Below are 57,671 nucleotides of genomic sequence, written 5' to 3'. Positions count from 1 at the left end.
AAGCCTTTCGGTGATCAAAGTTTAAAATTTAGTACAGGCTGGAATCGTTATTACGATCGTTATTTATACAATTTCGACTTACAAGATGGAATTTTAAATTTTCAAAATCAATATACTCGAACAGACTTAAATAGCGATTGGACACCCAAAGTATCGCCAAACAAAAACAATATTAAAAGAAGTGATTTAGATTTACCTTATGCAGATGAATGGATGCTCGCACTGAGCAGTGAATTCAAAAACATTCGCACGCAAATCAAATATGTTAACCGTGAATATAAAGATCAATATCATTTAATTTATCCAGATCCAAATAATATTTGGACTCGTGAATATAGCAATAATAAAAACTATAGCTCGGAAAATATAACTTTAGATATCGGTAATATTTTACCATTCAACGTTCTAGATACTAAGCATCGCATGAGTTTAGCTGTGAGCTATTCAAATACTAAGCGCGACTATAATAATGCCAATGATTCTGAAACTAAAGAATACAGTCACGTTTTATATAATGGAAAACTCATCACTCCGAATAACCTACCTGCCAGTGATTTTAATGTCCCTTTAACTGCTCGTATAAGTTGGGACTTTACACCAAATTTTTTAGCTGGATTAAATATTAGTAATTTCTTGGTTTACAAACCAACCTTCCAAGGATTAACTAAATCTAGCAGCATAGCTAAACCATACACTCATATAAACAATCTACCCGTAATTTATAGTTATAACGACACAAGTATTCCTAGTGTCGTTCGTTGGGATATGCGAGCAAGCTATACTCACCAAATATCTCAAAATATTCATGCTATCTGGGGACTAACTATTAATAATGTCACGAATCGACACAATAAATACTTAGATACCGACTACTATTTAAAATCTGAAATAGGTCGCCAATTTATTGCCGATATTACTTTTAAATTTTAAGTTCTACAGAAGAGTCCTACCGGACTCTTTTTTATCTAAATAACGTCAAATATCACCAAGGTATAAAAGGCTGCACTCTTTAGTTAGTTTTTAAATTAGTAAAATTAATCAATATAGCTTAACTCACACCCACCTTTACTCATCACAATCTACTTCGCTACAGTCTTAATAAATATATAAATTCATTTATGTTTAATATATTTACCAAAAAATAAACAATCAGTTCATTTATACAAAAATAACTAAGTTTGCAGTTTGACAGCTTTATAAAAACCCAATAACATACGCATCACCTCAAAACGTCCCTATCGTCTAGAGGCCTAGGACATCGCCCTTTCACGGCGGTAACCGGGGTTCGAATCCCCGTAGGGACGCCATTTATCGCACCATGCGATCACTCGTTAAACAAAATCATTATAATTTAATTGCAGATTTGTAGTTTTTCACTACAATGGTCGGCTTCATTTATTATTTATTTTTAACAATCCTATGCACTCATCTCCGAATGATGCTTCGCATCAGGGCAATTCTGCGCCTTTAAAACGCGCTATGAGTACTCGACATCTAGTTATGATTTCGCTTGGTGGCGCAATCGGAACTGGCCTATTTTTAGGATCGGGTGAAGTCATTGCACAAACGGGGCCAGTAGGTGCCATAATCTCTTACTTCTTAGGTGGTGTTATCGCATACATGGTAATGCTATGCCTAGGAGAACTTGCTGTACACATGCCTGAATCTGGCTCATTTGGCGCTTATGCCAAACGCTATATTGGTCCAGGAACTGGTTATACCATTACATGGTTATATTGGCTTACATGGTCAGTTACGCTTGGAACAGAATTTACTGCAGCCGCACTTTTAATGCAGGAATGGTTCCCAGACAGCTCTATGTGGATGTGGACGCTCATCTTTGGTGCTTTCGTGTTTACCTTAAACATGATTTCAACCAAATGGTTTGCTGAATCTGAATTTTGGCTTGCATTAATTAAAGTTATTACCGTTGTTGCTTTTATTCTTTTAGGTTTACTTGCAATATTTGGTGTACTTGGTTATCGCGGCTTCGAATCTGCACCACTTTTCACTAATTTAACTGCTCAAGGTTGGTTCCCAGAGGGTTTATTCCCTATTTTTGCAACCATGTTAATTGTTAACTTTGCCTTCTCAGGCACAGAGTTAATTGGTGTTGCTGCGGGTGAAACTAAAGATCCAGCTAAAAATGTTCCCAAAGCAATTAATACTGCAATTTTCCGCTTATTAATTTTCTTTGTAGGTACCATTATCGTTGTGACTTCACTTTTACCACATCAAGAAGCAGGTCTAAATGCTGAAGGTGTAAGTAGCAGTCCATTCGTAACAGTATTTCAGCACATTGGTATTCCTTATGCTGAAGATATTATTCGTTTTGTAATTATCACGGCATTATTATCTGCAGCAAACTCAGGTTTATTTGCTGCTTCTCGTATGATGTGGTCACTTTCATATACGAAACAATTACCTGCTGTATTCTCTAAATTGAACAAACGCGGTATTCCGTACGTTGCTGTTTCAGTAACAATGATTGGTGGTTTACCTGGTTTACTTTCTGAGCAATTTGCACCAGAAACAATTTTCAGTAACTTACTTGGTATTGCTGCATTTACCATGGTTGTTGTTTGGATGAGTATTTGCTTAAGCCAATTCAATTTCCGACGCCAATGGTATAAAGCAGGACGTACAAAAGAAGAGTTAGGCTTTGCTGCTCCACTTTTCCCTATTGTGCCAATTCTAGGTTTCTTATTCTGTTTTATTACCTGTGTAAGTATGGTTTTCGACCCATCATTACGCATTAGCTTCTTTGGCTGTTTAGCATTTATTGGTATTTGTTATGCAAGCTATTACGGGCTGTATCACAATAAATCTGAATAAAATCCTAAAAGAGTAACTTCGGTTACTCTTTTTTTTGCATCATTATTTTTAAAATTTTATTTTGGTAGTGTTCAACTTATTTAAAGATAATTTTTCATTATTGATGCAATTCACAGCACTTTTTCAATATTTCTATAAATTATGTTGATAAATTATCCATTCAAATCAATATCATTATTTTTTTGCTGAAAAGCGTTTGACACCCCCATCATTTCGACCTAATATACGCCCACCTCTGAAACGTCCCTATCGTCTAGAGGCCTAGGACATCGCCCTTTCACGGCGGTAACCGGGGTTCGAATCCCCGTAGGGACGCCAATTTCAGAAGTAATGTTTGTATTTAGTCCCTATCGTCTAGAGGCCTAGGACATCGCCCTTTCACGGCGGTAACCGGGGTTCGAATCCCCGTAGGGACGCCACAAACTTTCACTTGAAAGAGAATGGTTTTACAAATAATTACTTCACGCTGTCCCTATCGTCTAGAGGCCTAGGACATCGCCCTTTCACGGCGGTAACCGGGGTTCGAATCCCCGTAGGGACGCCATATTCGAGATGCTAAATTTATTCAGTATTTCACAAAAAAGCCCAAGCATTTCGACTTGGGCTTTTTTGTATCTTAAATTTAGTCATTATCTAATACTGACTTGCAGCAATTAATTCTCGTGTATATTCATTCTGAGGATGTCCAAATAATTGCTCTGTTTCTTGTATTTCTACAACTCGACCATGATGTAAAACCAATACTTTTTGACACAATGCTTTCACCACTTGTAAATCATGGCTAATAAACAAATAACTCATGCCATCTTCTTGCTGTAAACGTCGCAATAAATTCACAATAGATCGTTGTGTTGTTCTATCTAAAGCAGACGTAGGTTCATCTAAAATTAATAATTTAGGCTTTAAAACCAAAGCACGTGCCAATGCAATACGTTGACGTTGCCCACCTGAAAGCTCATGCGGATATCGGTTTTTAAAAGTAATTGGCAAATCTACTTTTTCCAAAGCTTCCTCTACTAAGCTTGTAATTTTAGCTTGAGATATTTTTTGAATATACAAACCTTCAGCAATTGTTTGCTCTACAGTTAAGCGCGGATTCAAACTACTAAAAGGATCTTGGAATACAATTTGAAAATCATGACGTAATGGTCGAAGTATTTTTTCTGATAGCTGATTTAAATCTTTCCCAAGTAATTCAATTTTACCGTCACATTGTATTAAACGCGCAATTGCTAAAGCCAAAGAGCTTTTACCCGAGCCACTTTCTCCTACTATACCTATCGAATGTCCTTGCTCAAGCCGTAATTGAAGTGGTTCAACTGCAATTACATAATCTTTAACTCTATTGAACAACCCCTTCTTAATAGGAAAACGTACCACAACATCTTCTAGTTTTAATAATGTGTCGGATTCATTTAACTTAAGTGCTTTACCAAAATTATGATTCAGCAAATTTTTCGTATAATCCGTTTGTGGATTTTTAAAAATATTTGCTACCGTGTTTTGTTCTTCAACTTTCCCTTTATTCATCACAATCACTTGGTCTGAATATTGGCGCACCAAATTCAAATCATGGCTAATTAAAATCATCGCCATATTGCGGGTTTTCTGCAAAGACTTTAACAGTTTTAAAATTTGAGCTTGTAACGTAACATCTAAAGCCGTAGTTGGCTCATCTGCAATTAAAATATCTGGTTCTAAGGCAAGTGCCATTGCAATCATCACACGCTGTCTCTGACCGCCTGAGAGCTCGTGTGGATAGCGTTTTAACTTATCTTCTGGCTTAGGTATACCTACATCATTTAACAGTGCTATAACGCGCTCACGTGTTTGTTGTTTCGAATAGCCTGCCAACCACAAAGTTTCACCAACAATCTTTTCAACACAATGCAATGGATTCAATGCTGTCATTGGTTCTTGAAAAATCATGGCAATTTTATGTCCACGAATTTGTCGTTTTTCTACCTCAGAAAGACTTAGTAATTCTTGTTCGTTTAAAAAAACTTGTCCATCTGTTTTTAAGTTTTGAGGCAACAAACCCAATATCGCCAAACTGCTAATAGATTTGCCTGAACCACTTTCACCTACAATGGCAACAGTTTCACCTTCATGTAATTTAAAGCTTAAATCTTCAACTAAATATTGTTCATCATGTTTAATTTTTAAATGTTCAACACTTAATAAAACTGGAAGATTATTGACGTCTTGGATCAAATGCATCACGCGTCGCCTCCCCAATATAAATAAGTAAAGATAGAACAATGGCTAAAGTAAAAAAGCCTGAAAGTGCAAGCCAAGGCGCATTTAAATTATTCTTTGCTTGTAATAACAATTCACCTAAAGATGCTGTACCGGGTGGCAATCCATAACCTAAAAAGTCTAACGCAGTTAATGCTGTAATATTCGCTGTCAGCATTAGTGGAAGTTGCGACAAACTTGAACTCATTGCATTCGGTAAAATATGACGAAATATAATGGTTCTGTCATTCACACCTAAGCTTCTTGCAGCCCGAACATAGTCAAAATTTCTCGCTCTTAGAAATTCTGCGCGAACTAATCCAACCAATGTAGGCCAACCAAAAATAAGCATAATGAGAAATAGCCAATAGATACTTGGACTAAACATACTGACCAAAATCATCACCATAAAAAGCATAGGCAAACCGCCCCACACTTCTAATATGCGCTGACCAAGTAAATCAATCCAACCACCATAATAGCCCTGAATTGCACCTACTATAATTCCCAAAAAAGCCGAAGCAAAAGTTAAAGCAAAGCCAAATAAAAGTGACAGTCGAAGACCATATAAAATGCGTGCAAGTACATCTCGTCCTTGATCATCTGTTCCTAGCCAATTTTGAGATGTTGGTGCAGATGGTACAGGTACGGCTAAATCTAAATTTGGAGATTGGTATGAAAACTCAATAAAAGGCCAAATTGCCCAACCTTTTTCTTCAATTAGCTGAATTACTGCGGGGTCTTTATATTCTGCTTCTGTTTCAAATACGCCACCAAATGTCGTTTCAGGATATTCTTTTAAGACAGGAACATAATAAGACTGATCGTATTTCACTAACAACGGCTTATCATTAGCAATAAATTCTGCACACAATGAGCAAATAAAAATTGCTAGAAAAATAATTAAACACGAAAACCCCAATTTATTGGCTTTAAATTTATCAATTCGAGCTCGCATAAGTGGTGACATTATTTTGCACCTCTCGAATCGAAATTAATTCTAGGATCAATTATTTGATAAAGCACATCACTGAGTAAGCGAAGTAATAATCCTAACAAGGTAAATAAAAATAATGTACCAAAAATAACAGGATAATCTCGCTGAACAATAGCTTCAAAACCTAACAATCCCAAACCATCTAAATTGAAAATAATTTCAATAAACAGATTTCCTACAAAGAAAATACCAATCAGCGCTTCGGGTAAGCCTGCTATAACAATGAGCATCGCATTACGAAATACATGTCCATACAGCACACGAGTTTCAGTTAAGCCTTTTGCACGAGCTGCGAGTACATATTGCTTGCTAAGTTCTTCCATAAAGGAATATTTCGTTAAATATGTTAGTCCTGCAAATCCACCAATCACCATGGCAAGTAAAGGCAAAGTCATGTGCCAAAAGTAGTCTTTAATTTGTTCCCAAAAGCTTAAACTTTGGAAATTTTCAGACACTAAGCCTTGTAGCGGAAACCATTGCAAATAACTTCCACCTGCAAAAAATACAATGAGCAAAAGTGCAAAAACAAAGGCCGGAATTGCATAACCAATTGCCAATAACATTGAACTTGCTTTATCGAAAGCTAAACCATGCTTTTTTGCTTTTTTTATGCCTAAAGGAATTGAAATTAAATATATTAATAACGTACTCCAAAGCCCTAAAGACAATGAAACAGGCAATTTTTCCCAAAGCAATTGTGTTACGGGTTTATCCTTAAAAAAACTGGTGCCAAAATCGAACTGAGCATAACTTTTTAACATTAACCAAAAGCGTTCATGTGCAGGTTTATCGAAGCCATATTGCGCTTCAATTTTTTTCACCATTTCATCACTTAAACCTTTTGCACCCTGATATTGACTCGATTGATCTACCGTTTCGCCTACAGAAGCAGATTGTCCAACACCTTGAAAAGCCTCTGCCTTTTGAATTGCTTGTTCTACAGGACCACCTGGTGCAATTTGTACGACCACGAAATTAATCAGCAAAATAAAAAATAATGTCGGAATAATCAGCAATAATCGTTTAAAAATATAGGCGCCCATGTTCAATCCCCAAATGATGACATGCTATTGCTTACGCAAATATTGCGTCACTTTATTGGCTTTTACAGGATTACTCCACCAATAATCGACGCCTACTGAAAGCTTTGGTTTTACTTTAGGTTGCTCATACATATTCCAATATGCCAACCAATTTTCACCTTTGCCATAGGTTAAAATTTGATAATAACCCGAACGCAATAAACGATCTAAAACTTTGGTTCTAATCACAAGTTGCTCTCGATTTGGCGCATTAATCACGAGCTTAATTGCCTCATCAATGGCAGGATTTTTAATTCCTGCATAATTATAATTCCCTGCTTGATCTGCCGCAGCACTTCCCCAAAATTGGGCTTGTTCATTACCCGGATTTAATGATTGTGGCAAGGCATTTGTAGTCATTTCAAAGTCTGCACGGCGCATACGCTCAATATATTGAGGCACATCAATTTGACGTACATTCACCTGTATTCCTAAGCGTTTTAAATTGCGTACAAACGGCATCAGCGTACGTTGCAAACTTTCTTGAAAAATTAAAAACTCAAACTCGATGGGTTGACCATCTAAACCCAATAATTTTCCATTTTTATATTGATAACCTGCTTTTAATAAAAGCTGTCTTGCAATCAATAAATTTTGCCGATTAAAACCGCTTGCATCAGAGACAGGGGATTTCCAAGAACTTAAAACACTCTGCTTATGTATAGGATGTAATTTAGATAATAGCGGCTTTAAAATTTGCATTTCGGCTGTACTTGGCACACCTTTGGCTTCTAATTCACTATTTGAAAAATAACTTTGTAAACGTTGATATTGATTATAAAACAGAGCTTTATTTTGCCATTCAAAGTCATAGGCATAACTTAAAGCCTGACGAAAACGAATGTCATTAAATGGTTTTTTACGCGTATTAAATACAAAACTTTGTGTTGTTGCTGGGTTTTGATGTTTAAATTTTTGTTGTACCACCAAGCCTGAATTTACTGCAGGAAATTTATAACCCGTTACCCATTTACGTGCCATATATTCTTCATGATAGGTATATTGCCCAGACTTAAATCCTTCAAATGCCACATCTAAATTGCGATAGTACACATATTTTATGCGATCAAAATTATATTTCCCTTTATTTAAAGGAATATCTTTTGCCCAATAATTTGGATTGCGTTTATACGTAATACTACGTCCTGCATCTATACGTTCAATGGTATAAGGGCCAGAACCTAAAATTGGTTGCATCGTAACTTTCGTAAAGTCACGATGCAACCAATCTTTTTTAGAATAAATAGGCAAGGTTGCCAAAATTAATGGCATTTCTGAATTACTGTCAGATTTAAATGTCATTTTCACTTGATACTTAGACAAAACTTCCGTCTTTTCCAAATCTGCAATATACATTTGCAAACCTGGATTTGACTTAGTTTGGTAAGTATCCAATGTGAATTTTACATCTTCAGCAGTTAAAGCACTGCCATCACTAAAACGTGCTTTTTTATTTAAATGATAAATCACAAACTTGGTTTTGACAGGATCGAACGTGACTTTTTCCGCAATTAACGGATACATCACACCCGGTTCATCTAATGAGTTTTTCATTAAAGAATCGAAAATATAATCTATACCTTCAACAGCACTTCCCTTGCCATTCATTGCATTTAAATTATCAAATGTATCTTTACCTGAAAGACTAATATATCCACCTTTTGGCGCATACGGATTTGCATAAGGCATGGCAGATAAATTTGCATATTTAGGCGTATTATGAATGGCAATATAAGAAGTGGTCTGCAATGCAGACCACCCATATTGTGTTGAAAGCAAAAGACTTGCGGCAAAACAAAATAGTTTTGCCAATCGATCCATCATCAAAAAGTCATTCCTTTTTCAGTCTCATCTTTACAAATTTGGCACCTTAATCACCTGACCAATACGAAGCGCAGCACTTGGTTGCATATCATTCATATCTGCAAGTGTTTTAGTGTCTGTATCATAACGCTTAGCCAAACCAATTAAGGTATCACCTCGCTTCACTTTATACGACACAACCAATTTTGGCACGTTAATCGACTGACCAACTTGTAAACCTGAACGTGGCGTTAAATCATTCATTGCAGCAAGTTCGGCAACACTTATGTCAAAACGGCTCGCAATTACATTTAGTGACTCACCCGATTTTACGCTATATTTCTCGATATTTTTGCTCGATTTAACTGTACTTTTTCTAGAAGTTTCAGCATCTTGCTTTTTCGTTGCTGTATTTGAAGATAAACCAGACTCTTGAAGTTTTAAGCGCTGACCTACACGTAAGTTCGCATTAGACGAAATATCATTAAATTCTGCCAATTGGCGAGTTTGTAAATCGTATTTACGCGCAATACTACTTAAAGTTTCACCCGATTTTACTACGTGAGTATCTAGTGTTTTATCTGCAACAGCTTCACTTCTAGAAGTCGATTTTGGCTCATCACCTGTTAGCTTAAGCTTTTGACCTACACGTAAATTTGTATTACGACTCATGCCATTAATATTGGCAATGTAGTCCATGCCCAAGTTGTACTTATTCGAGATTGCAGATAAAGAATCGCCAGATTGAACTGTATAAGTATCTGGAACATTCAAACCCTCAGGCACTTTTAGAGTTTGCCCGACTTGCAAACCACGGCTAACTGCAATGTTATTTAAAATTGCTAATTCAGAAAGGCTAATTTTAGATTGCGATGCAATGCTATATAGCGTATCGCCACGTTGAACAGTGTAATTCTCAACTTTATAACTTGGTGAAGAAGACGCTTTATCTTCTTTAGCATCTGCTTTTACATTTAGTGCAGAAACTTCATTTACAGGCACATTAATTTTTTGCCCTACCATTAAGCTACTACCCGCATTTAAACCAGGAGTTAAATCTGCCAACTCCTGATTAGACAATGCATAACGGTCTGCAATGAGTTTTAAAAATTCACCACGTTTAACAACATAGGGTTTTGTTTGAACTTTTGCTGTTTTATTTGATGTCGATGTATCTCGCTTATTACTTGAATTATCTTTAAGTGATAGCTTCTGACCCACACGCAAATTACTTGTAGTCGATAGATCATTAAAGTCAGCAAGTTGCTTCACAGATAAGCCAAACTCAGCAGCAACTGTGGTTAAAGAATCATTCGGTTGAACTGTGTAAGTTTCTGGTTGAGTTTTCGGTTTAGCCGCTACAATAGGTTTTGCATCATATAAATAGATGGTTGTTCCTGCATATAACGTTGCATTTGGATCAATTTGGTTCCATTTCGCAACATCACGCCAGTTCACACCATTTTTTAAAGCAATTGTTGCTAAGGTATCACCCGAAACAACATTGTAAGTACTGCGTTTACCTTTTGGTGCAACAACAACTACATCAGATTCTGTCTTAATAAAGTTTTTACCTTCATTACGCTTTGCTTCGTCAGAATCTGGCTTTGTATTATCTGCAACAGCTTTAGGATAAGCGAAACCTTTGGTTAATTCTTTACCTTCTTGTTCAGCAACCGACAAACTTGTTTGAATTGCCGTTAACTTAATTTTGCCATCATAAGGATCGACAATTTCAGTACCTTGTGGTGCAAGACGCTTAAGCTCTGCAATGACTTGGTCTTGCTCTGCTTGTGATGCGACAGGCTGAAGAATATCTTCTACATTTTTCGATGCATCTTCAGCTTTTAATGCAGCAGCAATTTTTTCACGTTCAGCAGCCGAAATTGGTGGCTCTGCACTTACCTGCTTCACATTTACCGCAGGTGTTACAGCAACAGGAATACGTGGCGCACTTGGAATATCTGCATTATTTGCAAATGATGCCAAAGCATTTGAGCCTCTAGGTGTAACAGCTAAATGTGTAGGTTTTTTACTACTTGCAGTTAAGACGGGAGTCGTTGCTACAGGTGTTGTTACAGTTTTTGGCGCTACGGTAGTTTTAGCAGCAGAAGTTGTTTTAGTCGTTGTTGAAGTTTTAGTATTTGACGCTGCCAACAAGGTATCAGACGATGCGCTCACACCACCCAATTTTTTCAATTTTGCATCAATAGATGGGCTCACATCGGCAGGAATTAACACACGCATTGGACTTGCGCTATCAATTTTTTCACCACGATGTGCAGGATTTAATGCATACAACTCCGCACGGCTTAAACCTGTTAACGATGCAATATCACTTAAATTTGCAGTACCAACAGTAATTTCTCTAAAGTGAGGACGGTTTGCAATTGGCGGTAAATGCACGCCATATTTACTCGGATTTTTAATAATTTGTGCAACAGCCATAAAGCGTGGCACATAGTACATTGTTTCTTGCGGTAATTTTAATGACCAATAATCTGTTGGTAATCCTGCTGCTTTATTACGGTTAATTGCCTGCTGAATACGACCAGGACCTGCATTATATGCAGCCAATGCCAATTCCCAAGAACCAAATTGATTATAAAGCGCGCCTAAAAACTCATAAGCAGCACGTGTTGATTCAACTACATCACGGCGACCATCATACAAACTTGTTTGCTTTAATCCGTAAATACGACCTGTACTTGGAATAAACTGCCATAAACCTGCTGCGGCTGCACTACTTGTTGCAGCTGGGTCATACGAGCTTTCGATAATAGGTAATAATGCTAATTCCGTAGGCATTCCACGGCGTTCAGCTTCTTTTACTGTATGATATAAATAACGTGAAGCACGCGCACTTAAACGGTTGATATACGGTTGACGCGACATAAACCAACTACGCTGTGCATCAATTCGTGGATTCCATTGATCTGTATCCATTTTAAAACCAACGCTCATGCGCTTCCACACATCACCGTGTTTTAAAATGAGTAAACGATCCCCTTCTACTGCACGCATATCTGTAGCAGATAATAAGTCTTCTAAAGAATCTAAACTATTTGCATCTAAATAACCGCCACCAAGTTGTTTTGACTTAGACGAACCACTTGCACTTTGAGTTGAAGCACACCCCGTCATTAGTCCTAAAGCAACAAGTGCAGACCCTACTGCTGTAATTTTAAATATTGATGGTACTGTCGGTTGCCACATTTGCGTGGTTGGTTTATACATAAGGAATCCAAACATCGTATAAATTATTTTTAATATAGACATTGTAGTGAAGCATCTCTGCGACACAAGGCTATAATTTAATGCTATTTATGCATAAATGTTACAAGAAATTAAAAAATTAAGATTTAAAAGACTTAATCGGTCAATTTGCGATATACAATAGCACTGTTTTTGTTTCACTCAAATTTTGGAAATGACTTATGTCTCAATCAATCACACTTTACGTAGATGGCGCGTGTCGTGGCAATCCTGGCTTAGGTGGTTGGGGAGCATATATTATTGAAGGCAATGAAGAGCGTAAAATTTGTGGTGGCGAAGAACATACAACAAACAACCGCATGGAACTTACTGCGGCAATTGAAGGTATTAAAGCTTGCCCAAGCAGTGCCAAATTAATTATTTGGACAGATTCTAACTATGTAAAACAAGGTATTACAGAGTGGATTCATGGTTGGAAAAAGAAAAACTGGAAAGATGTTAAAAACCCAGATTTATGGAAAGAACTTGATGCAACATGCCAAGGGCGTGAAATTGAGTGGAATTGGATTAAAGGTCACGCAGGTCATGCAGGAAATGAAATGGCAGATCAACTTGCAAACCAAGGCGCAGATGAAACTGAAAAGAAGCTGAATAATCCTATGCAAGATAAAAAAAAAGCTGAAAATGACTGGCTTCTAGATGATCCCTTTGGGTTCGATTTAGCCGAAGATGATTCAGAAGAAACTGATGAAATAATTGAAGATGCTCCGCTTGAGCTTGAAGCTGAAATAGCAGATGAAGCTGAAGAATCAATTGTAGAAAATAAACCGAATACACAAAGCCATCCACATATTGTGATTACACCTGCAACAATAGAAGCGCATGGCCCTCGCCAACTTATTCTAGATACAGAAACCACAGGTTTTTACTTCCAAGATACAGACCGTATTATTGAAGTTGGTGCAATTGAAATGATTAACCGTAAACTTACGGGCAGTTCAATTCACATTTATATTAATCCTGAAAAAGAAGTTGGCGAATCTGAAAATATTCACGGTATTTCTGATGAGTTTTTAAAAGACAAACCAAAATATGCAGAAATTGCAGATGTCTTATTTGACTACCTAAAAGGCGCAGAAATTATTGCCCATAACGCAACGTTCGATATGAACTTCTTAAATATGGAGTTTGAGCGTGTTGGTTTAGGTAAGCTTTCTGCCGTGTGCGAAGTTACCGATACTTTAGCCATGGCGAAAAATAAGCATCCTGGGCAGAAAAATTCGCTTGATGCTTTAGTTCGTCGGTATGAGATTCCTGCACGTGATCGTACCTTCCACGGTGCATTACTCGATGCTGAAATTCTGTCTGATGTTTATTTAGCAATGACAGGCGGGCAAGTATCTTTTGATATTGATGCCCTCTCTAACACTGAAGTTTTAGAAGGTGAATCGACACGTCGTGATGTCGATATTCAATTGGCTGCGATATTACCTTCAGAAGAGGAATTATCCGCACATGAGAATTGGGTCAAAGAATTTGAAGAAAAACATGGCGAGCCTTGCCTTTTTGCCAAATAATATTTGATTAGACTTCTGTTTTTTATATTTAAACTCTGAATAGTTAAGTTATAGTAAGTAATAAAGATTTTGCTCATTTTGAGCATCCGAAATACAGCTATAACTTAGGATAGGTGCAGATAGATGTCTTACCAAACCTCAATACACTTCGATCCAACTGCATTACTTATAATTAAAAATGAGGTTGATAACTCAATTTCACAAGTTGAAATTGCAGTAAGTACCTTAGCAGAAGATCAAGCTTTACCTTTTGGGATTGATGATGCTTTATTGCAGTTAGAACAATGCGCTCAAGTATTGAATTTAATTGGAATGAGTAATCTTGCAAAAACAGCAGAATATTCTGCTCTGTTAATGCGAAAAATCATGGGGAACCCAAGCGAAATCAACACACAAGATATTATTGCCTTAAGTGAAGGCACAAATATGTTGAAACGTTACATTGAATTTATTTGCTTACGTGAAGTTGAAGTTCCAGAATTTTTACTTGATACATTAAATCGTTTAGAAATTGCTTTGGGCAAACCTATCACTCAAGAAGGTTACCAAATTAATGGTTTACTTGGTGATATCATCCCAAATTTTGATTTACCTCAAGCGCCTTCTCTAGAGAAATCTCAATATATTCATCGTTTATATAAACTTGCTTTAAGCAAACTTCTCAAGCAAGAAGAAACCCCGTTAGATTTACAAGCATTTAAAATTATTGGGGCTTATTTGGCAGGTCTTTCACAAGATCATCCAAGTAAACAATATTGGCATTTGGTTTACTACGTTTTTGAAAATATTGAACAACTTATTATTAATGAACCGCGTTTGCGTACATTCATTGAAATTGAAAGTAATATTCGTCAATATTTTGAAAATCCAGAATGCTTCAAAGCAAACTTAAATCATTTATCGAATATTTTAAGTTTAGCCATTCGCCAAGAAGACAACACTTCTCAACATATTCGTGAGCAACTTAATATTGGCGATACGCTATTAACAGACTTACAGCTTCAAGTATTTAGCCGCCATTTGTATGGCCCAGATCACGATACTATTCATACAATCAGTGAATTATTATCTACTGAAATGGCACAATTGCGTGTTGATATTGAATACAACTACCAAACAATGAGTCCTGAAAAAACGCAAGAGTTACAAGCAAAAATTAAGGACATTGCCAATATATTCCATGTATTGAACTTAACAGAGGCGCACACGTCTTTAATCGCACAAGCGCAAGAACTCAATAATGTTGACGTATTAAAAGATGAGAACTTCGCTCAAAAACTTATGAATGAACTACTTGCAGCGATGAATGCAATTGGTATTTTAGAGCGCCATCATACGTCTAATCGTTTACAGCTTCGTGTGAATAACCGTAATATTGCGCTTGATCGTTTAGATGATGCACATGCAACTTTATTAAATGAAGCGAAGTTAACGATTGATTTAATTACCTTCACGCTAGAACAACATCTAAAAGATCAAGAATTAGAACCTCTTGCAAATATTCCAGCAAAATTAGAAGAAGTTGCTGGCGCTTTATTATTCTTGAACGTTGTTACTGGTCAAAATGCTTTGAAAAATTCTGCGGATTTTGTTGCAAAACAAATTAAAGCTGAAAAACCACTTTCTACAGCTCAAGTGCATGGTGTTTTCGATACATTAGCAAGTGCAGACATGCTGATTGAAAATTTAAAGAACAAACAACCTGTATTACAGTCAATGTTTGATGTAGCATTAGTAAGTAGCGAAAAACTTAAATCTGTAGCCTAATGACTGAATTATCACTTGCTTATATTTTCCATCAACAACAACTTCTTGTAGATGAAAACTTTCAACTACCCAAGGTAGAAAAGCTAGCAAGTGATTTAAGTTTTAACACGGGTGATCAAGTGGTTGCCCGTGATCTTCAAAACAGTGAAGCTATTCCAGATGGCTTACAACTCGTCCCTATTCGCCAATTACTTCAATATTGGAATACTCAACAATTTGAGCAAGCCAGTCGAGCAATTCAGCTCTTAGAATGGCGTCGCAATCATAAATTTTGCAGTCATTGTGGTGAAAAAACAGAATCTCATCCAACTGAATTCGCCATGATTTGCCCTGCTTGTCACTATCATCAATATCCTCGTGTTCAGCCCTGTGTAATTACAGTTATTACACGTGGAAATGATGAAATATTACTTGCTAAGAATGCAAAAAACACCCGAAATATGTACGGCTTAATTGCAGGATTTGTTGAAGTTGGTGAAACGCTTGAAGAAGCTGTACGTCGTGAAACTGAAGAAGAAGTTGGCTTAAAAGTTAAAAACATTCAATATTTAGCAAGCCAACCATGGCCTTTTCCAAGTAATTTGATGATTGCATTTAAAGCAGAATATGCAGATGGCGATCTAAAATTACAAGCAGAAGAAATTAGTGATGCTCAATTTTTCAAATTTGATGCACTGCCTGAAATTCCATTTAAAGGCAGTATTGCACATGCAATGATTATGCATGTGACTGAAGGTTCAAAAGTTGCTGATGATACTAAATCGTGGCTTTAAGCAGGCTCACGTTAAGGCTAAAATTGCTTAAACAACTTGATCTAATACTTTCATAATTTCAGATTTAGTACGGTAAAAGCGACTAAAAATACTAGAAACAGAACCCATTAAAGTGACATGACCTGTTTTAGGAATAATCACCATTTCACTATGATTACCCAGTTCTTTTAGTTTTTGGTCAAAGTCTGTCGCATTTTTTAAATGCACAATTTTGTCATTTTCAGCAATGAATAAATAATGCTGAATCTCGTTAGGTTCCACAAAATAGTAAGGCATTACATTTTGATAAGGCTCTTCCTGATCAAATGCATCTGCACATAAAGGATCACCTTTGTAATCGAAATGATATGGCCCTGCCAATCCAACCAACGCCTTAATATTCATTTTGCAACGAATATCATAAGTTTGTGGATGATAAACAGCAGACATGACATTAAATGCCCCTGCCGAATGCCCCATCAGCACAACATTTTCTGTTGAAATATTGAGCTTATTTTGATGTAAATCTAAATAGTTTAAAGCGAGGCTTAAATCATCAATATACTTAGGGAAAATATGTTGTGGCGCTAAATTATAATTAATAATGGCAACATCAAAACCTTCTTTAGCAAATGCCTCACCCACAAAGCGATAATCTTTTTTATCGCCATGTGACCAAGCACCACCATGAACAAACACCATAAGTGGTCTGTTTGCTCTTGGTGATGCTGTTCGATATAAATCAAAACGATGACGCGCTGCTAAACCATAAGCAATATTTTCAAGAATCGAATAACCTTTTTTAGGAGTTAAACGATTTAGCGCATAACTACCAAAATCATAAATTCGAAATTCTTCGTAAATATATTTTATATTTTGCGTCTTTAGACTTAACTTTTTAAGCAAAGGTTTAGCATTATTGAGCATTTACAGGCTCTGCATTTGGATCAATTGCAACAGGAGTTTGTACCGCAGGCTGAATCATAGGATTCACGTTATTTGTATTTGCAGTATCTGTGTTATCAATAAGCGTAATGATTTTAGTCACATTACCTACTTGTTGTAGCACTTGGTTTAAATCTGTCGATTCTGCTGTATTCAAACGTCCCATTACGTAAAGAACACCATCTTCTGTATGAATACGTAGTTTGCTATCAGAAACCACAGGGGCTTTCATAATCAGCCCACGTGTGTTTGCTGTTACAGTTGTATCTTGCATAATGGTTGAATAACCAATTTGATTTCCTACAGTGATGTAGTTATGTACGGTTTTCACATCGCTCATTGCACGAACATTATCTTCTGCAAGTTGTTTTAAGTTCTGATCAGGCACTTGACCTGTCAATAAAACATTACTGTGGAAACTTTCAATATTCACACGAGATTGTTTAAAGCGAGAATCGAGCTTATATAAATTAATTTTTGCTGTGCGCTCAATTGAATTATCAATAAAGACTTGCCCTAGTGATCTTGCACCACTTTCAGTACCTACAGGCGCAGTACCTGTACCACCAGAAATAAAACTTGCACAGCCCGATAAGCTTGCGACACATAGCATGGTAATTGCAATACGGTTCAACACTCGGCAAGACTCCTTATTCAATTTTCTATCTTTATTTAGTATTCAAACATTTAAGCATGTTTAACTTATTGCTCAGAGATTAATAAACTCTGGATCAAAAGTAAAAGCATTTTCTATCCAATTCAGATCATAAGGGAATTGTGAAAAGTCATGCTGTACAGTTTTTGCAAATTGTTGTTGAAAATCAAAACAAATTACATCAAATCTACAATATAAATCATTCATTTCAGGATATTTCGATAAATATGTTAACGCAGTTTTTATAATTTTCTGTTGCTTAGTTATAGATACAACCTCTGAAGATTGACCATATTGAGTTTTAGATCGCGCTTTAACTTCAACAAAAACTAAGTCTTGTGCATTTTTTGCAATTAAATCTATTTCACCAAATTTAGAGTTATAGTTCTGATGCAAAATTTGAAAACCATGTGATTGTAAAAACACAGCAGCTTGTTGTTCTGCCCAATCGCCTAATTTTGTTTTATCTTTATTTATATTTTTCATTTTATTTATGCTGTTTTTATATGTTTATGATTCAAGCAATAAAGCCAAAGATAAGCTTCACATCGCCATTGAAAGGCTAATTTCGGGTAGAATAGCGGATTATTCGTTACGATGATAGAAAATTATCGTGACATCAGCACACCCTTTGGAGATTGAAAATGAGTGCTCAGTTATACGTTGTAGCCACACCAATTGGGCATTTAGATGACATTACCTACCGTGCTATTGAAGTTTTAAAATCGGTAAAGCTTATTGCAGCCGAAGACACACGTACATCTGCAAAACTACTTAAACATTTTAGTATCAATACGCCTTTAACTGCCTGCCATGACCATAACGAAAGCGACAAAGTAAATCATCTTGTTGAACGCATATTAGCAGGCGAAAACATGGCGCTCATTAGTGATGCTGGCACGCCACTGATTAGCGACCCTGGTTTCAAATTTGTACGTGCGGCTCAAGCCAAAGGTGTTCAAGTGATTCCTGTACCTGGTGCATGTGCTGCAATTGCTGCTTTAAGTGCTGTAGGTTTACCAAGCGATCGTTTCAGTTTTGAAGGTTTCTTACCTTCTAAACAATCTCAGCGTTTACTGCATTTGAATCGTTTAAAAGATGAAACTCAAACTTTAATTATTTATGAAGCGCCTCACCGTATTTTAGAATGTGTGAAAGATATGGCGGATGTTTTTGGTGCAGATCGACCTGTTGGTTTTGCACGTGAAATTACTAAAACATTTGAAACCATCAAGAAAATGACTTTGGGCGAATTGGTTGAATTTATTTCAAATGACTCAAACCAACAAAAAGGTGAAATTGTTTTAGTTATTGGTGGTGCAAGCGTTGAAAAAGATATGGAGCAAGAAAAGCTCGATCAACTTTTGACTCGCCTACTACAAGATTTATCTGTGAAAGCAGCATCTCAACTTGCAGCAGATTTAACAGGTATTAAAAAGAAAATTGCATATCAACGTGCTTTAGAACTTAGCGATAAAGCTTAAATATTTTTGCTTAGTCACAAAACAAAACCCCATAAAATTTCAATTTCATGGGGTTTATTTTATTTAGTCTTTTGCAGATTCATCTGGCGGAACTTCTGTAATTTTTCCACCTTTTGCAAAAAATGCCGCAAGTTCTTCTTCCAAAGACTGACGTTGTTTTAACTTCGCTGTAATGGTTAATGTTTCAGCTTCAGTTACATCAACATCTGTCGCTTTTTCATCACCACTCACTGCACCTTTTTCGGCAGCGGCAGCTTCATCATCATCGACAGTAGAATCTTCTACATCATCATAATCATTCATATCAGTCATTTTCGTATCCCCACATTGCGTGCATTTCACAATCAGTTTTATTGGTGATGATTTACGAAGAAATTTAGCAATCTCTTCGCATTTCGCATAGTGTCAAATGTCGGAAATTAGTCTAATTTATAATCAAATTGGTAATTTTTTATGAACAACCGATTAAAAAATAGCTAAATGCTTTTATGCAGCATAACGTGTGTTTTTAAGAAGCTGTAAACCATTGGCTTGTGCCATAAATGCATCTTTTAAAACTGCATTATTTTCGACCTGCTTTAAGCCGAAATTACGCGCCCAAACAATTGGGGAAAGTGTTGTTGTTTCCAACCATCCAATTGCCGACATTCCATGCATCATGGCGTCATTTTGACCTTTACGTAAATGTTCATAACGCTTTAGGGTTTGCTCGTGTGCCCAAACGCCACGCTTATAATCATGTAATAAAACATCACATAATATAGCCGCATCTAAACAACCAATATTTACACCTTGCCCTGCAAGCGGATGAATCACGTGTGCAGCATCACCAATAATTGCTAAACCTTCTTTCACATATTGCTGAGCAGCACGTGCTTTAAGCGGGAATTTAGCGCGTGGTGTTGCTTCTAAAATTTCACCCAACATATGATGGCTTTCACGTGTTAATAAAGCTTTAAAATCATCATCACTTAATGCTGAATATTCATCTGCATAATCGTCTGGTAATGTCCAAACAATAGATTGCCAATAGCCATCTTGCTCTGCTTTTAAACTTGCCATTGGTAAAAATGCCAAAGGACCAGTTTCCAAGAAAATTTGTCGCGCAACATGCTGATGTGGCTGTGCTGTTCGAATTGCACAAGTTACGCCCGCTTGTTTGTAATCTAAAATATCTAAACCAATAAATGCCTGATCACGTACAAATGAATTTGCACCATCTGCGCCAATTAACAGCTTGGTTTTAAGTTCTGTACCATCGGCAAGCTGAACATGCCAAACACCAACACCTTGCTCAATGCGAGCAACTTTAACTTGTGTTCTATAATCTTGAACTTGCTCTAGCATTTTTTTCTGAATAGCCAAATTCAAAATGCTCGGCTCAACCATTGAACCTAAAGCTTGCTCTATATTTGGTGCTTGTTCAGATTGTTCACCAAAATTAATTTCGCCATAGCCATTTTTATTCCAAACTTGCATACCGCTATAAGGCATTTGACGTGCAAGATTATCCCAAACATCGGCTGTTTTAAGTAAATGAATGGTTGCTTGGCTTAAGGCTAAAACACGTGGATTTGCTATAGCCAAAGTTTTTTCAGCATCTAAAATTGGGGCTGCATCTAAAACCGTGGCTTGTACGCCACCTTTGGCAAGTAATAAAGCGGTTAAACCACCCACTAAACCACCACCAATAATGACAGCATCTAATACATTTTCGGCTTTACTCATGCTTTTAGTCCCATTGCGTAGTTTGCAACTAATGGCTTAATACCTGGAATAAGGTCAAAAGCAAGCAAACCTGTATTACGAATAAGTTTTAAGATTGGATTTTGATTACTAAAACCACGTACAACAGAATCACAGAATTTAATCACACGTTGTTGATCGGTTAAGCGTGACTTTTCATAATCTAAAAGCATTGATGGTTCACCAATATCTCCCGATTTAGCCAGTTGCTCTGTTAAGTAACGCACCAATACATAAGCATCACGCATACATAAGTTAAAACCTTGCCCTGCAACAGGATGAATCGTGTGAGCAGCATTACCCATAAGCACAACACGCCCTACAGCTTGTTTTTCTGCAAGTACTTGTGAAAGTGGGAAGCAGAAACGTTTGCCTGTTTTTTCAAATTTACCCGCGCGGTCGCCATAGGTTTCTTGCAAAGCATCTAAAAAGTGTTGATCATTTTCATCGCCTAACCATTCATCTTCCGTACCTTTTTTTACAGGCCAAACTACTGAGCGACGGTATTCACCTGGTAAAGGAAGTAATGCTAAAGGTCCTAAATGGCTAAAACGCTCAAAACCAACATGATCGTGAGGTTTTGATGTTTGAACAGTTGTCACTATGGCAACTTGGTCATAATCATGTACAGATGCACCAACACCTAGTGCTTTACGGCAGAAAGAATCTCGACCATCTGCTGCAATAACAAGTTTTGCAGTAATCGATAGTTTTTCACCATCTCGCTCTGCTTCAATGTTTGCTTCATTTTCAGTTTGCGTCAGTGATGTCACTTTTACACCATCAATCAGTTCAATATTTTTTTCTTTTTGAACTTGAGTAAGTAACACGCGACCTAACCATGCATTTTCAATGACTTGTCCAAAGCTTTCTACTTTTTCTTGTTCTGCTTTTAAACGTGCCTTACCAAAGCTACCTTGTTCTGTAATATGAACTTGTAAAATTGGTGTTGCATGTTCTTGTAGTGAATCCCATAAACCAAGTTCTTGATAAATTTGTACGCTACGGCGTGAAAGTGCGCTGTTTCGTGCATCAAAACTCGAATGATATGGTGCAAGATTTGCATCGTCATAATTTGGATATTTAATGGCTTCGAGTAGCTTCACTGCAATGTTTTGTTTAGCTAACATTAGGGATAAACTTAGCCCCACCATACCACCACCAACAATGATTACTTCTTGTTGCATGCCTGTATCCTTCTTATGCTGTTTTCGAGGTTTTGGCTCGAAATACCTAAAATCTTTAATGGATTTTATATTACCTTAAAGATGAGGTTTTTAATAATGGTTCCTGCAAAGAAGATTTTTTGATTCTCTAAAATATTTTATAAAAATTGTGGAACCGTCTTTAACAATTGATCGTTAAACATGATGAATCCATAAAAAGCCCAGATCGATAGGTCTGGACTTCTTATACAAACATAACAATATGATTTATATAAAATAAAAAATAGCATTTAGTATAAGGTGTATTATGTTAATTTTAGGAAATCTAAATACTCTTCTGATTCACACGTTTTAAAAGCTCTTCCGCACTTTCTACACGTTCAGAGTAACGATCAGTGAGATATGCTGACTGCCCTCTGGTTAAAAGCGTAAATTTATAAAGTTCTTCCATTACATCTACAATTCTTTGGTAATAAGAAGAAGGTTTCATACGACCATCTTCTTCAAACTCAAGAAATGCTTTAGGTACTGAGGATTGATTTGGAATTGTGATCATCCGCATCCAACGTCCTAAAATACGTAATTGATTTATAGCATTAAACGATTGTGAGCCGCCACATACTTGCATTACAGCTAAAGTTTTACCTTGCGTTGCACGGATTGCGCCTGCTGCTAATGGAACCCAATCAATTTGAGCTTTTAATATTGAACTCATTGAGCCATGACGTTCAGGAGAACACCAAACCATGCCCTCTGACCATGCTAATAGCTCATGCAATTCTTTGACCTTTGGATGTTGCATATCACCATCTTCAGGTAGAGGTAGCCCTTTGGGATGGAAAGTTTTCACTTCTGCACCAAAATACTCAAGGATTCGACCCGCTTCCTGAACGGCTAAACGGCTATATGATCGATCACGATTTGAGCCATATAAAAGCAGTATTCTTGGTGGATGTTCAAGCTTTTTTGCCTGAACTTTTTCAACAGTCGGTTTTTCTAAAAGACCAAGATCAATATTGGGTAAGTTCATTCAACTCATGCCTATTTAAATACTTTTTTTCTCAGCCATAGTGATACGATCACTAAAGCAATCAATACAGGTACTTCTACAAGTGGGCCAATCACGGTAGTGAAAGCGACAGGTGAAGCTAATCCAAAAGTGGCAATGGCTACAGCAAGTGCTAATTCAAAATTGTTGCCTGCCGCAGTAAAGGAAATAGCAGTCGTTTTAGGGTAATCATTGCCCATCCACTTACTCATAAAGAAGCTGATGAAGAACATTGCAACAAAATAGATCGTCAAAGGAATAGCAATTCTAAGCACGTCTAGAGGAAGGCTGACGACTTCGCTACCTTTCAGGCTAAACATCGCCACAATGGTGAATAAAAGGGCGATAAGACTCATTGGGCTGATTTTTGGAATAAATTTATCTTGATACCAATTCAAACCTTTGTTTTTAACTAAAATTAATCGAGTTAAAAAGCCGAGTAAGAACGGGATGCCGAGATAAATCAGTACAGCTTGGGTGATTGTCCAAAAACCCACATCAATAATTTGTGCTTCTACCCCAAAAAATGGTGGTAAGAAGGTCAAGAACAACCAAGCATAGGTACTAAAGAATAAAATTTGGAAGATACTGTTAAATGCCACTAAGGCTGCCACATACTGATTATCCCCACCTGCCAAGTTATTCCAAACCAAGACCATCGCAATACATCGGGCTAAACCAATCAGAATGAGACCTGTCATGTATTCAGGATAGGAGTGCAAAAAAATGATTGCCAAACCAAACATTAAGCAAGGTGCTATTAGCCAGTTTTGAACGAGAGATAATGTAAGGGTTCGCTTGTCCTCAAAGACTTTAGGCAAAGTCGCATAGTCTACTTTGGCAAGTGGTGGATACATCATCAAAATAAGCCCTATTGCGATAGGGATATTCACTGAATTAATACTTAATTGATCGAGTACCACAGATGCTTGAGGAAAAAATACACCAATACCTACTCCTAATGCCATGGCAATGAAAATCCATAGCGTTAGATTTCGATCTAAGAATGAGAGCTTTGATCCGGACATTGAATTACTCGCATTGCATAGAGATAGATAAGTTGCTTGCAGGTTTATTCAGTACTTCATCATTTAAGACATTGAGCACTGCATTTACCCATTCTGGTAAATCAGGATTTAATCGGTAATACACCCATTGTCCCTTACGCTCATCTAACAAAATTGAGAGATTACGAAGTAAAGCCAGATGACGAGAAATCTTAGGTTGGCTCAGTTGTAATATCTCTGTGATTTCACAAACACATACATTTTGTCTTTCTAAAATAATTTTTAAAATATCTAGACGTGTCGGGTCAGATAGGCATTTAAAGAAATCTGCTTGATCCATAATCTACACTCACATATATGCTATTGCGAATATACGTATATCCATATATAAATGCAATATTACTAAGCTTTGAGTTAATCCAATGTCATCAAAAGTTAAGATCTATCACAACCCTGCTTGCGGAACATCAAGAAATACACTGGCTTTAATTCGAAATACCGGAGAGGAACCTGAAATTATTGAGTATCTTCTCAACCCTCCGAGCAAGAGAGAACTGATTAATTTAATTGAAAAATCAGGTCTTTCTGTACATGAAGCTATCCGTAAAAATGTAGAACCTTTTGAAACTCATAAATTGGATCAGCCACACTGGACAGATGAACAGCTCATTAATTTTATGCTTGAGTATCCAATTTTGATTAATCGTCCATTTGTGGTGACTGAGTTAGGCGTAAGACTATGTCGACCATCTGAACTCGTTTTAGATATTTTGTCTGCACCTCAACTTGGTGCTTTTATCAAAGAAGATGGTGAGATCATCATTAATAAAGATGGCAAGCGGATTCAATAAATCCGCTTCATTTAACATAAAATTTCTTATACAAAATAATATCAAGCCATCAAAGCTTCAATTTCTTCAACTGTTTTAACTACATTTTTTGTTAAAACCAATGGACCATTTTTGGTTACCACAACATCATCTTCAATACGAATACCAATGCCACGCCATTTTTCATCTACAGTTGAATCATCAGGGGCAATATAAAGACCAGGTTCAATCGTAACAACTATACCTTCGGCATAATTACGCCAATGACTATTCATTTTATATGAACCAACATCATGCACATCCATGCCTAACCAATGCCCTGTTCCATGCATATAAAACTGACGATAACTCTCACTTGCAATAATTTGTTCTAAATCGCCTTGCATAATGCCCAAATCAAGTAAACCTTGAACCAATATTTTTACCGCAACATTGTGTGGCTCTTTATATGAATTGCCAATTCTGACTGCATCAATTGCAGCAATTTGCGAATCTAAAATAATATTATATAAAGCTTTTTGTTCTGGACTAAATTTACCATTTACAGGAAAAGTACGCGTAATATCAGATGCATAAAGTTGATATTCACATGCAGCATCAATCAACACTAAATCACCATCTTTGAGTTCCTGATCATTTTCTACATAATGCAAAATACAGGCATTTTCACCACCGCCAACTATGCTGTTATATGCAGGAACACAACCATTTTTACCAAATACATAATTGAGTTCTGCTTCTAAAGCATATTCCATCATGCCTGGTTTAACGGCTTTCATAGCCCGTGTATGCGCTTCTGCGCTAATGTCAGATGCTATTTGCATTAGCTCAATTTCATCGGCAGATTTATGCAAGCGCATTTCATCAACAACTCGGTTTAACTGAATTAAACGTGCAGGTGTATTAAAACCACCGCGCTGTTGTTGTTCTGCTTTTTTAACCCATTTTGCTACACGAATATCGAAGTCTACATCGTGTCCAATACGGTAAAAAACTTTATCTTTGTCTGTTAATTTTCCAATAATTTCTTCATCTAAGCTTTCAATGGCAAAAGCTTCATCTGCTTCATAATTTTCTATCGCACCATCTATACCTGCGCGGTAACCGTTCCAGATTTCCATTTCACGGTTTCGTTCACGACAAAAAAGACTATAACAATAACCTTCTTCTTCTGTGTCAAAAGTCTCAATGACTGCAACAGCTTCAGGTTCTGCAAAACCTGTTAAATAAAAGAAACTGCTGTCTGCTCGAAATTTATAATCTGCATCGTTATTACGCATAGCAACGGGACTTGTTGCAATAATCGCAATACTTCGCAACCCCATTTCACCGGCAAGAATATCACGACGTTCTTGAAAGACTGTTTGACTGAGTTTCTTCATTTAAAATAACTTCTTTTTGATTGTTTGATATATTTTGTTGCAATTAAATTCAACATCAAATTTTACAATTCAACTTGAGTTTTCATGCAACAAAATACCTTAAACCATGCTCAATTAACTTGGCCGATGTGGCGTGAACATTTCAACGACGTTTGTCGCATCTGTTGCTTTCGCTTGTAAATTTTTAGCTGGGAAATGTTTCAATAAAGGTGTGTCGTCAATTGCAACTTTCTTACGCCCCATTGCTAAGCTAACAGGAATTAAACGAACAAATTCATATAATTCTTGATAGCTTTCTTCGCCTTCATCATCGTCATCTGACTCTTCAAACTCAACAGCAGCAACGTCTTGAAGGTTTTCAATAAGTTCTTGTTCATCTGCACGAATATGCCCAGATGCTAAGCCAAAACCGAGTACAACACCCGCACACCAATCTGCTAAGGCTTGTACACGCTCAGATAATGCATGTTCATCATCTGGTAGCATTGGTAAATAGTCGAGTTCATCTTCAGATAAAGCATGAGAAACATCTTCACCTTCTGTTTCAAGTAACTCTAAAGCTTCTGGACTAAGCTCTGGAACCTCTAAAGTTTCAAGAATTTTAATCCACTCTTCACGTGTAGGTGCTTGTGTAATACACACAATTCCTGTCAATAAACCGTGTAACTCACTTGGGCTAGAAATCTCCTCAATACCCTTAAAATTGAGGTCCCAATCTGACCAACCTGAAATATCGTCTTGCATTCGTTTATCCAATCTCTATACTTCTTATATATTACCTTTGTTTGCAACACTGTGCGACTACGATATGTTAGAAGAATTACAGCGTCTACAAGCGCATGTTCGTGTTCTTAAAACACGACTTGCTGAATTTGAATCTGAAAATCAGACTTTATCTGAAGCTCAGTTAACTTCGAATCAACAGCATCAGGCTCAAATTGAGCAAAAAAATGAAACTATAAACAGCAAAGAAGAAGAGATAAAAAGTCTTACAGATCAATTAAGCTCTTCTCAAACGCAATTAAAACAGTTGAATGATGATGCAATAACGCTTGCAGATCGTTATAGCCGTTTGGAAAAAAGCTGCACAGATTTAAAAAATCGTTTTCAAGAAATTCTTGCTGAGCGTAATGAATTACGTGTTGTGAAAGAGAAATTGCAAAATGAGCAACGTCATTCAAATCAAGAAATTCAAGCTTTGAAAAATGAACGTGATCGTTTATTACAAAAAAATGAACATGCAAAAGCGAAAGTAGAAGCCATTATTCAACGTCTTTCTATTTTAGGTACAGCGCAAGATCAACACGCACAAGAAATTCAGCAACTTGCCCACCCGTCCGATGCAAGCGAGGAAGCATAAATGAGCGAGCAAATTCCTATCGATCTTAAAGTTTTAGGTCATAGTTTTCGTTTAGCAACGACAAGTGATCAACAAGCTGATTTAGAACGTGCTGCTGATTTATTGAATGAAAAATATAATGATTTTCGTCGTAAAGCTCCACGTATGGAACCAAGTAAACTCACCATTATGGTTGCTTTGGAACTCATGCAAGAAGTTTTAGCAATGAATAAATCTATTCAAGAATATGAACATTGCGAACGTTTACTTTCGACTATTTTAGAAGATGTTAAAGAATTTTCTTAATAAATAGATTTATTGCATAAAGACTATGCAATTGAAACGTATGTTTACATGAATAAAGCCCGTTTAGTTTAATCAGCGGGCTTTATTCGTTATAATGGATTTACTCTGAGATGTTCGCCAGTGAGTCTATATCCCTGCCGATACTTATATCTCCGGATACGGTCTATATATTTAGAGTGTATGCCTGCCTTGTGTAGGAAACCCAGCAAGTATATGGCCTTGTCCACCTTGAACTCATCGGGTTCAGGGTAACGACATGCAGCGGCATTTTCGGAGCCTTATTTTTATAATAATTCTAAATCGTTATTTCTAATTCACTTCCTTTCGTTTGAAAATTTCTAAATTCATTCCAAATTATTTTTCATTTTTTAGAACTTTGTATACTTCTTGTATGTAAAAGCATCGAATCACTTATGCAGCATATGCTGATAGGAAATAAAAATGTCCAACAAAAAGTCCTTATTACTCATTCGTTCGTTAAAGATCTAATTAAGCAACGGAATAATGCACATGCAGAATGACATATGCAAAAAAAACAGAAGATTTTAACCTGTTAAGCTATAGATACTCATTAAGAGCTTACCATGAGCAAGGAAAAGAAGACTGATACTGCAGAATTTAAAGCTGAAGCAATAAAATTGATTGAATCCAATTAAGCTAATGTTTCTAAAACCGCACATAGCTTTATATTTCCATACAAACACTCTCGAATTAGTATAAAAAACAAAGTAAAAAAACCAGCCGAAGCTGGTTTTTTTACAACTTAATTTTTAAATTACCATGAATATTCAAGACCAAAATTCACATGATCTGTCTTCGAGCTAGATGATGAGAATTTACCGTTATACTGACCAAAAATCGCAACATTAGCATTGGTATTCATCTTAAAGCCTAAATTTAAATCTAGACTTGTCTTTTGAGGCTCACCACCATTTACAGTGAATGTATAACCAGGTGCCGCTACAAAGCTTGATTCAATTTCACGATCTGTCGATAAATCATGGTTTAAACTAAAACGGGCATATGGTTGTAAAATGCCATAATCAAATTCATAATTTCTATCGAGCTGGAAACCAACAAATAGTGGAGCAGAATAATTGCGATTCTGTTCGTATTTCAGACCAGCATGGGTTTCTGCACCTGTCGTTTCTTTTTCCTTAGCACGATCATATTGCGTCATTGCAAACTGTGCTCCAATAAATGGTGTCACGTTAATACCATCAACCAAGTATTTATAGCCCGCTTCAATACGCGTATTTAACATTTGACCTTTATAGTCTGCTTCAACTCGATTAGAAATATCATCAATAATTGTAGAACCTTGATCCGTACCTTCAATAAAGATATTTCGCGCCGATGTCGCTTTTAACCAATCATAGCCAAGCATCGCTTTAATATAGTACTGATCAAAATCTTTAATACCGAAGAATGTAACACCTGTATTATCAACTGTTCCACTCGATGAGCGATCTTTAATATCATAACGAGCTTTACCATCGGTAAATGCAGCACCAATTAAAGTATTAGGATCTAACTCATAATCTAGAGCTACAATTAAACGATTTGATTCAGCTTTAACGTCGGCAATTCCTTTATTTGATTTACCACTAAGAACCTGATTTCCGTCATTACCAGCAATCCATAAACGCCATTTATTATCACCTTGGCAATTATTTAGTTCGGCACGGCTTGAACCTGTAGCATCTTCACTTGAACATGTTAATGCGACCGAACTATTTGATTTTGCCAAATTCGATTTTGAACGCCAGAAGTCCATTTGTGTAGAAATATCATTCAGACTGTCTTTTGCTAATGTGAAAGCAGATTGATGTATTGCGGCAGCACCTTCACCTGAAAGTGCATCATAATTCGCTTGTAACGTTTCAATATCTTTTGAGTAATAAATAATCTCTGCAATTTTTTCAAATGCGTGATTGTTTTCAGGTGTTTGAACCACATTACGAGTATTCATTGATGGTTCTTTTGGTGTAATGCTTTGACCTAATTGAATACGGTTTATTACACCACCAACACTAATACCATTCGCTGTTAAACCAGACTGTACATAATTGTAGTTTGAGACTAATGAAACACCACCATTTCCATTATTTTGCAATTGATAACGACTAATCGCAGATGGTAGGAAGACCAAACGTAGATCATCTGACAAATTCACGCTATTCGCAGTAATGAAATTTAAATCAAACTCGCCAGGCATTAACAAACCTGCATTCATAACATTGATGTTCACTTCTCCTGCAATATCTGCAGTTCCATTGACTTGCATGGTATCAAACGAACCTAAATTTGAGTTCGTAGAACTGAACATACTCGCATTTATATTGGATGTACCACGATCAACGTTGTAATCTAGGAAGAATTTACCATTTTCAGTTTGTGTGAAATCGCCCACCATATATGTTGAGCTAATTTCATCTACACCTCCGATAGACCAATTTGCATCATTTTCAATTGATCCAATCTGAGGTGCTACTCTCATCATACGTGTCAGCTCATTTGCAAATTGCATGGTTGTACCTGCAAGCACCCAACCATTATTCTGATTAATCAGCTTATTTGATCCATTGGTTAATTGGACGCTTCCAGTAATAAACCCACCATCATTTACAATTGTGTTATTACCATTTGATCCAATAATTGCATTAGCATCAGATGAACCTACACTCACCAAGTTGTCTACCAAATTATCCGATTCAATATAGTTAGGATCAGAAGGTGCTAATAAATATTTACTATCGAACTCACCCTTAGCGGTTAAATAGCCTTGGTTAAGCACATAGTTATTTGCACCATCAAATAATGCCAATGCGGCCCCTTTACCTGAACCACCTATAACAACTGAATCTTTAGCAATTTCAACGTTAATTTGTCCATTTTGGCTTCCTGCACTTTGCGCAAGAATACCTATTGAATCTTTACCAGTGGTAATAATTCGACCATCGTGCTGAATATTGACATTCCCTGCTTGACCTTCACCACCCACAGTACCTGCAAAGAAACCTGAAATATCACCTTCGCTGTCGATAAGATGTGTGAATCCGCCACCACCAGCAATAGATTGCGCGACAATACCATGAGCATAATTACCCGTAGTAAAAATAGATGCAAACTGTTCTATTGGGGTAGCTTCAATAGATGAATCATCATCAATATCTGTCGATGTAGTTTGCTGTGCAACCAATGTTGTTGTATGTGGGCCATGAATGACATTCACATCGCCCGCATTACCTTTGGCACCTTTATTGCTCTCGTTAGTAGGAGCTTCTCCCTGATCAACACCAGCTGTATAACCTCCACCACCTCCAATAGACTGTGATACAACCGCTATCGCACCATTCCCTTCAGTCGTAATAGAACCAGTGTTTTTTAAATCTACCTTGCCAGATGTTGCACTAGCATTACTCATGCCTGTGTTACCAAAACTTAATTCGTGCGTTAAGCCGGTAATACCACCACCACCGGAAATCGATTGAGCAATAATCGCTGAAGACAATGTCCCAGCTGTATATAAAATGTTGCTATTTTCAACATCAACAGCACCACTATTTCCAGTTTCTTCTTGCCCACCTAGGACTGTATAAGACGAGATATTATCTAAACCACTAGTTAAACCACCACCACCTGAGATGGATTGAGCAACAATCGTCGCTGAATGATCACCTTCAGTAATCAATACACCTTCGTTCTTGACTTTGACAGTAGATGCATTGCCTGCTCCACCTTTATAAGCACCTGCAACTAAAATGCCTTTAGCACTTCCTGTTGTACCACCACCGCCAGCAATTGATTGCGCAACTATAGCTTCAGAACCATGACCTTTGGTGTAAATCACACTGTCTTTTGCATTCGTTGCGATCACTCTACTTGAAGAACCACCTGCTGCTGTTGATAAATTACTAAAATAATTAACCAGTGGTGCTGATAATGTACCAATAATATTATTCGCTGTTTCAGTTAGCTCATTCGCAAACTTATTCGATAAATTGTGAACGGTATAAATTGCCCCACTACCTAAACCAACAGTTGCCGCTCCTTTATCAAACGTCGATAAAACCTCTTGATTCGCATCATTGATAATTTGCGTAATATCAATTCCATTGGCTTCGCCTCCCATACCACCGCCACCTGCGATAGATTGAGCCACAATACCGTTAGATTGATCATCTTCAGTTTGAATCAATTGTGCCGAGTTATGTACCTCTACATCACCTGCTTTTCCAGCATTTGCACCATTGCCACCTACAGCAACGTAAGCACTTTCAATCGTTGTAGTGCCATCTTTTTCTGTGATAACACCACCATCGCTTGAACCGCCTTTACCACCACCACCAGAAATGGATTGCGCGACAATAGCAGATGCATTTTTCGCCTGAGTAAATAGGTTACCTGTGTTGGTGACACTGACTTTATTACTATTTGCACCTTGACCACCAAAACCACCTATCGCAACAGAAGCAGATGCTCCACCACCTAAACCACCGCCACCAGCAATGGATTGAGCCAATATTGCAGTTGAATCTGTATTCACTGTTTGAATTTGACCACTATTTTCGACGGTCACCGCTCCAGACGCGCCACCCGTACTGGCAAAGCCACCCATCGTCAATGTACCTGATGAATGACCTCCAATACCGCCACCACCGCCGATGGATTGAGCAATAATCCCTGCAGAATTTGTGCCTTCAGTCCATAAATTCGCTTCATTGGTGATGGTTACTTCACCACTTTCACCTGCAAGAGAGCCAAATCCACCCAGTGCTAATGTGCCTGTGGCATTACCGCCTTTACCACCGCCACCAGAAATAGATTGCGCAACTATGGCAGCAGAATCCGCAGATTTAGTCAAAATTTCTGCATCTTTTTTATTTACAACTGTAACTTTTCCACCTTTACCACCATTTGCGGTAGAAGCATTCACACCCACGCCACTTAATAAGTTTTCAAGTGCTCCACCACCAATTGCAACAGTGGCTTGTTCGACACTACCACCGGTACCACCACCGCCACCTATCGACTGCGCAAGAATACCTTCTGAACCATAGCCTTCAGTAATAATTACAGCATCATTGGTGACATCAACTTCTCCACCATCACCAGCACTATTACCTGAACCGCCAATACCTACTGTTGTTTGAGCAGTTACATCACCACCAGTACCACCGCCACCACCAATGGACTGAGCAATAATACCGCGTGAATTGACTCCTGAAGTTCGAAGTTCAATTTCGTTATTGATTAATACATTATTTGCATTACCGCCTGCACCTGCACCACCACCAACAGCAAGTTTTCCAGTAGCACTACCACCAATACCACCACCGCCACCAATAGATTGCGCGAAAATAGCATCCGAATAATCACCTTGAGTCATGATGCGATAAATATCTTCTGCTAAAACACTTCGTGTTGTTTCAATAGTCACTGTTCCTGCATTACCTGCAGCACCAGTTAAACTTGATGCATCAAAACTATCATCACCAAAAAGTTGATGAACTGCTTCAATACCAGCAGCCATTTCTTCTTGTAATGCTCCGCCACCAATTCCAACTGTAGCACCTGATGCATTACCCCCATTACCACCGCCACCGCCAATCGATTGCGCTAAAATACCTTTAGCATTCAAACCCTCTGTTGATATCGATGCGCTATGTGAAATATCTACAGCATCAGCATGTGCGCCTGTTCCCTTATAGCCACCAATTGCCAAAGTTAACTTATGGTTCGTTGTATTTCTTTCATCTAAGTTAATTGCTTTAGCATCAACAAGTGCATTACCACCTTCGCCGCCGCCGCCGCCAATAGATTGTGCGTAGATACCATTTGAACCATCACCCTTGGTTGTTAAGTGTGAGGTATTCTTTACACTAACAGTATTTGCAACATTTCCATTACCACCAAATCCACCAACGCTTAAAGAAATGTTGGTATCTGACTTCTTATTATCATCAGGCATATCACAACTATCTACACACTTTATAGATAAAGCTGCTGTGGTTGCATTACCACCATTACCACCGCCACCACCAATCGATTGTGCTTGAATTGCACTTGAAAAATCGCCTAGGGTATAAATGCTTTCACCCGTGCTGTTTACTTCTACAGCACCTGAAATATTTCCATTACCAGCAAAACCACCCACTGAAGCAGCCAATGTAGTCGCTTTCGCATCATTTTTTGCAAAACCACCTGGATTGAATGTGCCGGCAAAGCCCGTACCACCATTACCACCACCACCACCAATTGACTGAGCAAGAATCCCTTGAGCACCTGTTCCTTCTGTATATAAATTTGCTTGGTTTACAACTTCAACAAAGCTCGATGCTCCACCTTCAACGCCGAAACCACCCACTGCTGCCGCAATATTAGTTGATGATTCTTTTGTGAAAGCTGTTCCGCTAAATGCAATGGATGATCCACCATTACCACCGCCACCACCAATGGATTGCGCTTTAATGGCTTGAGATTGATTACCAATTGTAAAAATATCTGATTGATTGTCTACTTTTACAGTTCCACCAGTATTTCCTTCACCACCAAATCCACCAAGTGTAAATGCTATAGATGTTGTATCTAAAAGTGATCCTGAAAGTGAAATAGCACTACCGCCGTTACCACCACCACCACCGATAGATTGTGCTGTTATACCCGTTGATTCATGACCAAATGTATAAATTGCGCCCTCTGAACCACGAGTAACTGTTACGTTATTGGCTATTCCACCTTTTCCACCAAATCCACCAATACTGGCCCCAGCTTGTAAAGATGAGTCTGTTGAGGCAGTTCCACTTATTGCAATGCTCATACCACCGTTACCACCACCACCACCAATGGATTGGGCTAAAACACCATGAGAAGAATCACCCAATGTCACTAAGTTACCCGATGAAATAACATCGATTAACCCTGCTGTATTAAGTTCATCATCATCTGTTGATTTAACATCACCCCCTTTTCCACCAAGACTCACTGTTGCGCTATATGCAGCTCCTTCCGCACCACCAGCGACAGATAATGAACCTGCAACAGATGTACCTCCATTACCGCCACCACCACCAATCGATTGCGCAAGGATTGCATTCGAGTCATGACCCAAAGTTGTAATGTTGTCAAAACTATCAACATCAACATTACCTGCTAAACCACCTACGCCACCATTACCGCCTATAGCTACAGCTGCAGTGATAGATTTGCCTAATGATCCTGCAATAGAGAAGCTACCTGCTAAACCACCATTACCACCACCACCACCAATCGATTGTGCGTTGATACCATTTGAAGAATCATCTTTAGTCATAATAGATGAAATGTATGCAAGTGTTTGATCTTTTTGATGATCTTCCAATGTTGCACTATCCTGAATAAGCTCAGAATTTTTTGAAATCACAATAACTTCAGAGGCATTATTACCATCACCACCTGTTCCTCCAACACTTGCATTTAATGCTGCTGAAGTTTCTTTTGAAATTGCAAGACTACCCGTAATAGCTACGCCACCATTACCACCATTACCGCCAATAGATTGAGCATTAATGCCATGTGATGACTTACCTGCCGTATAGATTGCAGCATTAATGTTATTGACAGTCACCAGCCCAGCAACACCACCTGTTCCACCTTCACCACCAAGACCTACTGCAACACCGCCAGCTATATTGGCACTTCCGGCAGCAGCAACACCAATAGTTAGACCGCCTACACCACCATTACCACCAATCGATTGTGCACTAATACCATCTGAAAAGTTTCCAAATGTTGAAATACTATTATTTGAGTTATTTACAGTGACTGTGTTGTTATAGTCTGTTTGTTTTTTTACATCACCACCTTTACCACCTAAGGTCACCGTTGCTGCAAGTGCCTTATCTCCTGAACCTGCGACAGAAGCACCAACAGACAGACCACCCGCACCACCATTACCATTAATAGACTGGGCTAAAATACCATGTGAAAAATCACCAACTGTCGTGATATTACCTGTGTTATCTACCGTAACAGCTTCTGCAACATTAGCATCGCCACCATCACCACCAACAGCTGAAGACAATGCAACAGCGCCCGTTGCTCCCCCAGAGACACTTGCACCAATTGCTAATCCGCCATTACCGCCATTACCGCCAATAGATTGCGCAACAATACCTCTTGAGTGATTTCCAACAGTTATCAAATCACCATAGTTAGCAACAGATACAGTATTAGCAAAAGCTCCATCACCAGCTTCACCACCAATAGCGATTGCAGCGCTTACTGCCACAGGACCCGATGAACCAGATACAGAGGCCGCAACGGAAGTTCCTCCATTACCTCCCGAACCACCAATTGATTGAGCAACTATAGCTGAAGCATTTTGTCCTATAGTTTGAATATAATGATCTGAAATTAAATCAACTTTTCCTGCTTGACCGCCTTTCCCACCTTTTCCACCAAATGAAAGGCTGAGAGCACCACCACCTGTAATATTACCATTGGCAGAAGCAGCTATAGCTGTGCCACCGTTACCACCAGACCCACCAATTGACTGTGCAAGTACGCCCGATGAATTATCACCTTTAGTTAAGATAATAGTTTTATTTGGATTAATCGCTTTAGGTAAAGCTTCTAAATTTTCCTGAGATAATAATCTGACTTCCACAGTGTCGGCTTTGCCACCGCCACCTCCAGCTCCACCTAAGGCTAATGATGCACCACCAAGCCCAGAAGCTGTTGCAGCAACACTAAATCCGCCATTACCGCCAGTTCCGCCTATTGATTGGGCAACAACCGCTGTGGAATTGTCTCCTACTGTTTCCAAATTACCAATTGAATGAATTTTAGAAATACCTGCTTGTCCACCCGCACCACCGTTGGAGCCAAGTGAAAAAGTAAGTGCACCACCACCAAATGCACCAGTAACCGATCCACCGCCATTACCACCACTACCACCAATGGACTGGCTAACTAAAGCGGATGAACCTGCACCATCAGTTCTAATTGTACCCGTATTATGTATAAATGCTTCTTTACTAATACCACCACCACCACCTTCGCCTCCTAAGGCAAGTGATGCTCCTTGTGTTCCAACTGCTGCCGATATAGACAACCCACCTGTACCGCCATTACCACCAATCGATTGTGCTAAAATACCTGTTGAATCAAAACCTTTTGTATAAATATCTGCATTATTATTTACATGAACTTGATCCGATTTTGCACCTTCACCACCGTCACCACCCAGGCTAACGCCAACAGATGCCCCTGAAGATATAGCGGCAGCAATCGCTAGCCCACCATCACCACCAGCACCACCAATCGACTGAGCAGTAATACCTGTCGAACGATCACCAAAGGTATGAATTACAGTTGTATCCGATGTTGTAACTTCTACTTTACCTGACGCTGCACCATTACCACCTGTACCTCCAAGTGCTATCGATGCGGAAGCAACCGAACCCACACTACCAGATACGGATGCACCACCATTACCACCACCACCACCAATCGATTGAGCTTTGATTGCAGAAGAGTTATCACCCCAAGTTGTTAAATTAGTTGGTGAGTTCTCACCAACGTTCACTTCAACAGCACCACCTTCTCCACCACCAGCACCATTACCACCAATGGATAAGCTAAAACCTAGTCCAGCAGCAATCGCCATTGAACCATTACCGCCGCCGCCGCCAATGGACTGGGCTAAAATTGCTGATGCGTTATCTGACTGTTCTTTATTATCTTTTTGACCTGTAATGATATCTGCATCATTTTTTACAGTAACTTTTCCTGCATCATTACCTTCACCACCATTACCACCTATTGCCACTGTACCAACAACCAATCCGCCGTTACCACCACCACCACCAATGGATTGAGCTACAATGCCGTGCGCATTTTTTCCTAGTGTATTAATAGTTGCAGTAGATGTATTTTTAACTATGACATCTCCTGCAACACCACCACTACCACCATTACCACCAATACTCGCTAAGCCGGCACTTAAACCTGCATTACCACCACCACCGCCTATCGACTGCGCTAAAATACCGTAAGAGCTTTCGCCTACAATATTTAATTCTCCATTGTTGGTGACATCTACAATATCACCATCACCTCCTGCACCACCTATAGATCCAAGACTAATACCACCAGCAGTTACTCCGCCATTACCACCACCACCACCTATAGATTGAGCCGTAATACCATATGACTCATTACCAATCATTGTTATTTTTGCTGATGAGTTTACAGTTGCAGTATTCGCATTACCCCCCATGCCGCCATTACCGCCCAGTGCAGCAAGACCGATACTCGAGCCACTATTACCACCTGCACCTGCAATCGATTGAGCCAATATCCCGTTAGACTCATTACCAGTAATTGTTATCGTTGTATTTTCATCAGTAAACACATTAACGGCACCAGCTTGTCCTGCTGTATTACCCTTACCACCACTTGAAACAATACCTCCAGCACTCCCACCATTACCACCATCACCTGCGGCGCTCATTGCAGCGATACCTGAAGATTTATTATCATTGATGGTAATTGTTGTGTTAGTCACATTGGCACTCGCATTTTTCCCTAGTCCACCACCGCCACCTGTACCACCACCAGCAACAACTGTATAAGAACCACCACCTTTACCACCATTACCACCTTGTGATAAAGCTAAAATACCTATGCTGCCTTTATTCTCTGATGATCGGATATTAATTTTTAAATTATTAACTTGAATTTCAGCATCTGATGCATCACCACCACGACCACCTTTTTTACCATCGCCACCAGCATAATAAGTACCACCACTACCTCCGTCGCCACCTTGGCTAATAGAATAAACAGCAGCTTTTTTTTCACTATTTGTTGTGCTTGTCGTAAGTTTTATAGTGTTATTCTGTCCATTCACAATAGCCCTAAATGGCACTTTTTCTCCAGCAATTGAGGTATCAATTGAAACTCCACCTCCAGCAGCATCACCGGCATTAGACTCTTCAATAGTCCAACCATATTTTTCCGAAGTGATTTTAACTTGTGAATCACTTTCAAAAATTTTTACACTTTCGTCAGATTCAGGTAGTGCCGTTATTCCATCTGATACAAATGAACCATCTATGATAGAACCTGTTTGTTTGACAACAGCCATCAATTTAGATTCATCAAAAAGATATGTTTTATCAGATGAATTATTGATAGGTGTAAAAATGCGAGTAAATGCTGCATTTCCTACGTCAGATTTATAAGTGACTGTTAATATATTGTTAGTTGAATCATAATCTGTTTTATAAACGCTATAAGTTACTGACCCTACAGTCTCGCCTTTCCCCCCACCAGTAGGTGGCACAAAAAGTACACCTATTCTACCGTTAGAACCGTTATCACCTGAAATAATAGCGCCTACTGCCGTAGTTGTTTCCTTAGAAAGTACAATTGTTTGCTGAAAATTGTTGTCTGACGGCGTACATGTATTTCCTCCCCCTGAACTACATGAAACACTTGCATGCACACTTGCTCCGCCCAATACTGATAGAGCAATAACACTCTTCAAAACTGCCTTCGAGCTACGTTTACCTTTTCTTTTTACATTTTCAGCAACAGCAACCCAAGCACCTAATGTTTCATTCCAAATAATTCGATAAATGTGATTCATGCCAACCCCATGCAATGACACCTATCATTCATATTTGTATTTTTAAAAAAAAATATGAATAATAGGTCCTTTCTCCAAAATTTTTTATACACGTTGTGAAATTTACAAAAAATACACAACTTTCCTATTGTGGATTACATCATTACTAAACTTGGATATACATCACTGTAATTAGGTATTTTAATAATCTATTCACATGAAATAGCAATCAAATAATTAATTAGAATTAACCTAGAATATTATTTTTAATTTTATGATTTAGTATCTGGATCAACCTAATAATAAAAAAAAATTTAAAAAATATTTGTAATCTTTTTTAAAACTAAGCTAGAGTAAAAAAGAAAAATTTAACTTATATTTCCCTCTATCACAGAATCTTAGTAGTTACTTATATAAGTTGATTCGCAATCAACCAGCTATTTAATGGAAATTTTTTATGATCCAAAATGATATGGATTTACCTTTTCCAGTCTTAATTCTGGAAGATGATGCTTTGATGCAACAACGAGCGGAAAAACTTTTACTTGAATTAGGTTACAGTTCTGACCTATTTCTTTATGCTCAATCAATCAGAGAAGCGAAAAAACTAATTTCGGAAAATAATGTTGGTTTTGCCCTAATAGATTTAGGTCTACCCGATGGCTCAGGTATTGAAATAATTAAATATTTACGTAATAGCAGTACCGCACCTATTTTAGTGATTTCGACTTGTAACACCCAAGAAACTATTTTTGAAGCTATTCAAGCTGGAGCAACTGGGTATTTTTTAAAAGAACGAGATGATTTTGAAATTTGTCTTTCAATACGAAGTGTTATTCGTGGCGGTGCGCCAATAGACCCCTTTATTGCAAAACAGATTTTGGAAAAAATTTCTTTTGAATCAATAGAAAACAATTCAAATCAAGTTCAAAATGAATTACTCTCTAAGCGGGAAAATGAAATTTTAAATTTAGTCGCTCAAGGAATGAGTAATAGGGAAATTTCCGAATCTCTGTTTCTCTCAAAATATACTATCGAATGTCATATCAAAAATATTTATCGCAAACTCGCGGTCAACAACAGATCAAAAGCAATTCATACCGCACGCAACTTGGGTTTGCTAGCATAATTTTATGTTGGTTAATTCTGCTGTGTGCACCTTTACATGCCCAAACATTTGCCAAATCAATTTCACAACAATGTGAAACCTACATAACAAATCAATATATTGCGAAAGCATTACCTAATAATGTAATAGATCGACCAAATCAAGGTTGGAAACCTGTTCAAAATTTCCCAGATTTTGTTGAAAATCATTGGGAAAATTATAAAGGAAATGTTTGGTATAAAATTCATTGGACAACAAATTGTGACGACCCAGAAAAGCCTTTAGCTTTAGTTTTAAGTCATATTAATATGGCGGGTAAAGTTTATATAAATGATCATTTAATTTGGCAAGATAAGTCTCTTATTGAACCATTATCACGTAGTTGGAACATTCCACGTATATGGTCTATTCCTAAATCATCTATTCAAAATAAAGATAATATTATTTGGGTTTATGTTTCTAGTGCTGCGTTACAAAAAACAAGTTTAGGTCATGTAGATATTGGTACTTATGAACAAGTTCTTCCCTTATTTCAAGATTATCAATTAAAACAACGTACGCTTCTTTCCGTTGGCTTTTTAATTAATATTATTGTTGGTATTTTTTACTTTATGGTCTGGGTTATTTACCGTAAAGAATCAGCATATTTATGGATTAGTATTACCGTATTATTTTGGCTATTTTACAGTTTGTACTTTATTTTAGATACAACACCATTTATTAGCATCCAATTAGAGAGAGTCGTAGCCTGGATATTTTCGACTTATACAATCGTATCCTGTATTTCTATTTGGCGATTTGCCAATCTTAAATTCCCTAAAATTGAGCAGTTACTTTTACATATTTTTTTAATTTTTTCAACTGTCTTAATATTTGTTCCAAATAAGTATTTAGAGTTAACTATTCAAGTATTTTTTATTCTAAATATGGTGATTTTTTTACTAGAAAACTTAACTTATCCATTTTTAATTTATAAATCTAAACAAATTGAAATTTATTTAATGGCTGGTTTACATGTATTTTTTGTACCCGTTGCAATTCATGATGCCTACCAAATTTTAACCAATCAAAATGAGTTCTGGTCCCCATTTATTGCACCATTTACTGCTTTAATGTTAGGACTTTTATTAGGTCTACGTTTGTATCGTAATAATAAAATCATTGCTCAGTTTAATCAGACATTAACCAATGAAATTAATAATGTTACCAAAAAGTTAAGTTCATCTTTAAACTCGCAACACCAATTAGCTTTAGAAAATACTCGCCTACAAGAGCGCATCAATTTATCTCACGATTTACATGATGGAATTGGTGGATCTATTGTTCGCTCTATTGAATTAGTTCGTCGTAATGAACATTTAGATAAAAATAATTTTCTATCTATCCTTAAATTACTGAGTAATGATTTACGTCAAATTATTGATCATGGCTCAAGTCTAGATGCCCAGACACCTGAATCACCAATATTATGGGTCGCATCAACTCGTCATCGTTTTATGGAAATTTTTGACGAATTAAACATTGATGCTAGCTGGGAAACTCCTCAAGAATGGATTAATCCACTTCATCCGTTGCAATGTTTAACATTAACGCGAGTTCTTGAAGAAGCATTAACCAATATTATCAAGCATAGTAAAGCAACAAAAGTTGAAATCAGTTTAATGCAAACTGAACATTCCACACTCTTAGAAATAGCAGACAATGGTATTGGTTTTAATCCTGATACTGTTGAAGACACTACACATGTTGGGTTACATAGCATGCAAATGCGTGTACAACGCACACATGGAAACTTCATACTGAAGTCGTCGAATCAAGGAACGATTATTCAGATTACTTTTAATCATTAATTACTTTGTTGCTTAAAACGATGGAATTTAGACAGAACATCATTGCTACATCAGCTGTGAGTGTTTTTAATCGTGAATTAGATAATCAGCCTGTTATTATATTAAAGAATAAAAATGATTGTGCTATTGCACACAGTCAAAAACTAAATATTTAGGCTTTAAAATGTGCGAACCATTATTTAAAATCAAAGATATTATTGAGCAGCATAATGTCAAAGTATTATCTAGTAATTACAAACTATATGCAGAGATATCTAAACGCTTTCATTCTGTATTAGCTGACTTTGTAAGACCTACAAATCAAGAAATATATTCAGTAAATAAGTGTTTTTTAAATTTGAGTGCATACATCTCTCTACACAATTTAACCGATTAAACGTATTTTTTAATGGCTTAGCTTGCATGTATACATTAGTATTGCTCATAGCAAAAAAGAAACTAAATTTGCAAATTACGTGGCAAAAAGCTAGATGCTTTAATAGTGTTTTTGACTTAACTTCAATGAATGTAGAACATAGAGAATACTTTTAATTTTGAGCGATGTATCTGTAGTTTGGCTGGTGATGGTGCAAAAATTTAGTAAAAGACTAAAGTCACTATGAGTTAAAGCTGTTTTAGATTTAGCTCGTGCATTGATCTTGAAGATGCCCCATCTACAAAAGATAAGCCTTTTTATAATAAGTCTATGAGCTTTTTTTAGTCTATAAAATGTATACCCAGTGTATACCTTTGTTATAAAAATACCTCTTAAATTCCATGTATACCCAGTGTATACTGCAAGAATATTGTTTAAAGTTGCTACTTGTTTTTTGGTAGACCTTAAACAAAAATATGTATGAAAATTAATTTGTTATGGGATTTTTTCTATTGCCAAATACACCTTAATGTTGCTTAATTCATGCAACCAGCTTTGAACTCATCGGGTTCAGGGTAACGACATGCAGCGGCATTTTCGGAGCCTTATTTTTATAATAATTCTAAATCGTTATTTCTAATTCACTTCCTTTCGTTTGAAAATTTCTAAATTCATTCCAAATTTAAATTATTGTTATACATTTATTTTTTATCTATTAAATATAAAAAAGCCCACATTTTGTGAGCTTTCAATTGTAAAAATAATAAGTCGTTATTTTAGACTAAACCTTTAACCAAAAAGAAAATCCCAATAATCACCAATAACACAGCAAAGCATTTTTTAAGTATTTGTGGTGATAATGCATGTGCTACTTTCGCACCTAATTTGGCAGTAAAGAAGCTCATAACACTAATGCCAAAAAAAGCATAAATATGTACAAAACCAATGGTATTAGGAATATTCACTTGCTGATTCATACCAAAAATCATAAAGCCTAATGCACCTGTAATCGCAATGGGTAAACCACATGCAGCAGATGTTCCAACCGCCTTTTGCATAACTACACCATGACGAGTTAAATAAGGCACAGTTAAACTACCACCACCAATACCAAATATTGCAGAAGCACCACCAATCACCGAGCCTGCCATAATTTGCTTAGCCGATGAAGGTAATATTTTTGTAGAATCCTGTACCTTTTTAGCACCTACAAACATGGTATATGCAACCCAAATTAGAAACACGCCTACAATAAGTTGAAGCTGAATTCCTGAAAGCCAACCTGCAAGTCCCGCTCCCAAAAAACAGCCTATTGCCATTGGAGGAGCAAGATTTTTAAATACAGGCCAAATCACTGCACCATTTTTATGATGCGCCATTAACGAACTAATAGATGTGACAACAATAGTCGCTAACGATGTTCCTAAAGCCAAATGCATAATGACATCTGGGCTATAGTCCATTTGAGTAAAAACAATAAATAATAACGGTACGATAATCGTTCCACCGCCAACACCAAAAAGTCCTGCTGCAAATCCTGCAAGCGCACCAATGGCTAAGAAAATAATAAGTTCCACGAAATAATAACTTCACGATTTAAGATGAGTTTTAATGATTTTGTAGATGATTATGCATCTAGAAATTTAAGCGGTTTCGAGTTGACCAACTTGATGATAAGCCCGATTAAAATAAACCAAACTTTCATCTTGCTGACTTTGTTTAATTGCAACAACACGACACATAAAAACGCTATGTGTTCCAACTTCTTGAATTTGTTCAATCTCACAATCGAAGCTAACCAAAGCATCTTCTAAAACAGGTGAGCCTGTTTCCAATGTTGTCCATGCACCTAACTTAAAGCGATCTTCCGAACTTAATTTACTCGATGCAAATGCATTAGAAATTTGTTCATGCTGTGCACCTAGAACATTGACACACAACGTTTTATTTTCAATAAAATGTGCATGCGAACGAGATGCTTGATTCATACAAACCAATAATGTCGGTGGTGTATCTGTAACGCTACATACCGCAGAAGCAGTAAAACCATGAAGACCCGATGCACCTTCTGTTGTCACCACATTAACCGCAGTTGTTAACAAAGACATTGCATTTCTAAAGTCTGTTGCTTCAATCATCTCTACTATCCTAAATTTACGATCACTTATCTCTAGATGACATAAAGGTGTTTTAATTAAAGAACAAACGACCTTTATGCCTTTTGAGATCCGCTAGAATTAAGCTGTTAATTCTTTGCGAATAATTTCTGCGCCTGCGCTTAAAGCATTTAATTTTCCACGTGCAACTTCTCGTGCCAATGGTGCCATACCACAGTTTGTTGATGGATAAAGTTTGTCAGCATCTACAAATTGAAGTGCTTTACGAAGTGTATTTGCAACTTCTTCAGGTGTTTCAATTTGGTTTGTTGCAACATCAATTGCACCCACCATCACTTTTTTACCGCGAATTAATTCAATTAAATCCATCGGTACACGTGAGTTTTGACATTCGAGTGAGATGATATCAATTTTAGACTGCTGAAGCTTAGGAAAAGCTTCTTCATATTGACGCCATTCTGAACCTAAAGTCTTTTTCCAGTCTGTATTTGCTTTAATACCGTAGCCATAGCAAATATGAACCGCAGTTTCACATTTAAGACCTTCAAGCGCACGCTCTAATGTTGCAACGCCCCAATCATTTACTTCATCGAAGAATACATTAAATGCAGGCTCATCGAACTGAATGATATCTACACCTGCCGCTTCAAGTTCACGCGCTTCTTGGTTTAAAATTTTTGCAAACTCCCAAGCCAGCTTCTCACGACTTTTATAATGACCATCGTACAAAGTATCAATCATAGTCATTGGACCAGGGAGCGCCCATTTAATCGGTTGATCTGTTTGGCTACGTAAAAACTTAGCATCTTCAACAAATACAGGCTTTTGACGAGATACAGCACCCACAACAGACGGCACACTTGCATCATAACGATTACGAATTCGAACTGTTTCGCGCTTCTCGAAATCTACGCCATCTAAATGCTCAATAAATGTGGTCACGAAATGCTGACGAGTCTGCTCACCATCGCTCACAATATTAATGCCTGCATGCACTTGTTCTTGTAATGACAAGCGCAAAGCATCTTGTTTCGCTTCAAGCAGTTGCTCGCCTTCTAATTTCCAAGGTGACCATAGTTTCTCTGGTTCTGCAAGCCAAGATGGTTTTGGTAAGCTGCCCGCTGTTGATGTTGGTAATAAAATTGCCATTTAAAAATCTTCTATATTTGTGTTCAGTCAATATTTGGTAAATTAAGCGGCTTCGCTTTGATTCGTGTTATTTACAGTAAAATTCGCAGCCCATTTTTCAAGAATTTCTTGATAAGGCTTAATGAAGTTTTCTTCTGTCCACTTCCCTTGTTTTACTGCCAATTGACCACGTTCAACACGGTCATAAACAATTCGTGTTAATGAATAATCTTGGTAATTCAAGCTTGGTTGATAAACCAATCCTGCAGCAGAGTTAGTGTTATAAATTTCTGGACGATAAATTTTTTGGAAACTTTCCATTGTGCTAATTGCACTAATTAATTCGAAATCTGTGTAATCACGTAATAAATCACCAGCAAAGTAGAATGCTAAAGGTGCATTACCATTTTCTGGCTTGAAGTAACGTACACGTAAGCCCATTTTTGCAAAGTATTCATCTGTTCGTGAATATTCATCATTTGTATATTCAACACCTAACACAGGATGCACATTTGCAGTACGGAAATACGTTTTAGATGTTGAAACACTTAAACAAATTACAGGTTGTTTGCTAAATTCAGCTTTAAATACTTCAGAATTCACTAAATGCTGATAAAGCTTGCCATGTAAATCACCAAAGTCTTCAGGTTTTTCACCTACGCCACAGCCTAATTGAGGTAATACAACACTAAAATCATAATCACGTACGTAAGATGAAAAACTATTACCAATCATGCCTTCAATGCGTTCATTGGTTTTATGATCTGTAATTGTACTTTTGAGCATTTCAATAAATGGGAAAGTTTTGCCATTACCTTCAATGTCAATTTCCGCAGAAATAATATCAATTTCAAGTGAATAACGGTCTGCTTTAGGATTATCTACACTTGCTAAAGAATTAAAGCGGTTATTGATCATTGCAATTGTGCGACGAAGGTTTTCTTCACGACTTTCACCACGCGCCAAATTGGCAAAGTTCGTGGTTAAACGCGTATTGTTTGCTGGCTCGTAGTTCTCATCAAAACGAATACGCTTAATTGAACATTCAAACTTATTACTCATGGAGATACACCCTAAATTTTTATAAAAAGCTAAATTTCTGTATGGGTGTATTTAAGCTTGATTCAAAACATGAGTAAAACGATATAAATTCAACAAAACATGAGAGATATTCATGTTCGCTATTTTTAAGCATGAGAAAATTTCAATCTAACAATATTTTCAGCAAACATTCAAATAAAGTAGAAAACTAATTGTCATTTATTCAAAAGAAACAATCATTATCAACAATCATGAATTTGCTTCATTTTAAACTTAGAAAATATCAGCATATTCACAGGTTTTACACTCGTTCATAGTCCTAAAATATACGTTGTGTTTATAAATTTTATGATTATGTCTAACAAGCTTCAACGACAAAAACTAAGCCTTCCTACAGGTCATGACAAACTTTTACTTCATTCATGTTGTGCTCCGTGCTCGGGTGAAGTAATGGAAACATTAATAGAATCTGGTATAGATTTTTCAATATTTTTCTACAATCCCAATATTCATCCTGTTAAAGAATATGAAATTCGTAAAGAAGAAAATATTCGCTTTGCGCAAAAACATAACATTCCATTTATTGATTGTGACTACGACACAGACAATTGGTTTGAACGTGCTAAAGGCATGGAAAATGAACCTGAAAAAGGTATTCGATGCACCACCATGTGTTTTGATATGCGCTTTGAACGTACCGCATTATATGCAGCTGAAAATGGCTTTAGCTTAATTAGCAGCTCATTAGGTATTTCACGCTGGAAAAATATGCAGCAAATTAATGATTGTGGACATCGTTCCGCTTCACATTATGAAGGCATTCGCTACTGGGACTATAATTGGCGTAAACACGGTGGCGCTGTGCGTATGCTAGAAATTAGTAAGAAAGAAGAATTCTATCAACAAGAATATTGTGGTTGCGTATATTCACTTCGAGACACCAACCGTTGGCGTAAAAGCCAAGGTCGTGACCGAATAAAACTTGGAGTTAAATTTTATTCAAATGCTATGGATGATGAGCAATAAATTTAGCTTCCATTTACATACCAATTTTTCCAAGAACTGGTTCCACGAACTTCAATAGCAACTGTTGGAATCAGTTTCTCTTTTAAAATATTAGTTTGCCCAACTGCTTGTGCTAATCGAGCCTTTACAGAATGAATGCACTCTCTATCACCAAATTCACATCTATCTAAACTCGTTCCACCACAAGGTCCATTCGCTAAACCTTTAGGACAAGTTTCGGGGCAAATATATAAAGTATCGCCTAATCTGCACTGCCCACAACTTTCACAGCCCACAACACCATGCTTTGTTAAAAACTCTGTTTTCATTAAAACCTTGGTTGCAGTTCTACTTTTCCAAAGTGGTGCATCAAACACAAAACGCCCAAATCCTTTTGCAACTTTAGAGTCGAACAAAGCGGCATGCATTAAGTGTAATTGTTGATATTTGATTCTTTCGGAAGATGTTACAGCACGTGAAAAATAAGCTAATTCAGGTTTAAATTCATCACCTATTTTTATTTGCCAAAGTTCATTCCAAAGCAATTCAAGTTCAGACAATTCTAAATTACGATATTCATCAATATATTGTTCAAGCAATACCTGCTCTTCTGGCTTATGACATGCAGATAAATGCACACCAGCAAAACCTATTTTTTTACAAATCAAAATTTGTAAAGCGCAGCGCATATAAGCATTATTCGATAATCCTTGTTGCTTCTCGTGCGCTAAAACTTTCAGCATATGTGGACTAATAACAATACCCGCAACTTTATGCTTTACCATAAACTTTGCGCGCGCCAAATTAAGTGGCATTACACAAGCGAGTATTTTTTGTGAATAATCACATTGCTTTAAAAATAATTGTGCCTGTTTTAATGCTGCAATGTCATATCCCAATTGGGTAATAATGAAATCTGCACCTGCCTTTATTTTTTTATGCAATTTCAAATATTGTGCATCGCGCTCTGCATCTGCATATTTAAAAGGATTAAATGCAACGCCAATATTGAAACCACCTTGCTTTTTGGCTGCCATCACTGCATTTACAGATTCTAAATAACGGCTTCGTAAAGCGCCATTTTTACCATCTTCATGTTCTTTTAATTTATCGCCCGTAAGCAATAATAGATTTTTTATATGTGCTGTTTTCGCTTGCTTTAAAAACAATTCAAAGTCTTTAATATCTCGACCTTTGCCTGAAAAATGAATCACTTTTTCAACTGAGTTTGAATAGTTTTCACTCGCTTCTAATGGCAAAATATCATGATCTGAATGCACTCGATCTGCTAATGTCATTACAGCCGGATATCCTGCAAATACAGTTTTAGTTGGAAAAACCTCTGTTAATGACGTGAGGTATTCCACGAGTACACAAAATTGATTTTGCTGAAAATAGGAAGATAGTTGTGACATAAATATGTAGTTTTACAATCATCAATAGATGAAAGTTCCAAATTATAAATTAATTCTGTTAAAACGCCATCTGACACTGCCCGAATAGACAGCATCAGAAACAAAACTCATAACAAAATTAGCCCCATATTTCTTGCGCGACACGGTTCATTAATTTAATTTTTTTCCACTGCGTATCGTAGGAAATTTTATTGCCCTCTTCCATTGAAGCGAAGCCACTTTGCAAACACAATCCTAGGCGCTCTAAAGGTAAAAAGTTTGTCGCAGTGTTAATACGTTCAATAATTTCATCACTCGTCTCAAGCATTTCTTTTTTACTTGAAATTAAGCCTAAAAAGACATCTGCTTGTGAGTTTTTTAATTTTTCTAAAGGCTCAAAATTACCTGATCGTTCTGTATCAAATTCTAATAAGTAACGATCAATATTCGTTAGTTTTTCAAAAACATGATCTGCCAAAAATTCATAACCACCACTATAAAGCCAGCTTGAACTGAAATTCCCACGGTCAATATGCAACGCAATAAATAAATCTTCAGGTTTATCTTGCAAAGTTTTATTCAAAACCTCTACGCACAACTTTGCTAAATCTTCAGGATTCAATCCCTGCTCAATTTCTTTGGCACGATAATTTTCATCGCATAAATATGCCAAAAACTGATCATTAATTTGAATATAACGGCAACCTTCTGCATACAAGGCCATGATTGCTTGATTAAAACTTAAAGCTAAATCTTGTGCATATTCATCTAATTTTTCTGCATAAGTGCGATTATTTCTTAAATGTGGGTACAGCATCATATTTGGACTTGGCAAACAATATTTTGCCGTTGCAAAGCCATCTATTGCTTCATGTAAATAACGATAATGCGCTAGGCAAGTATGATCTTCATTAAACGAAATTTTGCCAGTTACTCGAACATCATAAGGCTTACTAATTGCATCTTTATACTTTAAACCGTCACGTATTTTATGACCTTCAATACCATTAAACTGCTCTAAAAAATCTAAATGCCACCAAGCACGACGAAAATCACCATCTGTCATTACGGTGCAGTCTAAATCCAATTGAATATCAATTAAGTTATCAATTTCTGCATTTTCAACTTGACGCAAAGTTTCTTCATAAATCACACGATCTGCAAAATCATATCGTGCTTTTTTTAATTTAAGCGCTCTTAAAAAACTTCCAATATGCTCCGCTTTATTGTTTGCATACTGATTTTTTGTCGCTTGAGTGGTGTTACTTGTCATCATTTTTTTAATTCATCATTTTAAAATAAGTACAAAAATATGTATTTATTTAGATATATAGGGAGAGAAAGCTGTTTTGTATAAATTAAAGATATTTAAATTTATACAAATAGATGGATAGCGATTCTATTTGCAACTATGGAACGGATAAGGAAAGGAATTTATAGGAGGAAATATATTAATTTTTTGGAATGTCAGCATAATTTACCTAAACACACGCCCCGTGTGATATTGAAATGGATTATGCAGAAGATGAAATAGGCGCGCAAAAGTAAATGAATAAGTTCAAATAAAATTAAGACAACCCCTATAAACGCCCACCGCATTATTTTGGTCTACTTCAGGCCGGTCTCCGGACTTAAAAATATTTAAAATATTCTATTCACCGTTGCGGGGGCAGTGCTAGCTCACATTTTCTGTACTAACTTCCCAGTTTCACTTCTAAATTAGAAGCACCTCAAGTGTGGCAAAGACTAAATATATGCTGATGCTTTGTCAATTTATTCTTTATTTGCCTGATTTTTCATATTATTAAATATAAGACAATTTTAATTAGTATTTACTTTTCAATAGTTATAAAAAAGCCCCCGAATACGGAGGCTTTTAAACTACTCAGAATTAACCTGGGTAAATACCACGTTCTTTACGAGCACGTAAAATACGTTCACACGCTAAAATGTACGCCGCTGTACGCATTGTGCATTTGTTATCCGCAGCACAATTCCATACATCTGCAACAGCTTGAATCATTAACTTATCTAAGCGTTCATTAATTTCATCTTCCGTCCAGAAGAAGCTAGACATATCCTGAACCCATTCAAAGTAACTAACAGTTACACCACCAGCATTACAAATTACGTCAGGCACAACAACAATGTCACGACCTACTAAAATGTCATCTGCTTCTGGGTAAGTTGGACCGTTTGCACCTTCTAAAATCATTTTAGCTTTTAAACGTTTAGCACGCTCAATTGTAATTTGACCTTCTAGCGCAGCAGGAATAATAATATCTGTTTCAACATCCCAGAAATCTTCATTATCAATTTGTTTTGCACCTGCAAAGCCTAATACGCCTTGAGTTGCTGCAACGTGCGCATGTAAGCCTTCTAAATCGATACCATCAGCATTAAAAATAGTGCCTGTATGATCTTGAATACATACAATTTTAGATTTGTATTCGCTGAATAAGTTAGCAGCTTCACTACCTACGTTACCAAAACCTTGAACAGATACTTTCGCACCATCTAGGCTTAAGCCAATTTTTTTTGCAATTTCGTAGCCTGTAATAAACACGCCACGACCTGTTGCTTTTACACGACCTAATGAACCACCAAGGTGAACAGGTTTACCTGTTACAACACCTGTTACTGTATGACCTTGACCAGATGAATAAGTATCCATGATCCAGCCCATTACATTGGCATTTGTACCAACATCTGGTGCAGGAATATCTTTTTGAGGTCCAATAATATGGCTAATTTCACTTGTATAACGACGTGTTAAACGCTCTAATTCACGTGGTGATAATGTACGTGGATCAACGCGGATACCACCTTTAGCACCACCAAATGGCAAATTAACAACAGCAGTTTTAATCGTCATCCAGGCAGAAAGCGCCATTACTTCATTAATTTCAACATCTGGGTGATAGCGAATGCCACCTTTACCCGGACCACGTGAAAGGTTGTGTTGTACACGGTAACCTTCAAAGTGACGGATCGTCCCATCATCCATAATAATTGGCACATCAACAATTAACGCACGCTTTGGACGCTTTAAAGTATCAACATATTTTGAAAGGTCTTCGCTTAAATATGGCGCAACACGATCTACTTGTTCTAAAAATGTTTTCCAAGGACCGTATTCTGCATTTGCGTATGAGAGATTAGACATTTATATTCCTTTTATGAATTTATTGAGTTCCTTAATAGATACTCTTTAAATTTCTTAACATTAGTTTTAATTAAACTTATTTTTGTATTTAAATATGCAACGAAGTATGCAATTTACTGATTGTAACAAATCTCAGTCATGCACTGTACAAAATTTGATAATTGATTTTTCAAATCAAAGTCTGAATGCTTCAACTATTTAAAAATACTTAATAATTTCAACCTAAAACTAGTGCACCTCGAGTTGCGCGAAGTATAGCAAAAGCATATAAATATTCTGCAATTGGGTACAATTCAACAATTATCTTAACAATTTGTTACTTTCGTTATTTTTATTAGCTGTTCTTCACTTTTATCTATTTATAATTTATTTAACTAAACACAATAATCTTCATAGAGTTAATTTTACTTTGGCTTTATTTGAAAGATTGCTATCTTTCGTCACAAGTAAAATTATTGAGATTTATTATGCATATTTGCGATCAAATTGTACTTGTAACAGGTGGTGCTCGCGGACTTGGTTTAGCAATTACAGAATCTTTAATATCTGAAGGTGCGCGTGTTGTTGTAAATTATCACACCAGTAAGCAACAAGCCGATATGCTTGCTAATAAATATCCAAAACAAGTTTTTGCATATCAAGCAGATGTTACCAACAAAGAACAAGTTCAATCACTTTTTATGGCAGCGAAAGAACATTTCGGCAGTGCAATTACATCTATTGTAAATAATGCATTAGTTAATTTTAAATTTAATGGCGACTTAAGACCTAAAATTGAAGATCTAAGCGCAGAGATAATGACACAACAATTTGATGGTGCTGTACTTGCTGCTTTAAATACAACTCAAGCTGCGCTAAATGATATGAAACAAGCCAATTTTGGTCGTATTGTGAATATAGGTACTAACCTTGTTCAAAATCCTGTTGTTCCTTACCATGATTATACCGTTGCTAAATCTGCCTTACTCGCATTTACAAGAACATCAGCTCAAGATTTAGGTCAATACGGAATTAACGTTAATATGCTTTCTGGCGGTTTACTTCAAACTACAGATGCAAGCCAATCTACACCAAGTTTTGTTTTCGATTTAATCGCATCTTCCACACCTCTGCAACGCGTCATTACGCCTGCAGAATTTGCTTCTACAATTATGATGTTTTTATCACCTTATTCACGTGCTGTAACAGGGCAGAACTTAATTGTAGATGGTGGTTTAGTCAAAGGATAATTGTGATTTGTGTGTCTTTTGTCACAAATATTCATTTTTTAACCAAATAGTATATTTCAAATGAATTAGGGTGTAAAAAACCAATACAATAATGCGCACCCTATTTTTTATTATTCGCTACATGAAAATTCTAAGCTTGGTCGTTATAACATTTATTCTTATTGGTTGTATGGGTACATCTAAAGATATTAAAAAAGCAGAATCATTATTTATTCAATTTAAATGTACAAACATTGAAAGTACTCAAATTCCACATAGTTCTCTTAATTCTTATTATGAACAATCACTTTATTCTTCTAAGAAAAAAGCAGGTTCATATATAGAAAGCTACAAACGAGGAGATAAATTATTTGATATCTCTTTACATGAAGTTGTAGAACAACAATATGTTATTTATAAAGAAGCATGTCAAAGCTTAGGCGGTATTTCTAAAAGTGAATAAACTAAAAAAAGCAAGTTAGATCATTTGATTTAACTTGCTTTCAATAACATTTTATTACGAATAATTAATCTGAAATATAACGCTGATCTACACTGAAATTTTCAGGAAATTTAGCATGAATGTTTGTATAAAAATCCATAATTTCTTTCATGTCTTTTTCCATATCTCCCGTAGGGTACACAATTTTACCTACGCCAGTTTTCTTATTTTTATAATCCATATATGCCAAAGCAATAGGAACATTGGCATTGAGCGCAACATGATAAAAACCTGTTTTCCACTTTTCTTGTTTTGCTCTCGTTGCTTCGGGCGTAACCAACATCACAAGTTTAGGATGCGTTTTAAATAAATCAGTCATGACCTGAACCATACTTAAGCGTTCTTGCCCAGCTTCTTTCGGACGACGATCGATTCCAATTCCACCCATTGCTCGTACAAATGGACCAAATGGAAATTTCATATAACTGTCTTTAATTGTTAAGCGAACGTTCACACCTAATGCTTTTAATGCAAGTCGTGCATAAAGCGCATCCCAGTTACTGGTATGTGGCGCTGCAATCATGACACATTGATCTAAATCTAAAGGCCAATGGTTATCAATTTCCCACCCCATCATTCGTAAACTTTGTTCTGCAGCTTTTTCAAACACAAGCATTTCCAAGTAAATTAATGTTTACGAATTCTATCAAGCTAATTTATTTTAAAAAGCCTAAATTGATTAACATTTAACCTTTTAATATATATTTGTATATTTTTTTGTAAGTTACTATTTTTTAAAAATATTGCACAAAATTACACCATCTATTTATATCTATTTAAAGCATTCTAAAAATTAATTTATTAGTAACGTAATTTTTAGCTACTATTCATATTTAATAAATAGAACTATCTTACTACTTTAAATATCTAAATAAAAAACCCTGCTTTCGCAGGGTTTTTTTGAATCATTTGGGTAGATTAACCACCAAATTGGTTCATTGTATTTTTAGCGTCATCACCAGCTTTCAATGCATTGTCGCCAGCAAAGATTTCTTTGTGATCATCACCGATGTCTGAACCAGCCATTGCTTGGTGTTTAACACAAGCGATACCACCGCGGATTTCTTTACGTTGTACGCCAGCAACATAAGCTAACATACCTTCAGAACCGAAGTAACCTTGAGCAAGCTCATGAGTAGAAAGAGCTGCTGTGTGGTAAGTCGGAAGAGTGATCAAGTGATGGAATACACCTGCTTCACGTGCAGCATCTGCTTGGAATGTACGTACTTTTTCATCAGCTTCAGCAGCTAATTCAGTTGCATCGTACTCAGCGCTCATTAATTTAGCACGGTCGTAAGCAGATACATCTTTACCTTCAGCAACCCAACGGTCGTAAGCTTGTTGACGGAAGTTTAAAGTCCAGTTGAACGAAGGAGAGTTGTTGTAAACAAGTTTCGCATTTGGAACTGTTTCTTTAACACGGTTAACCATGTGAGCGATTTCAGCAACGTTTGGAGTTGCAGTTTCGATCCAAAGAAGGTCAGCACCATTTTGTAAGCTAGTTACACAGTCAAGTACAACACGGTCAATTTGAGTGCCTTCACGGAACTGATACAAACCAGAAGCTAAACGCTTAGGACGATGTAATTTACCATCACGTTTGATTAAGATTTCGTCTTCTTGTGCTTCTGAAATGTCGATTTCAGTTGTGTCTAAGTAGCTGATGTATTGAGAAGCGATGTCGCCTGGCTCTTTAACCACTGGGATTTTTTGAGTCAAGTCAGCGCCTTCAGAGTCAGTACGCGCAACGATGATACCATCATCAAGACCCATTTCTAAGAATGCATAACGTAATGCATGGATTTTAGCGATGAAATCTTCGTGTGGAACAGTTACTTTACCAGCTTGGTGACCACATTGTTTAGCGTCAGATACTTGGTTTTCGATTTGAAGTGCACATGCACCAGCTTCGATCATTTTCTTAGCAAGTAAGTAAGTCGCTTCTTCATTACCGAAACCAGCATCGATATCCGCAATAATTGGCACAACGTGAGTTTGGAAACCATCGATTTGAGCAGTGATTTCAGCAGCTTTAGCAGTGTCACCAGCTTCTTGAGCTTTTTTAAGTGAACGGAAAAGATCGTTTAGTTCTTTCGCGTCAGCTTGACGTAAGAATGTGTAGATTTCTTCGATCAATGCAGGAACAGATGTTTTTTCGTGCATTGATTGGTCAGGTAAAGGACCGAATTCAGAGCGAAGAGCAGCAACCATCCAACCTGAAAGGTAGATGTAGCGACGTTCAGTTGTACCGAAGTATTTTTTGTTCGCAATCATTTTTTGTTGTGCAATGAAACCGTGCCAGCAACCTAATGATTGAGTGTATTTGCTAGAGTCAGCATCATAAGCAGCCATATCACGACGCATAATCGCAGCTGTATATTTAGCAATATCTAAACCAGTTTTGAAACGGTTTTGTAATTGCATACGCGCAGCATCTTCAGGACTGATGTCTGCCCAAGTGTTGCCGAATTTTGCTTTTAATTCGCGGATTGCATCAATCGCTGTTTGGTATGTAGTCATGATATTTTACCCTGTATATAATTTTAGGATTTTTCAACCGATAAATAAACTTGCTTTAAGGCTGTTTAATTTTCGATCGCTTTGTTGCTATGGATACAGATTAGATTGACTGAAAAAATTAATCCAATATTCTCCAAGAATCTTCACTATTTATTTAAAAAATATGTAGATCAAAGTCGTAATCCAAAATAAATAATATTAAATAAAGCATTGTTTTTAATTAAAATTATTTAAATAACAATTGGATATTTTTTAACTTTTTTGATTACTTTTTAATTATGAGACTTAAGTCGACATACTATTTTTTAGATTTTTTATTGACCTTTTTGACCACAAAATTTGCATTAAACGCCAATTTCCACATATTTATTTGAATATTTTTTAAACATATTGGTTTTTCTATCTATAAAAAATTTATATTTTAAGTCCATTCATTTTCTTTAATTGATTTTAATGTCTTTTATAATAAAATTTTCAGTGAAAAT

The 57,671-nt window shown here is 36.9% G+C and carries 41 protein-coding genes, 4 tRNA genes, 1 other RNA gene and 1 riboswitch (1 of these 47 running past the window's edge); of the genes, 20 read left to right on the top strand and 26 right to left on the bottom strand.

Going from position 1 to position 57,671, the window contains the following annotated elements:
- From SKM54_RS01640 to SKM54_RS01615, 6 genes are all read left to right on the top strand, one after another.
- Positions 1-930, top strand: partial view of a TonB-dependent receptor plug domain-containing protein gene (locus tag SKM54_RS01640; RefSeq protein ID WP_321090880.1) — the final stretch only. 1,587 nt of this gene lie to the left of the window's left edge; only the last 930 of its 2,517 coding nucleotides appear in the window; its start codon lies beyond the left edge, outside the window; its stop codon occupies positions 928-930.
- Positions 931-1,231: 301 nt separating this feature from the next.
- A tRNA-Glu gene (locus SKM54_RS01635) sits at positions 1,232-1,307 on the top strand.
- A gap of 112 nt (positions 1,308-1,419) precedes the next feature.
- Positions 1,420-2,835: an amino acid permease gene (locus tag SKM54_RS01630; RefSeq protein ID WP_154772577.1), complete on the top strand. Its 1,416-nt coding sequence runs from the start codon at positions 1,420-1,422 to the stop codon at positions 2,833-2,835.
- A gap of 242 nt (positions 2,836-3,077) precedes the next feature.
- A tRNA-Glu gene (locus SKM54_RS01625) sits at positions 3,078-3,153 on the top strand.
- Positions 3,154-3,178: 25 nt separating this feature from the next.
- Positions 3,179-3,254, top strand: a tRNA-Glu gene (locus tag SKM54_RS01620).
- Positions 3,255-3,303: 49 nt separating this feature from the next.
- Positions 3,304-3,379 (top strand) — tRNA-Glu (locus tag SKM54_RS01615).
- An 89-nt stretch (positions 3,380-3,468) separates the two neighbouring features.
- Here SKM54_RS01615 and SKM54_RS01610 read toward each other — a convergent pair.
- Genes SKM54_RS01610 through SKM54_RS01590 form a run of 5 tightly spaced genes read right to left on the bottom strand, consistent with a single transcriptional unit; the run spans position 3,469 to position 12,192 of the window.
- Entirely contained in the window at positions 3,469-5,055 is a 1,587-nt protein-coding gene (locus SKM54_RS01610; protein WP_321090993.1) for an ABC transporter ATP-binding protein, read from the bottom strand.
- On the bottom strand, positions 5,030-6,043 hold the full coding sequence (locus tag SKM54_RS01605) for an ABC transporter permease (RefSeq protein WP_321088098.1): 1,014 nt from the start codon (positions 6,041-6,043) through the stop codon (positions 5,030-5,032). Before SKM54_RS01605 ends, SKM54_RS01610 begins: the two co-directional genes overlap by 26 nt.
- Positions 6,043-7,113, bottom strand: a complete 1,071-nt coding sequence (locus SKM54_RS01600) for a microcin C ABC transporter permease YejB (RefSeq protein ID WP_321090881.1) — start codon at positions 7,111-7,113, stop codon at positions 6,043-6,045. Before SKM54_RS01600 ends, SKM54_RS01605 begins: the two co-directional genes overlap by 1 nt.
- Before the next feature lie 24 nt (positions 7,114-7,137).
- A complete protein-coding gene (locus SKM54_RS01595) occupies positions 7,138-8,973 on the bottom strand; it encodes an extracellular solute-binding protein (RefSeq protein WP_321090994.1) in 1,836 nt (611 codons plus the stop codon).
- A 33-nt stretch (positions 8,974-9,006) separates the two neighbouring features.
- Positions 9,007-12,192: a LysM peptidoglycan-binding domain-containing protein gene (locus tag SKM54_RS01590; protein WP_321090882.1), complete on the bottom strand. Its 3,186-nt coding sequence runs from the start codon at positions 12,190-12,192 to the stop codon at positions 9,007-9,009.
- A gap of 200 nt (positions 12,193-12,392) precedes the next feature.
- Here SKM54_RS01590 and dnaQ point away from each other — a divergent pair, with 200 nt between their 5' ends.
- The 3 genes from dnaQ to nudC all read left to right on the top strand — a co-directional run bounded on the left by dnaQ (position 12,393) and on the right by nudC (position 16,288).
- Entirely contained in the window at positions 12,393-13,748 is a 1,356-nt protein-coding gene (gene dnaQ, locus SKM54_RS01585; RefSeq protein WP_321090883.1) for a DNA polymerase III subunit epsilon, read from the top strand.
- Between the two features lie 123 nt (positions 13,749-13,871).
- Positions 13,872-15,515 carry a chemotaxis protein gene (locus SKM54_RS01580; protein ID WP_321090885.1) on the top strand — a complete coding sequence of 548 codons (1,644 nt, stop codon included), beginning with the start codon at positions 13,872-13,874 and terminating at the stop codon, positions 15,513-15,515.
- Entirely contained in the window at positions 15,515-16,288 is a 774-nt protein-coding gene (nudC, locus tag SKM54_RS01575) for an NAD(+) diphosphatase (protein ID WP_154772570.1), read from the top strand. The genes SKM54_RS01580 and nudC overlap by 1 nt, the downstream gene beginning before the upstream one ends.
- A 27-nt stretch (positions 16,289-16,315) precedes the next feature.
- On the opposite strand, the gene SKM54_RS01570 is transcribed toward nudC, so the two are convergent.
- The 3 genes from SKM54_RS01570 to SKM54_RS01560 form a co-directional block, all read right to left on the bottom strand.
- A complete protein-coding gene (locus tag SKM54_RS01570) occupies positions 16,316-17,194 on the bottom strand; it encodes an alpha/beta hydrolase (RefSeq protein WP_321088092.1) in 879 nt (292 codons plus the stop codon).
- Positions 17,184-17,849 (bottom strand): BON domain-containing protein, encoded by a 666-nt coding sequence (locus tag SKM54_RS01565; protein WP_248103476.1) that lies wholly within the window; start codon positions 17,847-17,849, stop codon positions 17,184-17,186. Before SKM54_RS01565 ends, SKM54_RS01570 begins: the two co-directional genes overlap by 11 nt.
- A gap of 72 nt (positions 17,850-17,921) precedes the next feature.
- On the bottom strand, positions 17,922-18,353 hold the full coding sequence (locus tag SKM54_RS01560) for a YraN family protein (RefSeq protein ID WP_321090886.1): 432 nt from the start codon (positions 18,351-18,353) through the stop codon (positions 17,922-17,924).
- 158 nt (positions 18,354-18,511) lie between these two features.
- Between SKM54_RS01560 and rsmI the strand changes: the two genes are divergently transcribed.
- Positions 18,512-19,351: a 16S rRNA (cytidine(1402)-2'-O)-methyltransferase gene (rsmI, locus tag SKM54_RS01555; RefSeq protein WP_248103482.1), complete on the top strand. Its 840-nt coding sequence runs from the start codon at positions 18,512-18,514 to the stop codon at positions 19,349-19,351.
- 63 nt (positions 19,352-19,414) lie between these two features.
- Here the strand turns inward: rsmI and SKM54_RS01550 are convergent, their stop codons facing one another.
- The 6 genes from SKM54_RS01550 to SKM54_RS01525 form a co-directional block, all read right to left on the bottom strand.
- Positions 19,415-19,663 (bottom strand): hypothetical protein, encoded by a 249-nt coding sequence (locus SKM54_RS01550; RefSeq protein WP_154772566.1) that lies wholly within the window; start codon positions 19,661-19,663, stop codon positions 19,415-19,417.
- Between the two features lie 174 nt (positions 19,664-19,837).
- Positions 19,838-21,079: an FAD-dependent monooxygenase gene (locus tag SKM54_RS01545; RefSeq protein ID WP_321090887.1), complete on the bottom strand. Its 1,242-nt coding sequence runs from the start codon at positions 21,077-21,079 to the stop codon at positions 19,838-19,840.
- Complete coding sequence (ubiH, locus tag SKM54_RS01540; protein WP_321088089.1) at positions 21,076-22,284, bottom strand: 2-octaprenyl-6-methoxyphenyl hydroxylase; 1,209 nt, start codon at positions 22,282-22,284, stop codon at positions 21,076-21,078. The genes SKM54_RS01545 and ubiH overlap by 4 nt, the downstream gene beginning before the upstream one ends.
- A 304-nt stretch (positions 22,285-22,588) precedes the next feature.
- Positions 22,589-23,293, bottom strand: a complete 705-nt coding sequence (gene arsH / locus SKM54_RS01535) for an arsenical resistance protein ArsH (RefSeq protein WP_311917703.1) — start codon at positions 23,291-23,293, stop codon at positions 22,589-22,591.
- Positions 23,294-23,304: 11 nt separating this feature from the next.
- A complete protein-coding gene (arsB, locus tag SKM54_RS01530) occupies positions 23,305-24,339 on the bottom strand; it encodes an ACR3 family arsenite efflux transporter (protein ID WP_321090889.1) in 1,035 nt (344 codons plus the stop codon).
- A gap of 4 nt (positions 24,340-24,343) precedes the next feature.
- Positions 24,344-24,658, bottom strand: coding sequence for an ArsR/SmtB family transcription factor (locus tag SKM54_RS01525; protein ID WP_311917705.1), 315 nt, complete (start codon positions 24,656-24,658; stop codon positions 24,344-24,346).
- An 82-nt stretch (positions 24,659-24,740) separates the two neighbouring features.
- Between SKM54_RS01525 and arsC the strand changes: the two genes are divergently transcribed.
- Positions 24,741-25,169: an arsenate reductase (glutaredoxin) gene (arsC, locus tag SKM54_RS01520; protein WP_154772560.1), complete on the top strand. Its 429-nt coding sequence runs from the start codon at positions 24,741-24,743 to the stop codon at positions 25,167-25,169.
- A gap of 41 nt (positions 25,170-25,210) precedes the next feature.
- Here arsC and pepP read toward each other — a convergent pair whose 3' ends face one another.
- Positions 25,211-26,530 (bottom strand): Xaa-Pro aminopeptidase, encoded by a 1,320-nt coding sequence (gene pepP, locus SKM54_RS01515; RefSeq protein WP_311917706.1) that lies wholly within the window; start codon positions 26,528-26,530, stop codon positions 25,211-25,213.
- Between the two features lie 114 nt (positions 26,531-26,644).
- The gene (locus SKM54_RS01510; RefSeq protein ID WP_321090890.1) at positions 26,645-27,274 is read right to left on the bottom strand and encodes a UPF0149 family protein; all 630 of its coding nucleotides are present in this window, start codon (positions 27,272-27,274) and stop codon (positions 26,645-26,647) included.
- Between the two features lie 64 nt (positions 27,275-27,338).
- On the opposite strand from SKM54_RS01510, the gene SKM54_RS01505 reads away from it, so the two are divergent.
- From SKM54_RS01505 to ssrS, 3 genes are all read left to right on the top strand, one after another.
- A complete protein-coding gene (locus SKM54_RS01505) occupies positions 27,339-27,890 on the top strand; it encodes a hypothetical protein (RefSeq protein ID WP_154772557.1) in 552 nt (183 codons plus the stop codon).
- Positions 27,891-28,175, top strand: coding sequence for a cell division protein ZapA (locus tag SKM54_RS01500; protein ID WP_154772556.1), 285 nt, complete (start codon positions 27,891-27,893; stop codon positions 28,173-28,175).
- A gap of 99 nt (positions 28,176-28,274) precedes the next feature.
- Positions 28,275-28,456: non-coding RNA, 6S RNA (gene ssrS, locus SKM54_RS01495), on the top strand.
- Between the two features lie 494 nt (positions 28,457-28,950).
- On the opposite strand, the gene SKM54_RS01490 is transcribed toward ssrS, so the two are convergent.
- The gene (locus SKM54_RS01490) at positions 28,951-39,813 is read right to left on the bottom strand and encodes an ESPR-type extended signal peptide-containing protein (RefSeq protein WP_321093709.1); all 10,863 of its coding nucleotides are present in this window, start codon (positions 39,811-39,813) and stop codon (positions 28,951-28,953) included.
- A gap of 436 nt (positions 39,814-40,249) precedes the next feature.
- Here SKM54_RS01490 and SKM54_RS01485 point away from each other — a divergent pair, with 436 nt between their 5' ends.
- From SKM54_RS01485 to SKM54_RS12370, 3 genes are all read left to right on the top strand, one after another.
- Entirely contained in the window at positions 40,250-40,921 is a 672-nt protein-coding gene (locus SKM54_RS01485) for a response regulator transcription factor (RefSeq protein ID WP_321090892.1), read from the top strand.
- On the top strand, positions 40,831-42,750 hold the full coding sequence (locus tag SKM54_RS01480) for an ATP-binding protein (RefSeq protein ID WP_321089939.1): 1,920 nt from the start codon (positions 40,831-40,833) through the stop codon (positions 42,748-42,750). The genes SKM54_RS01485 and SKM54_RS01480 overlap by 91 nt, the downstream gene beginning before the upstream one ends.
- A 163-nt stretch (positions 42,751-42,913) precedes the next feature.
- Positions 42,914-43,126 (top strand): Y-family DNA polymerase, encoded by a 213-nt coding sequence (locus tag SKM54_RS12370; RefSeq protein WP_407060925.1) that lies wholly within the window; start codon positions 42,914-42,916, stop codon positions 43,124-43,126.
- Positions 43,127-43,881: 755 nt separating this feature from the next.
- On the opposite strand, the gene SKM54_RS01475 is transcribed toward SKM54_RS12370, so the two are convergent.
- From SKM54_RS01475 to SKM54_RS01460, 4 genes are all read right to left on the bottom strand, one after another.
- Positions 43,882-44,682, bottom strand: a complete 801-nt coding sequence (locus SKM54_RS01475) for a sulfite exporter TauE/SafE family protein (RefSeq protein WP_311917708.1) — start codon at positions 44,680-44,682, stop codon at positions 43,882-43,884.
- A 66-nt stretch (positions 44,683-44,748) separates the two neighbouring features.
- Positions 44,749-45,243, bottom strand: a complete 495-nt coding sequence (locus SKM54_RS01470) for a flavin reductase (RefSeq protein WP_311917709.1) — start codon at positions 45,241-45,243, stop codon at positions 44,749-44,751.
- A 99-nt stretch (positions 45,244-45,342) separates the two neighbouring features.
- Positions 45,343-46,371, bottom strand: coding sequence for a methionine synthase (locus SKM54_RS01465; protein ID WP_311917710.1), 1,029 nt, complete (start codon positions 46,369-46,371; stop codon positions 45,343-45,345).
- A 42-nt stretch (positions 46,372-46,413) separates the two neighbouring features.
- Positions 46,414-47,412 (bottom strand): putative oxygenase MesX, encoded by a 999-nt coding sequence (locus SKM54_RS01460; RefSeq protein ID WP_154773421.1) that lies wholly within the window; start codon positions 47,410-47,412, stop codon positions 46,414-46,416.
- A gap of 333 nt (positions 47,413-47,745) precedes the next feature.
- Here SKM54_RS01460 and SKM54_RS01455 point away from each other — a divergent pair, with 333 nt between their 5' ends.
- Positions 47,746-48,417 (top strand): epoxyqueuosine reductase QueH, encoded by a 672-nt coding sequence (locus SKM54_RS01455; RefSeq protein ID WP_321090894.1) that lies wholly within the window; start codon positions 47,746-47,748, stop codon positions 48,415-48,417.
- A gap of 2 nt (positions 48,418-48,419) precedes the next feature.
- On the opposite strand, the gene SKM54_RS01450 is transcribed toward SKM54_RS01455, so the two are convergent.
- The 3 genes from SKM54_RS01450 to SKM54_RS01440 all read right to left on the bottom strand — a co-directional run bounded on the left by SKM54_RS01450 (position 48,420) and on the right by SKM54_RS01440 (position 52,956).
- Complete coding sequence (locus tag SKM54_RS01450; RefSeq protein WP_321090895.1) at positions 48,420-49,811, bottom strand: methylenetetrahydrofolate reductase C-terminal domain-containing protein; 1,392 nt, start codon at positions 49,809-49,811, stop codon at positions 48,420-48,422.
- 118 nt (positions 49,812-49,929) lie between these two features.
- Positions 49,930-51,066, bottom strand: coding sequence for a 5-methyltetrahydropteroyltriglutamate--homocysteine S-methyltransferase (locus SKM54_RS01445; protein WP_321093706.1), 1,137 nt, complete (start codon positions 51,064-51,066; stop codon positions 49,930-49,932).
- A gap of 323 nt (positions 51,067-51,389) precedes the next feature.
- Positions 51,390-51,538: riboswitch (cobalamin riboswitch) on the bottom strand.
- Between the two features lie 143 nt (positions 51,539-51,681).
- Positions 51,682-52,956, bottom strand: a complete 1,275-nt coding sequence (locus tag SKM54_RS01440) for a Glu/Leu/Phe/Val family dehydrogenase (RefSeq protein ID WP_311917715.1) — start codon at positions 52,954-52,956, stop codon at positions 51,682-51,684.
- Between the two features lie 467 nt (positions 52,957-53,423).
- Here SKM54_RS01440 and SKM54_RS01435 point away from each other — a divergent pair, with 467 nt between their 5' ends.
- Positions 53,424-54,185: a 3-oxoacyl-ACP reductase gene (locus tag SKM54_RS01435; protein WP_321090898.1), complete on the top strand. Its 762-nt coding sequence runs from the start codon at positions 53,424-53,426 to the stop codon at positions 54,183-54,185.
- Positions 54,186-54,306: 121 nt separating this feature from the next.
- Entirely contained in the window at positions 54,307-54,627 is a 321-nt protein-coding gene (locus SKM54_RS01430; protein WP_321090899.1) for a hypothetical protein, read from the top strand.
- A gap of 64 nt (positions 54,628-54,691) precedes the next feature.
- Here SKM54_RS01430 and SKM54_RS01425 read toward each other — a convergent pair whose 3' ends face one another.
- The gene (locus SKM54_RS01425) at positions 54,692-55,276 is read right to left on the bottom strand and encodes a 1-acyl-sn-glycerol-3-phosphate acyltransferase (RefSeq protein WP_311917717.1); all 585 of its coding nucleotides are present in this window, start codon (positions 55,274-55,276) and stop codon (positions 54,692-54,694) included.
- Positions 55,277-55,584: 308 nt separating this feature from the next.
- On the bottom strand, positions 55,585-57,186 hold the full coding sequence (locus SKM54_RS01420; protein WP_154773416.1) for an isocitrate lyase: 1,602 nt from the start codon (positions 57,184-57,186) through the stop codon (positions 55,585-55,587).
- Between the last annotated feature and the right edge of the window lie 485 nt (positions 57,187-57,671).

The organism is Acinetobacter faecalis (genome assembly GCF_034187745.1).
GTDB classification, from domain to species: Bacteria; Pseudomonadota; Gammaproteobacteria; order Pseudomonadales; family Moraxellaceae; genus Acinetobacter; species Acinetobacter faecalis.
Note: the sequence above shows the minus strand (reverse complement) of the source record. Positions and strands in the feature narration are given on the sequence as shown.

Excerpts from the sequence above, each read along its gene's own strand:
- SKM54_RS01630 (WP_154772577.1), top strand. The coding sequence starts at position 1,420 with ATGCACTCATCTCCGAATGATGCTTCGCATCAGGGCAATTCTGCGCCT.
- SKM54_RS01610 (WP_321090993.1), bottom strand. The coding sequence starts at position 5,055 with ATGCATTTGATCCAAGACGTCAATAATCTTCCAGTTTTATTAAGTGTT.
- SKM54_RS01605 (WP_321088098.1), bottom strand. The coding sequence starts at position 6,043 with ATGTCACCACTTATGCGAGCTCGAATTGATAAATTTAAAGCCAATAAA.
- SKM54_RS01600 (WP_321090881.1), bottom strand. The coding sequence starts at position 7,113 with ATGGGCGCCTATATTTTTAAACGATTATTGCTGATTATTCCGACATTA.
- SKM54_RS01595 (WP_321090994.1), bottom strand. The coding sequence starts at position 8,973 with ATGGATCGATTGGCAAAACTATTTTGTTTTGCCGCAAGTCTTTTGCTT.
- SKM54_RS01590 (WP_321090882.1), bottom strand. The coding sequence starts at position 12,192 with ATGTATAAACCAACCACGCAAATGTGGCAACCGACAGTACCATCAATA.
- dnaQ (WP_321090883.1), top strand. The coding sequence starts at position 12,393 with ATGTCTCAATCAATCACACTTTACGTAGATGGCGCGTGTCGTGGCAAT.
- SKM54_RS01580 (WP_321090885.1), top strand. The coding sequence starts at position 13,872 with ATGTCTTACCAAACCTCAATACACTTCGATCCAACTGCATTACTTATA.
- nudC (WP_154772570.1), top strand. The coding sequence starts at position 15,515 with ATGACTGAATTATCACTTGCTTATATTTTCCATCAACAACAACTTCTT.
- SKM54_RS01570 (WP_321088092.1), bottom strand. The coding sequence starts at position 17,194 with ATGCTCAATAATGCTAAACCTTTGCTTAAAAAGTTAAGTCTAAAGACG.
- SKM54_RS01560 (WP_321090886.1), bottom strand. The coding sequence starts at position 18,353 with ATGAAAAATATAAATAAAGATAAAACAAAATTAGGCGATTGGGCAGAA.
- rsmI (WP_248103482.1), top strand. The coding sequence starts at position 18,512 with ATGAGTGCTCAGTTATACGTTGTAGCCACACCAATTGGGCATTTAGAT.
- SKM54_RS01550 (WP_154772566.1), bottom strand. The coding sequence starts at position 19,663 with ATGACTGATATGAATGATTATGATGATGTAGAAGATTCTACTGTCGAT.
- SKM54_RS01545 (WP_321090887.1), bottom strand. The coding sequence starts at position 21,079 with ATGAGTAAAGCCGAAAATGTATTAGATGCTGTCATTATTGGTGGTGGT.
- ubiH (WP_321088089.1), bottom strand. The coding sequence starts at position 22,284 with ATGCAACAAGAAGTAATCATTGTTGGTGGTGGTATGGTGGGGCTAAGT.
- arsH (WP_311917703.1), bottom strand. The coding sequence starts at position 23,293 with ATGAACTTACCCAATATTGATCTTGGTCTTTTAGAAAAACCGACTGTT.
- arsB (WP_321090889.1), bottom strand. The coding sequence starts at position 24,339 with ATGTCCGGATCAAAGCTCTCATTCTTAGATCGAAATCTAACGCTATGG.
- SKM54_RS01525 (WP_311917705.1), bottom strand. The coding sequence starts at position 24,658 with ATGGATCAAGCAGATTTCTTTAAATGCCTATCTGACCCGACACGTCTA.
- arsC (WP_154772560.1), top strand. The coding sequence starts at position 24,741 with ATGTCATCAAAAGTTAAGATCTATCACAACCCTGCTTGCGGAACATCA.
- pepP (WP_311917706.1), bottom strand. The coding sequence starts at position 26,530 with ATGAAGAAACTCAGTCAAACAGTCTTTCAAGAACGTCGTGATATTCTT.
- SKM54_RS01510 (WP_321090890.1), bottom strand. The coding sequence starts at position 27,274 with ATGCAAGACGATATTTCAGGTTGGTCAGATTGGGACCTCAATTTTAAG.
- SKM54_RS01505 (WP_154772557.1), top strand. The coding sequence starts at position 27,339 with ATGTTAGAAGAATTACAGCGTCTACAAGCGCATGTTCGTGTTCTTAAA.
- SKM54_RS01500 (WP_154772556.1), top strand. The coding sequence starts at position 27,891 with ATGAGCGAGCAAATTCCTATCGATCTTAAAGTTTTAGGTCATAGTTTT.
- SKM54_RS01490 (WP_321093709.1), bottom strand. The coding sequence starts at position 39,813 with ATGAATCACATTTATCGAATTATTTGGAATGAAACATTAGGTGCTTGG.
- SKM54_RS01485 (WP_321090892.1), top strand. The coding sequence starts at position 40,250 with ATGATCCAAAATGATATGGATTTACCTTTTCCAGTCTTAATTCTGGAA.
- SKM54_RS01480 (WP_321089939.1), top strand. The coding sequence starts at position 40,831 with ATGTCATATCAAAAATATTTATCGCAAACTCGCGGTCAACAACAGATC.
- SKM54_RS12370 (WP_407060925.1), top strand. The coding sequence starts at position 42,914 with ATGTGCGAACCATTATTTAAAATCAAAGATATTATTGAGCAGCATAAT.
- SKM54_RS01470 (WP_311917709.1), bottom strand. The coding sequence starts at position 45,243 with ATGATTGAAGCAACAGACTTTAGAAATGCAATGTCTTTGTTAACAACT.
- SKM54_RS01465 (WP_311917710.1), bottom strand. The coding sequence starts at position 46,371 with ATGGCAATTTTATTACCAACATCAACAGCGGGCAGCTTACCAAAACCA.
- SKM54_RS01460 (WP_154773421.1), bottom strand. The coding sequence starts at position 47,412 with ATGAGTAATAAGTTTGAATGTTCAATTAAGCGTATTCGTTTTGATGAG.
- SKM54_RS01455 (WP_321090894.1), top strand. The coding sequence starts at position 47,746 with ATGTCTAACAAGCTTCAACGACAAAAACTAAGCCTTCCTACAGGTCAT.
- SKM54_RS01450 (WP_321090895.1), bottom strand. The coding sequence starts at position 49,811 with ATGTCACAACTATCTTCCTATTTTCAGCAAAATCAATTTTGTGTACTC.
- SKM54_RS01445 (WP_321093706.1), bottom strand. The coding sequence starts at position 51,066 with ATGATGACAAGTAACACCACTCAAGCGACAAAAAATCAGTATGCAAAC.
- SKM54_RS01440 (WP_311917715.1), bottom strand. The coding sequence starts at position 52,956 with ATGTCTAATCTCTCATACGCAAATGCAGAATACGGTCCTTGGAAAACA.
- SKM54_RS01435 (WP_321090898.1), top strand. The coding sequence starts at position 53,424 with ATGCATATTTGCGATCAAATTGTACTTGTAACAGGTGGTGCTCGCGGA.
- SKM54_RS01430 (WP_321090899.1), top strand. The coding sequence starts at position 54,307 with ATGAAAATTCTAAGCTTGGTCGTTATAACATTTATTCTTATTGGTTGT.
- SKM54_RS01420 (WP_154773416.1), bottom strand. The coding sequence starts at position 57,186 with ATGACTACATACCAAACAGCGATTGATGCAATCCGCGAATTAAAAGCA.